Here is a 57671-nt window from a genome sequence, read left to right on the forward strand (position 1 = left end):
GTGCACCTTCTCCGGTGGGACGGATCGCGGGGCGATTCCGTCAACTCCGGCGGTGCGACCTCCCTTGTTGCCCGCCACCCGATTCCACGCCGCAACGAGGAAGCCGGGGTCATAGACCAGGTTGAACACATCATCGAAACGACGACCGGGGTCGGTCGTCGCCCATTGGTGCAGTTTCGTCTGCATTCTCAGTACCCGTGCCCACGCCTCCGAAGTGTCGGCTGGCCACGAAACATCCGCATTCACGGCTGTGTCTCCTTTACCGCTTGTCGATCCTGCGATCACACTGGACCCCTTCGCCATGCGACCGGCTTTCCCAGCCTCGGACTACTACGGGCCCTCCGTCCCATCCCGGCCCGATCAGCAGGCCGTGCGCTCAGCCGTCGGTGTCGTCGCTGGCGGCGACGCACCTCCGGCGAGACCGGGATGGTTCCCACGTTCACTCTCGAACCCTTCGACGGGATCGGCACCCAGTTATGCCCCAGCATCCTCGCCACGGCTACGCCGCAGGCTTTCACCGTGGCCTCCCGACTGGCGACATCACCCAGTCCAGGAGTTCCCCTCACCGCCGAAGCAGTGAGGGTGCGCGATGCAACCCGACCCGCATCCGCCAGGTTGGAGTCGGTGGTCTCGTATTGAGGGGCTTTCAGCCACTGGTTCCTATCCGTATGCCTCTCCGTCTCGCTAGCCGAGCCCGTACCATCTGGCAGTTCTGGCACGACTCGTCGTTGTCGAGGACTGCTCCACCCAACCCGCTCACGCCAACGGGCCAGATCGTCCTCCAGCTATCACACGCCTGCTGCGACAGGCATCGAGCGGTGTCCTTTCACCACCGCAAGGTTCGAGAGCACCTCGTGGCGCTCGATGTCCGTCAGCCACAGCTGGTTCGGTGCGTCGGCGGTGAACACATGCCGGGTCCGGCCATGCTCGTCGACGACAGCGCAGAGATCGTCGTGGACGGGCGGGCCAGGCCTGCGGTGCTTGCCCCGCTTGGGCTTGCCGAACGCGCTTAGCCAGCCGTTGCTCGACGCGATCCGCCACGCGGTCCGGTCCTCCATCGCCTGCCCGGCTTCGCGGGCCTCGTCGGCGAGGAGCCGGTGCCCGAACTCCGGGTCGTCGCGGTGCGCGTCGAAGATCGCGTTCGCGCGATACGCCTCCACCAACTCGCTGGGGGTGATGGGGGCAGCCAGCCACCGGTAGTAGGGCTGGCGGGAGAGCTTCAATACCCGACACGTCACCGTCACAGGGATCTCTGCTTCGGCGAGCTCTGTCACGAGCGGGTAGAGCCTTTTCCTTAGCTGTCCGCCTGCGACAGATACGCCGCCGCCCGCCGCAGGACCTCATTCTCCTGCTCCAGCAACCGGTTCCGCTTCTTCAACTCGCGGATCTCGGCGGCCTCGGTCCGGGACTGGCCGGGCTTGGCGCCCTCGTCGATGTCGGCGCGACGCAGCCACTTCTGCAACGTCATCGGGTGGACCCCGAAGTCTTATCCGATCTGCTCGATCGTCACTCCAGGTTCACGGTTCCTCGCGACGCGCACGACATCGTCACGGAACTCGGACGGGTAAGGCTTGGGCACAGCAACATCCTTCCAGACCCACCCCACGGGCAAGCCAGATCAGATGTCACCTGTTCCTACAGCAGACCCTGACGCCATCCTTTCAACTCGAAAGGAAGCGGCATCAAACCGAGGACGGTTCACGAACCCGGCCCCGCCGGATGCACGCCACACCCCGACACGCCAACCACCACAACAAACGTAACGAACACTGAGCCGCCCCAAGACGCCTAGACACAAGAAAACCCCCGGGCGAACTGACGTTCACCGGGGGTTCCAACCTGAACAACTTGGCGGTGGGTGTGGGATTTGAACCCACGGTACGGGGTCACCGTACACCAGTTTTCAAGACTGGCTCATTCGGCCGCTCTGACAACCCACCATCGGTCCGGCGAAGCCGGGCCGAATAAATACTACGGCATTGAATACCTCAGCCGCGCCGCAATCGCGCCATCGCGTGCTGCACCAAGGTGATGAGGGTCTGCTTTGTCGCCGCCCGCGATCGCGCGTCCGTGTACATCATCGGGACGTCTGCGGGGACCTGCAAGGCCTCACGCACGTCCTCCAGGCGGTGCTTTGCGATGCCATCGAAGCAGTTGACACCGACCACGAACGGTATCTTGCGGCTCTCGAAGTAGTCGACCGCGGGGAAGCATTGATCCAGGCGATCGGTATCGACAAGCACCACACCACCGATCGCTCCGCGCACCAGATCGTCCCACATGAACAAGAAGCGGTCCTGTCCGGGCGTTCCGAACAGATAGAGCCACAGCGATCCGGGAAGCTCGATGCGCCCGAAGTCCATGGCGACGGTCGTCGTCGTCTTGCGATCGGACACGCCACCGGCGTCATCGACACCCACGGAGTGTTCCGTCATCGCTGCCTCGGTGTTGAGAGGCTCGATGTCGGAAATCGACCCGATGAACGTGGTCTTACCTACCGCAAAGCCTCCTGCGACGACAATCTTGACGACTGTAGGGGCAGCCACCTGTGGTGCCGGCGCGGGTGGGGTAGCGGTGCTGTTGTTAGAGGGCGGAAATGCCATTGAGAACACTCTCCAAAACGCTCAGGGACAATGCTGGGCTTGCGGCACCACCATGGCCGGTGTGGACATTGACCGGTGCTGTCGAATGGATCGTTAGCAACCCCGCATCACTGAGGTCAGAAACTAGGATCCGGACGACACCGAGAGGCAACTTCAATAGCGCTGAAAACTCTGCAATCGACACGTAGTTCTCTGCTGCGCTTGCAAGAATCGTGCGCTTTTCGGGGGGCAGGCCACGCGTCGCAGCCGCCTCCGGCTGTGCCGATACCAGGGTTTCCAGCGGCAGGTCGGATGTGGCGGAACGCACGCGCCCGCCGGTCACCGCGTACGGGCGAACCGTACGGGCACCGGAATCAGTGCTCCGCATCGGGGGACCTTGGTTCGGAATCTCGCTCATAATTGCCTCATCCGGCTGCAGAAGACCTGGTTGCACCGTCAACGGGGAGGTGTCCACGCATCTCGGTGATCAGTTGTGGAGTTAGTGTTTGTTCTGTCCGCGTAACCAACATAGCCATTTCGTAGCCGATGAGTCCGACATCCGCCGTCTCTTCCGCGACCACGGCGAGAACAGAACCGTTCGAAACGCTCATCAGGAATAGGAAGCCCTTGTCCATCTCAACGATTGACTGGCGAACGGCGCCCGTACCGAGCTGGCGCGCGGCCCCCCGGGTAAGGCTAGACATACCGGACACGATCGCTGCTAGCTGGTCGCCGCTCGTCCGGTCCAGGTTTTCGGACATCGCCATCAGCAAGCCATCCGCAGACACCACCAACGTGTGGCGGGTTCCGGGGACGGTCTTGACAAAGTTCTCCAGAAGCCAACCGAAATTCGTTGCTTCACTACTTAGGGCACTCATGTTGCCTCCTTGCCAAGGAACTGCGTCTCGCAACGCAGATCGGAACTAATTTTCATCAGGAATCACCTTCCGCAGAAGGATCGCTATTTACTGCTGGCTTCACGACGGCCTCGCGGCCGCGCGAAGTACCACTGTGGAAGGCCGACAGACGGGACCGAAGTTCCGCAGCATCGCGGGTGATCTTCTGCTTAGTCGGGTCTTCATCGCCTTCGGCCGTGTCGGGAACCTCTGTCTTTTTGCGTTTGACGAGGCCCGCCCCTCCCTTTACCTCTTGCTGCGGACGGTAGCTCGACAGCTGGCTCAACTCAGCAAGTGCCTGGTCTTGCAGGTCCGCCCGGGAAGCGAGCATCGCGGCTAGCTCAGGCGACATCGAACGCGGCGTATCCGGCGCGTTGTAATCGATGGCGTCCGGCGACCATCCATGCTTCTCAACCGGCGCTGGAGGCGTGATATATGACGCCTTGAAACCCGTTTCGTCGATCGCTTCGTCCACGGCAGCAGTCTCCGGGGCCATCGGAGCGACCGCGGGCACCCACGCGGCGGGTTCATCCGGCAACGCACCCTCCGTTCCCGCGGGGGCATTCAGGCCCAGCGGCGGTGCCACCCAGCTCTGTTCGCTAGCCGCGGGCTCGGGTGTCACCGGCGCCGGCGTGGCGGGTGCGTACGTGGCAGGCTCAGGCGATGCAGCTACGGTGGCCGGCGCGGCAGGGGCCGTCCACGATTCAACTGCGGGCGCCTTGGGTGCAGTGGATTCGGCCTTCTTCGCTTTCTTCCCAAAGAGCTTCCCGAAGAATCCCTGCTTCTTCTCCTTAGTGTCGGCGCGAGCCGGCGTCGGAGCATCTGCGCCGACCACGGCGCTAAACGATGGTGCCTCTTGGAGCGGCTCGGTCGCCGCAGGCACCCATGCCGGTGTGGTCAAGGTCGCGTCTGCGTGCGCACCCGGTTGCCCGGACACGTCGCCGGGTGCACCGTCCCCAGCGGCCTCATCGGCCACCGGCTCGAGACCCGGTTCGTCCCCGCCTGCCGCGGGGGACAGTCCGTGTTCGGCCGAATCCGCGCCTGCAAGGCCTGGCTCGATCGAGTTGGAAAGAACGGTATCGTCGACAAACTCATCGTCTTCCACCAGCCCCGGGATCGCGCTTCCGGCGGCAGCGGCATCAGGTGCGGCCTCTGGCTCCGCGGCAAACGTCGGCGCCCACTGCTCACCGGCCTCTGGCTCCGCGGCAAACGTCGGCGCCCACTGCTCACCGGCCTCTGGCTCCGCCGCAAACGTCGGCGCCCACTGCTCACCGGCATCTGGCTCCGCGGCAAACGTCGGCGCCCACTGCTCACCGGCATCTGGCTCCGCGGCAAACGTCGGCGCCCACTGCTCACCGGCCTCTGGCTCCGCGCCCTGGTCAGCATCGAAGGCCGTTCCATCTGCGCCCTCAGCGACTGGCGCATCGGTAGAATAGAGCCCGGGATCGGCGACGATCGGAAGCGGTCCCGTGATTGCGGCCGAAAGGGCCTCGGGGCTGCCGTATTCGCGCATCATCCGTTCAAGGTCCTCGGGCGCCGCGTGCCGCGGGAGAATCAGCTCACCCGTGTCAACGCTAACGGCGGCTTCATCTGCCTCGGCGGGCGCTTCAGTCCCAACTTCGGTAGCGACCGCGGCCGATTCGAAGACCGGCGGCGTCCACGCCCCGGGCTCACCCTCCACAACCTCAGGCTCACCCGCGACAACCGCAGCCGCATCCACATCCGCAAACACCGGCGGCGTCCACGCCCCAGGCTCACCCTCCACAACCTCAGGCTCACCCGCGACAACCGCAGCCGCATCCACATCCGCAAACACCGGCGGCGTCCACGCCCCAGGCTCACCCTCCACAACCTCAGGCTCACCCGCGACAACCGCAGCCGCATCCACATCCGCAAACACCGGCGGCGTCCACGCCCCAGGCTCACCCTCCACAGTCCCATCCGGGGAATCGGCTACCGATTCACGCGCAGCGCCGGGGTTCACCGGCGCGGCCGTCGTGGGACGGAATCCACTGAACAGGCCCCCACGCACGGGCGCCGCAGGCTGCCCGGCCGGCGCTGCTGGCAGGTCCTGTCCCGGCCCAACGGCAGGTTCGGTGCCCGCCGCCCCCAGGGCATCTGCGGATTCCGCGGCACTCGCAGGCACGTCGGCCACGGGCGCGGCCGCGCTACGGAACTTCGAGAACATGGAACCGCGCTGCGCAACGTCGGTGATGGGCGCGGGCGCATCCACTGCGTCGTCAGCCGCGCCGGGCTCGTCTGCCGCACCCGCCCGGGTCGGCAGCTTCGCATGGCGCGTCGGCAGCGATCCAACCTCGAATTCCGCTGGCTGGTCCGGCTGCCAGTGCTCCGGGTCAGCGCTGACCGCAACGTCCGGCGCGACCAAATCGGGAAGGACTATGTAGTCCTCTTCGTCCTCGACAGCATCCGTCGCCGGCGTCTCAGCGACCGCTTCTTCGCCTGCACCGCCGGTCCGGCGGCGCGGCATACCCGTTGCGGTCTCGCCATCGGTGAGCGCGGCCAGGTCGACCTCTTCCACGGGGACCGGGGGAACCCACTCGTCGGATGCCGCGATGTCGGCGGCCGACCGTTGCACGGGCGCAACCGTCTCGGGCAACTCGGACTGGCCGGGCGCCTCGTGCTCGGCCACGAACAAACCGCGCGGGAACGCGACGACCGCAAGCGTGCCACCGTTGGGAGCGTTTTCGAAGTTGACGACAGCGCCGAGTTTCTCCGCGAGCCGGCCGACCACGAACAGACCCAATCGCTGCGCGCCGACCGCATCGGCGGCGGAAACGGATTGCACCTTGGTGCGCGCCTCTTCGAGCTCATCGGCGGTCATGCCCAGACCGAAGTCGCGAATCGCAACGGACACGAAGTTCTCGTCCGCGTTTGTCGTGACCTCAACCTGCTGCGTTGGGTCAGAGAACATCGTCGCGTTCTCCAACAATTCGGCGATGAGGTGGGCCGCGTACAACGCGAAGTGCCCGAGCATTTCTGGGTCCTGCAGGAGTGTCAGGGAAACCCGGTCGTAGGCCTCGATCTCGGAGGATGCCGTTCGCACGACGTCCGAAAGGGCCATCGGTTCACGCACGCGGCGCCCCGAGTCGATGCCGGCCAAAACCAACAGCGATTCCGAGTTTCGCCGCATTCGGGTCGCCAGGTGGTCGAGCCGGAACAGGTTCGAGAGCACCGACGGATCTTCCTCGGTCCGTTCCAATTCGTCGAGGAACGATAGTTGCCGGTTCAGCAGAGCGTGGTCACGACGGGCCACGTTGACGAACATTTCGGCGATGGATCCGCGCAGCGCAGCCTGCTCCTGCGCAACCTCGATGGTGGTCGAGTTCACGTCGTTGAACGCCGTCGCAAGTTGCCCGATCTCATCTTGCGATTCGACTGGAATCGGCTGAATCACCAGGTCGGGGGTTTCGCCAGGCACCGCGACCTGCTCAACCAGGGTGGGCAGCTTGTCGCGCACGTCCTGGGCGGCGGAGGTCAGGCGTTCGAGCGGCTGCACGATGCGCCGCGCGATGAGCAAGGCGATAATCAGCGACACCAACACCGCTGCGACCGCGATAACCAGGGTCAGCACAGCCTGGGTGCGCGCGGCGGATGCCATCTCGCCCACGTGTGAAATCAGTCGGTCGCGGACCTGCACCTGGAATTCGGCAAGTTTTGCGTCGTAGTCGGCGGTGGCCGATGCCCAAACTTCTGCCTGTTGGGTCGTGATGGCTTCGGGGCGGCTAGCGAGGATTCGGTCGCGAGCGGCTTCCTGATCCGACGCCATTTCGGGAAGCGTCAGGTCCGTGATTCCCAGGTCCGTGAGGGACGAGCGCACCGCATCCTTCAAGGTCTCGACACCCTGGACTGCGGTTGCCGCGTTGCGGGCGACGGCGTCGTCTCCCGTGATGGTCGCGCGGTCCGCAACAACCTGCGAACCGTCGCGTTCTTCATTCGCGAAGGCAGAACGCAGGTCGAAAGTGTCGGCGTAGAGGGCGAAGTACTGTGCGACTGAACGGTCCGACACCGCATCGGTGACCGTCTGGTACAGATCTTCTTGGCTCGCGATCGTCTTGGTAAAGGTCGTAACGACTATCGGTGTCGGATCCACATTCTTTTGGTCCGCGATGTAGGCGTCAATCTTGGTTCGATCAAGATCTTCCAATCCCGCCTTGGAAACGTTCCACGCGTTGCGCACGGCGACGGGGAAGCGGGAAAAGTCGATGCCTTCGGCTTCACTCAGGTACTCGGTGCGTGCCTTATCGGTTGCAGCGCGCGCGGTCGAGAGGTCTTCCGCGTCGACCTTGCCGCCCGAGATCTTGTCGAGCGTAAGAGAGTACTCGTTTTGAATGGCGGCCATCAGCTCGTCGTGGACGGGGGTGGTGCGCGCTAGCTTTTCGTACTGGCGCCCGTCCAACGCTGACGTTACCGATTGGACGGCAACGATGGCAGCCGCGGCGATCAAAACGATGATCGGAACAGCGAGAGTCGCAAGGATTTTTCCTCGCACGCTCAGTCGGCGAAGCATCGCACCCTCCAGTCACTTGCCTGACATTTCCTAAAAGCAACCCCGCGCGTCAGGCGCGGGGCCGCTGCTAATACTTTCGGCCAGTCACACCAGCATCATGAGTATCAAGAGTGACTCTAGCCTGAGACTTGCCCCCGCCCGCAATTCTTCGAGTTGCGAGTACGAACCGGCCCCATTGCCGTTGCTACTCCAAGTACCTGCCGAACGCCAGCCTACCTGCATGTTCGGCCGTCTCGAAAGTCTGCGCCGCGGAGCACCCGACAGACATCACCGCGGCTCCAACCGTTCCAGCCCGCCGAGGTACGGGCGCAGGCCCTGCGGAACGATGACAGATCCATCCGCCTGCTGATGATTCTCAAGAATCGCAACGATCCACCGCGTGGTTGCCAGGGTGCCATTCAGGGTCGCAACAGCACGTGTGGCCCCGCTTGCGCTCCGCTCCCGAATGCCGAGTCTCCGCGCCTGGTAGGTCGTGCAGTTCGAGGTCGAGGTCAGTTCGAGGAACCGTTCCTGTGTAGGCAGCCAAGCCTCACAGTCGAATTTCCGGGCCGCGGACGATCCCAGGTCACCAGCCGCGGTGTCGATCACGCGGTAGGGAAGATCGACGAGCGCCAACATCTCCTCTTCGAGGGCGAGCAGGCGGAGGTGTTCGGCGGCCGCGTCCTCGACGGTCGTGTAGCTGAACATCTCAACCTTGTGGAACTGGTGGACGCGAATGATGCCGCGCACGTCCTTGCCGTGGGACCCCGCCTCGCGGCGGTAACACGCCGACCAACCCGCGTATCGCAGCGGCCCGTCGCTAAGATCCACGATTTCGTCGGAGTGGTAGCCGGCCAACGCGACCTCACTGGTTCCCACCAAGTACAGGTCGTCGGTTCCCAGGTGGTAGATCTCGTCCGCATGGCGCCCCAAGAATCCCGTTCCGGCCATGACCTCCGGCTTGACGAGGGTGGGAGTGATGACCGGAGTGAAACCCGCTTGCACCGCCTTGTCGACCGCCGCGTTCAGCAGCGCCAGCTCGAGGCGCGCACCCACGCCCGTCAAGTAGTAGAAGCGCGAACCGGAAACCTTTGCCCCGCGCGCAGTGTCGATGGCTCCAAGGCCCTCGCCCAGCGCCAGGTGATCAGCCGGAGCGAAGCCCTCGTCCTGAAAGTTCCTGGGTGTGCCGACGGTCCTGACGACGATATAGTCGTCCTCGCCGCCGGGGGGCGCCCCCTCAACAACGTTCTGGATCTGCGCAGTCAGATTCGACAGCTCCGCCGCGGCCTGATTCGACTCAGCCTGGAATGCCTTGACCCGCTCCGCGAGTTGCTTAGTGTGTGCCAGCAAGGCGGGCTTTTCATCGGACGAGGCCGCCGCGACCTTTTTGCCCAGCGATTTCTGTTCCGCACGCGCCGCTTCGAACGCCGCAAGCGCGTCGCGGCGGCGGGCGTCGGCGGCAATCGCCTGGTCCACCAGGTCAGGGTCTTCCCCGCGCAAGCGCTGGGAAGCGCGGATCAATTCGGGGTCATCGCGCAATACACTGAGGTCAATCACGGTGCCAGATTATCCCGTCAGGCGCTAACGTGGATGCATGACCGTACGCGATTGGCTGATATTACTTGCAATTTTCGTTGCAATTGGTTCATTCGCGACCGCCTGGTTGGCCTTGAAGCTGGCGCGCGGGGCGCGCAATGGAGGGCCCGCCGACGCCCCGGCTCCCGAATCGGCGCCCGATTCGTACGCGTTCATCGTCAACCCCTCCAAGACCAGCACGATCCAATTCAGGTCACAGGTGCTCGCTCATTTCGCGCGGCACGGGCTTGCGGCGCCCTCGTTCTACGAGACGACGAAGGATGATCCCGGACGAGGCCAGGCCGCCCGCGCGATCGCGGAGGGAGCCACCGTTGTCGTCGCCGCTGGGGGTGATGGGACGGTGCGCTCCGTTGCCGGAGCGGTAGCCGCCGCCGGCGCGATCATGGGCCTGGTCCCCCTGGGAACCGGAAACCTGCTGGCGCGCAATATCGACATCGATGTCACCAGCGTTCCTTCCGCGCTGTCAACCGTCACCTTCGGCGCGACCCGGCCCATAGACTTGGGAATGTTGCGCGTCGTCGAGGCCGGGGACGATGTCCCCCACGGCGCGGACGCTGAGCCGGAGCCATTTCTTGTCATCGGCGGGATCGGGTTCGACGGGGCGATGGTCGCCGATACCAGCTCGACGTTGAAGGAGCGGGTTGGCTGGCTGGCGTACTTTTTCGCCGCCTTCCGGCACCTGCACGCGCGCCGCCCCCGCATGCGCATCCGCATTGACCAAGGACGCGTCTTCACCGTCCGGCTGCGCACCATCCTCATCGGTAACTGCGGGAGGTTGCCCGGCGGTTTGAACCTCATCCCCGACGCGGTCATTGACGATGGCAGGCTCGACGTCGCGGCACTAGATGCACGCGGTGGCCTGGCGGGCTGGGCGCAGTTGTTCGGCGAAGTGGTCATGCAGGGCCTCGGAATCCGCAATTCGTCGCCGAAAAAGATCGGCCGGATTGACCACGTGACCGCCACGCGGATCGCGGTCCGCGTTCTGGATGGGACCGAGCCGGTGCAAGTCGACGGGGACACCCTCGGGGCCGCGTCCAAGATCGAGGCCTGGATAGAGCCGCAAGCGTTGCGCGTGCGCGCACCCGCCGCCTCGTGAGCGGGCGCCGTCCGCTCCGGGCGCTGGTGTGGGTGTTCTTGGGGATCCTGCTGGCCGGCGCCGGATCTCCGATCGCGCACGCCGCGACTCTCACCTATCCAGCCACCACCACCCACACCAACCCAGCACCCACAGCCACCACAACAACAACCGCCGATTCGGTGGTACTGCTGGGTTTGCGGGCAGTGAATTGGGAAACCGTCGCCGCGCGGCTCGATGATTACCCGCTACTTCGAACCTTCATGTCCGAAGGCCTGGTTGCGCAATCGCTGGTCAACAACGGCATCCAGTCACGGTGCGCCATCGACGGCTGGCTCATGGTTAGTGCCGGGACTCGCGCCTGGTACCACCCGGAATCGGGGTGCATTGAACCCGCGGTATCGGGAAGCGGGGACGATGCGCGAGTGGCGGACTGGGGCAGCTACACGAGGGCGGCGGCTACCCAGTCCTACAGACCCGCCCTCGGGACGCTCGGGGACGCCGTCGCCGCGGCGGGCATATCTGCGGGAGCGATCGGTCCGGGAGCCGCTGTGGCGCTGGCTACTTCAGGCGGCACCGTTGCCGGCACCGTCAGCAGTCCGCCGACGGAATCCGCTTTGACGCAGGCGCTCGACGAGCTAGCTGCCACCCGTTCGCTAGTCGTGGTCGACGTGGCGGGCAGCGCCGCCGCGGCCCTCCCCGTCGACCAGCTGCGGCGCACGGAAGCGGCGCTGGCGACCCTCGACACGGGCGATCCCGGCCTGACCCACACCACGGTCGTCATCGCTTCGCTGACCGATGACGAGGGGGCGGCCGCACCCGGCTCCCTGCAATTCTTCGCGTCCAACCTGGATCGAGTGGCGGGCGTCGCCTCGTCCGCTAGCACCCGCACGCAGGGGCTAGTGCTTTCGACCGACCTGCTCGCCACTGTCTGCGCGCAGATCGAGCCCTTGCAAGGCACCGAATCTGGTATCGGATCTCCGATCGTCTCGGCCCCGAATTCAACGCGCGTGGGCGTCCGGGTTGCGCAGGATCAAAGCAAGCCTGGGGCCAAGGTGGAGGCGGACCTCGCATCTCGCATCACCGTGCTGACGAACATTGCGACGCGCTCGCAGGCAGGGGCCGCGACCCAAATCCCCTACGTCGTCGGATTGGGCTGCGCCGGCGCACTACTCGCGGTCCTGGCATTCGTTCGCTGGCGCAGCCGCAGAACCCGCCTAGCCATCCGTTTTGGTGCCCTATGGCTGGCTTTCATGCCCGCATCCACGCTCGTCGCTTCCGCAACAAGCTGGTGGAGGAGCGATACGCCGGCGCTGGCCCTCGCGTCACTGGCTTCCCTGACGGCGCTCGCGTTCGCCGCAGCGACCATCAGTTTCATTAGGTCTGGCACCACCCGCTGGCCCGCTGCGGCCCGCATGACGGTCGTCGTCGCATCGGTTACCGCGTTGATCATCACGGTGGATGTCATCCGCGGGTGCCCGTGGTCGACGGGATCCCCCCTGGGGACGCAGGTATTGCAGGCGGGACGCTTCTACGGAATGAACAACACGGCTTTTGCGCTGTGGTCCGTTGCGCTCTTGACGGCTGTCGCGATGGTCTCAACTCGTACGTCGCAACGCCATCGCCGGAGCACACTGGCAGCAGTGATAGTCATTGGGCTCGGGCTCACGGGGTTCGAGCTATCCTCCCGGTTTGGCGCAGACCTCGGCGGGGGTCTTGCCCTCCTGCCTGGATTTGCGGTCCTTGCGATCGTCGTCGCACGGTGGCGTTTGACCGGCGCACGGTTGGTCGGCTGCGCGATCGGGGCCGTCGCGCTCGCCGCTGTCGGGGCGTGGGCGGCGGCGCGGGGGGACTCGTCCAGCCATATCGGCCGATTCATGTCGACGTTGGCATCTGCGGAAACGGCGGCAACCGTGGGACGCAAGTTCGTGGGGGCGTTCGGCGCCCTCGCGACCGAACCGCTGCTCGGCGGAACCGCCCTCATCGCGGTGGGGTCGCTGGCCGCGCTGGTTTGGCGGTGGCGCGACCACGCCCGCGTGCCGAGTTGGGGGTTCGCTCTGGTTGCGACGTGCGTAACCGCTAGCGCCTTGAACGATTCGGGGCTAGCGATCACCGGTTGGATGGTTCTGCTGGCGGGCAGCCTGGTCGTTGTGCGACGCGGCCCGTTGCCGCTAGTTGGGGCGGATGTGGCTAAACCCCGCGCGCAGCCGACGCGCGTTGATGGCTAGGACAACGTCCCGGAACTGCGCCGCGCGGTGGGCCTGGCCCGCGAGCGAGTTGTCCGAGGGCCGGTGTCGCAGGTCGCAGGGGATCTCGGCGACGGCGTAGCCGGACCGCAGCAGGTCAATCGTGAGCCCGACTTCTACGCCCCACCCGTGCGCGAGCGGCGAAGCGGCCTCGAATGCGTCACGCGTCAAGCACCTGATGCCGGATAGCGGCTGACTGGGGGTCCACCCCGTGAGACGGGAGATAGCCCGCCGCGCCGTACGCACCACGAATCCGCGGCCTCCGGCCCCCGGTTGTGGAGGCAAGACGGCGATGGACATGTCTGCTTCGCCGTCGAGGACCGGCTGCACCAGGGGCGCCGCATTGACCGCAGTTTCCGCCAGGTCACCGTCAAGAAAGAGTAAGAGCCTGGCAGGGTGTCCCTCCGGATCGCGCATGGCGACAACTGCCGCTCCGGTTTCCAGAGCGGCCGCTTTGCCACGGTTGCGCGAATGCCGGACGACTACAGCGCCCGCGCCGCGCGCGACATCCTGCGTGTTGTCCTCGGATCCATCATCAACTACGAGTACCAAGTCCACGTAGGGGATGGCGCGCGCCGAACGGACAGTCGCCGCGATGCGCCGTGCCTCATCCTTAGCTGGGATGACAACAGCCACGCGCTTGCGCACTGCCCGTCCACCATTGGCGCTCTGTGCGTTCACAGGTTCTATCGTAGTCGTAATACCGAGGTCTTGCGATCGTCACGGTACAACCAAGTACCAACGCCGCGGCTTCGGCCCGATTGGTCGGACCGAAGCCACGGCGCTGAGGTCTTCGCCTGGTGCTAGCGGAGAGTCTTTTGGCGAGCAACGATTCCCGCGCGAGCCCGCCGCTGGTACACGTCGAGGGCCGAATCGTCGTCTATTGCCGCGGTGAACTTCGGCAAGAATTCTGCCGCCGCCTCCTCGATGTCTTCCGCTTCGCTCCCGCGGGGGAGCTCCCACACCGGGATCGAGATCCCGGAGGCACGGAAGGCGCCGATGTACTTTCCACCGCCGATCGTCGATTCGCGCTTCACGTGCAGGCGCGCCAGCGCGTCCAAAACCTTCTCCTCATCCTGCGCGAATGACCATCGCAGGAATTCACGCGCGCCCATCCGGCACCAGAACGCGTGCGGGACCGACTTCAGTTGCACCGTTTCGATGATCGCGTCTGCTGCCTCTTTGAGCGAGGCGTCCAACTCCTTCGATCGCTCCACCGTCGGGTCGAGCCAGAAATCGAAGTTGTCATGAACGTGAATGTCGATGGGCTTTGTCAGGTCCAAGATGTCCTGCAGGCGCGGTCCTGGGCCCGGAATCGTTTGGTTCACGATCGGGGTCCCGGGCTCCAATTCGAGCGCCGCGAGAATACGGTCCGCGAGATCGCGGCTAAGGTCGCCGGAACCTGCATGCGTTTGCAGGGCGATCAGAACGGCACCATCGGTGCGGTGCAAGGCGGGCCACGACTCGGGCAGCGAGGTCACAAACGTGATCTCTCTGCCGCCGTATTCCTTTGCCAGCGTCGCAACGGCGGTGGCGGCCGGAATGATCTCGCGCATAGCCACGAGGTCGGGTTCTGCGGGAATCCCCTCGAACGGGCGCAGGACAAAATCAACGGAAGATTGTGCAGACATGTCGGCCATCATATCCGCCCGCTACCGCGCGCGACGGGCGCTGCGCACGTCGGCCGCCGAATACGTGACGCGCAGAGCCAGCGTTCGATCCGTCGACGCCACCCGAACCTTGATCCGCGTGCCGCGCACGGTTTGCTTCACCCCCCTCTTGCCCGCGGTGACATTGCGGCGCCCTCTCTTGTCGACCACCACCACCTTGGTCCCCTTGGGGACTGCGCTTACGCGGATGAGCAAACGGGATCCGATCGCCCGCAAAGTAACCCGTGGACGCATTTTCTTTGTGGTGAAGCTCACGGGGTTCGACGCGGTGCGCCCCGCCGGGGTGACGGTGGCCCGGTATTCGGTTCCGGGGTAGAGCCCCTTGACCGTCACCCGCGTTCCCCGCACCTTGAACGTTCGCGCTCCCACCCGGACCAGATAGGTCGCCGCGGGTCCGGCGGAATTCCAGGTGAGGGTGACCGATGTCGTGCCGCGTTTGGTGACTTCGATCGCAACCACCGTTGCCAACGTCGTCCGTATCGCGATTGTGCTGACGGCCGGCGCCTCACCGGGTTTCGTGGCCGTGACGGTCCCCTGGTAGGTGCGTCCGGGGCTCAGACCGGTGACATTTACGAAGGTTCCCTCACTGCTCCATGTTCCCTCATGACCGCGCAAGGCCAACACGTAGCGCACGCCCGGGGCCGGCTGATTCCACGACACTCTTGCACCGCTCGAAGTTGCGTCGGATACCGTTATTCCGGCCGGGAGTGCGAGGGTTGTACGCACTGACCCTTTGACGATCACGCCGACGCCACGAGCGTTGAAAGCCTGCACCTGATAGGCGTAGGTGGTCGACGGCGCCAGTCCGGTGATCTGCGTTGTGGTGGAATCAACCTCGCGCACAGTACCCCCGACCGCAACGCGGTATCCGGTGGCCCCCGCGGCCGCATCCCATCTGAGTTGCACGCCCGTGGGCAGGGCGGCAGCCGCCACGTTTCCCGGCGCGAGCGGTCCGGTCACAAACTCCCAGGTCGCAGCGGGGGACAACCCCGACGGGTTACGAGCGCGCACGGCGACGGAATAGCCGGTGTTTGGCGCCAAATCCGATCGCACTATCGGGTTACTTTGGTGCGTGGTCACCTCACGGGCACCCTTCTCACTGACCCAGATCGCTTCGAATTCTTGCACTGCCGGATCCGACGATGCGACGAACGAAGCAGTGACTCCGACCGCTGCCTTCGAAGCCAAGACCGGAGCGTCGGGCAGGCGCGGGCCCGTCGTGAAATACAAGCGCGCTCTACCGCCCCGCGTGATGGCATCCACCACAGGGGTTACGGTCACCAGATATTCGGTCGAGGGTGTCAGCCCCGGAAGCACCACCGTCGCGTCAGTGACTTCGGTACTCATCGATTCGTCACCATCTACCGGCTTCCATGCCACCGTGTAGGACGCCGCACCCGGTACCGGGTCCCACCGAAGGCTTGCGGATTCATGGGTGACTTCGCCCAGCGCCACTTCGCTTGCGGCCGGGCCTGTCTTCACGATGCGGGCGGAATATAGAAATTCGCCGCTCCAAACGTGCAGAATCTTGTCGAATGTCATCTCCGTTGTGGATTCCACGATGGGTAGCAACTCATCATCGCTGGAACGCTGGTACACGACGGCCGCTTGATTCATCCAGATCGCGCAGTATTCCGTTCCCGACTCGAATCCTGTGCCGCGCGCCCGAAGGCTCACTGTGCCGTTGGCCCCGACTTCTGCCGCCGCGAACGCAGACTCTCCGGCCCGGTGCGCATTCGGAAATCCCTCTTCGCTCCATCGGTAGGGACTCGGTGGACGTTTCTGGCTTCCTCGATTGTCCGTGACGGCAAAGGTTCTGGCCTTCGCGGCGAGAGGAAAGCGACTGGGATATCCCGCCGCGTTGCCACTGCCCGACGGGCAGCGGTCTTGATCGACAAGCATCACGACTGATTTGTGGAGATTGGGCGAGGGCAGATCAATTTTCATCGTAAATCGCTGACCGTCTACGGCTTCCACGGTTATTCTTCCCACCTGGGCGGAGCCCTGCGGCACGGCCTCCGTCGCTGTCTGCGAACCCGCCGCACCCGCCGCACCCGCGGCCGACACCGCCGCACCCGCCGCACCCACAGCCGACACCGCCACCGCCGCCAGCAATGCGGCCAGCAGACGGCGCCATCGAGGCGCTGCCGCACCACAACGAGGGGGCCTCGTCCTGGCTCTTGTGTCAAGACTCGTGCGTGGGTCATCCAGTTCCGCGTCAGGTCGCGGACCCATCCTTGTGCTCATCAGTGCCTCCACCTGCGCGTTGCGAGAAAGAACGTCGCCCCGAGCAAGATCAGAGCAAAGCCGAGCACGGTCGCCACCTGCGCCATTCCAGTGACCGGAAGCGCGGGCCTGCCCGGCGTCGATGCCGCGGGCGGATTCTGCGTCACCCGAGTCGTTTCGGAGGCGACCCTATGGTCGCCGGACGCAATCGGAGCCGCCCTTCCCTCGATATAGAGCTGCTCGACCCAGTAGACGGTTGCCTCCTTCCGCGCCTTGATCCTGGGGGATTCGAATGTCCCGGACCGTGTCACGGCGACCTTCGCGGTCGTGGCAAGCAAGCGGTCCCCCGCAAACCCCTCTTCTACTCTGGCGGCGTCCGCGCCACCCGCCTGCTCCCACAGTTGCCAACGCAGGTAGGTCCCCTGCGGCAACGCCGTTGGGGCCACCACCACGACGGAATCACGAAGATCCTTGCCGACCTTTGCGAAGTCGGCTGCCCGGGACGAAACATCGATGATGGTTGTTGTTTCCCCTGGCACCCTCGGTTCGCCAACGATCATCGGTGGGTCGTCCGTATCAATGATGCCGTCCGGGGTCGGAATATAGAGGCGTTCGCGGAAGTAACCCCGGCCAATTGCATCCCCCACGTCGACGGTGGGTGACGTGTAAATTCCGGGACCATCGACCACGACCGGCCCGACGGTTGTCAGCAACGTGTCGTTGGCCGTATCGGAGCCCTTGACCTGCGCGTAGTAATCGAAGTACAGGTGCGATCCCGCCGGAGCCGGGCCGGCAACTATGGCTTGGTCATAGGTCGTCGTGCCGACCTGCGCAAAGGGGTTGGCGCTGGTGGTTACGCTGACGATTCCGGTGGTTTCCGACGACCTTCCAAATGGGCTGGACCAGGGCTGGTGACGGTCACCCCCGGCGATCGTCTCGGTCCACACCACGTAGCGGCATCCGGCGGGGACCGTTACCGACGGCGAATAGAGCGGAGGCACCCTGCCCTCGGAATCGCTGGTGACCTCGCTGGTGACGGTCGCAATCTCGCGTGCGGATTGCGGCACCTGAGCTGATTCGACCGGTTGCGACGGCGTGCACCATGCGGTGTGGCGAATTGTCACCGTCTCGTTGGTCGGCATGCCCGTAACCTCGAATTGGTCAGATAAGAGTGCCCCTTCGCGAGCGATCGCGTGCGAGGCCTGGGTGGTGACCTGCGGCTCGAATTTGATGAACGAGAGCTCCGCCGCAACCCCCCACCGCGATTCCACGCCAATTCCGGCGGTGCCCGGAGCGGCGTCAATGAGTTGCTCCGTCCACGGGTAATACCCAGGCCGGTCAGCTCGCACCCCCTGCGTCACAGCGGACCCCGCACCGCTGCCATCGAGCGAGATTGTGACCGCCTGCGGATCAGCCGCGAGCGCCGGCCGCGTTGCGTCGGATAGGTCCGTCGGGACGGGAGGCGCCAGGACCGGTTCATATACCCGCACCAGGACCGTGACCTCGCTGTTGGGTTTGCCTCCGGCGACCTCGATGCGATCCGCGATCAAGTCCCCGATCGAACCCGGCTCGCTTTGCGCGGGTCGTGCCGCCGTGGTGATCGTGAGTTCCCAGGGGATAGGCACGGTCTCTTCGGCGTGCACGGAATCATCGCACTTGCCGGGGTACCCGTTGATGCGGTCGTTGACGGGAACATCCGAACCGGGAGCCCAATCGCCGGCGCCTTCGTAGCAGTAGGTGTAAATCCACCACCCCCCGGCGCTCGATGAGTCATCTGGAAGCGTGTACGGGTGCTGGTTGGCGAGCGTAACGGTGTCAGCGGTCGCGCTGACTGGGTCGATGGATTTTGACGAAACCCGTCGCACTTGACCTTGTTGGTCCGCAATGCTCGCGTTGTTCACCGGCTCCTCGATCCCGTGCCACAGGGTAGAGGTCACCCGCAGCGGATACTTTTGCAGATCCACACCGTTGCGTTGAACGGTGAACGTGTCAAAGATGGTCGCGCCCGCCTTGGCGACCTGCCCGGAGGCCACGGTCGATACCGATGGTTGTGCGGGAATGAAGGCCGGAATCACGACCGATTCCGCGGGAATTGCGTAATTCGACACGTACCCTTCCGGCAGTTGGTTGGCAACGGCATCCAACGACACGACCCAGGTGTACGGCGTATCTACAGCGCGCTGGCGCACGCTCACGCTGACCGCGGTCGCAAACGACCCGGCCGCGTTTGTTGTGACATTTGTGACCAGGGGTGAGCCAACGGCAACGGCCTGCGCGGGAGGCGATGCGATGCCCGCGGAATCCGTGGGGAATTCGGTGGCATCGGGGTGCCGGTATAGCTGGGCCCGCACGACCAGGGGCGTTCCCGCTGCGAAACCGGAACCAGAGATGTCGTCGGAAATGGTGACGTTGCGAGCGTCATCGGGTGTCGATTGGCCGGCCACCGTCGCGACGCGCGGCATGAAAGCCTGCTTGGTTTCCGCTGGTATCCCGTAGTCGGTGACGCTTTCTTGCAAGAGACCGCCCAACGCCTCTTCGTTCGAAATGACCCAGGTGTAATACCCGCCCAGGATTGCTGTGGACACCTTGGGCCGCCAGGTTGCGTTCCCGTTCTTGTTCAAGGTGACGGTCGTAGCGACGCTGCCCTGCGGCGTTCCCGGAATCTTGGCGGCGGATTGGACCGTGCGCCGCGCTGGTTCGCTACCGCCCGCGTATCGCAGCCAGGCCGTGAGCTTGACTTTCGCCCCGGCGAAACGCTTCGGGGCGTTCAGGCTCACCTCGTCGACGTGCTCCAGCGAGTTCCCAACACGTTTGATATCGGATGCGATCGTCGTGATGACCGCACTATCGGAAGGAATACTGAGCTTGCCGGTCGACGTGACCGCAACGCGCGAGATCGTCGCCATGTCCTGCACCGATCCGGCGGCGCCGAATACGTTGTCGTGCCCCGACCACACCGTGATATCGGTTGCCGCCAGGCCCCCGGCGGCAACCTTAAACCCCACGGTTCCCGGTCCGGTGATTGTGATGTTCGGGAACGAGCGAGCCTTGGATTCGGACGTGAACGTGATCGTCTTCGCCCCGTTCGCAAAGGTTGCGGGTCCCGTCAGCGTCACCGTGATGGCGATGCCGGGAACCTGCACCGTGCCGCGGGCCACGATCGCCACATTGGCGAGGGTCAGGTGGTCCGCATCTGCGTTGCGGGTGAGCTTTCCGGTGGCGCTGTAGGGGCCCGCGTAGCGACGGGCATCCGCCCACATCGATCCGGCTATCTTCTTGATGCGGGCCCGCGTGGCGGAAACGTATTGTTTGCGTTTGCTTGCGGAGACGTCGTGATAGGTGTGGGCCAAGTAGGAAATGGCCGCATGCGTCTCGTCCTTTGTGGCGCCAGTGAAGTTGCTCCCGGACCACCGCTCGATTGCGTAGGAGAGTTCTGCCGCCCGGATGGACCTCGTCTTTCCTGCGCTAGTTGGGACCGCAGCGCCGCCCTGCAGGCACCACGCGTATGTGGTGCCCATCGCGGATGCTGCCCGATAAGAACCCAACCAACTTGGTATCGAGGGCAATGCCTCGCCGTATTGCCGCGAAAATGGGGCCTTGCTGGGTGCCGCCGCGGCCCTTGTTGCCACGACTGCGGCACCGGCCATCAGCGCCACCGCCACGACGCCAGCAGTAATTGCGGCCAATAGCCGCATGCGCCGGCGCCAAGCGGATTTAAGTTCCACTATGCAGAACTGATCCATGGAAATTCCTTCCTAGTTGTGAAGCCTGGAGGCACCAACTCTGAAAGAAGCACCCCGCTCCGCACCCGCCACCGGCAGATTGTGGATAACATTTCGGGGCAAGGATGGGGACTCTCGGTTTCACAACCGTTCGCGACGTGGCACTATCGATATATGGACCCGCGAGCAGGCACTGTTGCCCAAGAATCAGACCTCATCGACGTCGACGAGCTCATCGCCGCCTACTACGACCGCACCCCAAATCCGGACGATCCCGCACAGAAGGTCGTTTTCGGTACTTCGGGGCACCGCGGGTCGTCGCTGGACGCCGCCTTCAACGAGGCGCATATCCTCGCGATCACCGCGGCGATCGTCGAATACCGCACGCTGCAGGGCTACGACGGCCCGCTCTTCATCGGGCGCGATACGCACGGCCTCTCCGAACCAGCAACCAACACGGCGCTTGAGGTGCTAGCGGCGGCCGGCGTCGAAGTGCGCGTCGATTCGCGTGATTCCTTCACGCCCACCCCGGCCGTCTCGCACGCTATCCTGCGCGCCAACGGAGTCGGCAGCGCACAGGGTTTGCGCACAACGGGGCCGGGCCTGGCCGACGGAATCGTGGTCACGCCCTCGCACAACCCCCCACGCGACGGCGGCTTCAAGTACAACCCGCCGCACGGCGGTCCCGCGGACACCGACGCCACCAGCTGGATCGCGAACCGGGCGAACCAGTGGCTGCGCGACGGGGTGGAGAAGATCGAGCGGGTCAGCCTGGCCGCCGCCCTCGGCGCCACCACCACTCGCCCCTACGACTTTCGCAAACACTACGTCGATGACCTGCCCAGCATCCTCGACTTCGACGCGATCCGCTCGGCAGGGGTGCGCATCGGCGCCGACCCGCTCGGCGGCGCCTCGGTCGAATACTGGTCAGAGATCGCCGAACGACACAATCTCGATCTCACTGTCGTCAACCCGGCTGTCGACCCGCGCTGGGCTTTCATGACACTGGACTGGGACGGGAAGATCCGCATGGATTGCTCCTCCCCCTACGCCATGGCCTCCTTGGTCGCCCGCATGAGCGCCCCCGACGCCGCCTACGACATCGCGACCGGCAATGACGCGGACTCCGACCGGCACGGCATCGTCACGCGCGACGGTTTGATGAACCCCAACCACTACCTGGCGACCGCCATTTCCTACCTGTATTCGGGCCACCGCCCAAGCTGGCGACCGGACGCCGCGATCGGCAAGACACTCGTCTCCTCGTCGCTCATCGACCGGGTGGGCGCGGGGTTGGGCCGCAACGTGATTGAGGTCCCCGTCGGCTTCAAGTGGTTTGTTCCCGGGCTACTCGACGGCAGCGTCGGCTTCGGTGGGGAAGAATCCGCTGGTGGTTCCTTCTTGCGCAAGAACGGCGACGTGTGGACCACCGACAAGGACGGCCTCATCATGGCGCTGCTTGCCTCAGAAATCCTTGCCGTGACCGGTAAATCTCCCAGCGTGATCCACCGTGAGTTGGTCGACGAGTATGGCCAATCCTGGTACGCCCGCGTGGACGCGCCCGCCACGCTCGAAGAGAAGGCAAAACTGGGCGCGCTCAGCCCCAGCCAGGTCACCTCCACCGAGCTGGCAGGTGAGCCGATCACCGCTGCGCTGACCGAGGCCCCCGGCAACGGGGCCAAGATCGGGGGACTGAAGGTCACGACAAAGAACGCCTGGTTCGCGGCCCGCCCCTCGGGAACCGAGAACGTGTACAAGATTTACGCGGAATCGTTCGTGTCCGCGGACCATCTCAAGCAAGTCCAGGACGAGGCCAAGCAGGTCGTATCGGACGCCCTCGCGGATTAGTTCCGCAACCGCAAGACGCGGTCGCTGGCGCCGCCACCTATCCAAGGTGCGCGGCAAGCGCGCGCTCCTAGCGGGAGCAAGCAGCGTCGCTGAAAGCGCACAAGCGCTTGGGGCGGCACCCACGTGGGTGCCGCCCCAAGCGCTTCGCCAGCAAAGTCCCGAGTATCGCGCCCCACTGCCTGTCCCGGTCGGCGCAACGCCCCACCACCGATCCCGGTCGGCGCAACCCCCCACCACCGATCCCGGCCAGCGCAACGCCCCACCACCGATCCCGGCCAGCGCAACGCCCTACTGCGGGTCGCGGTTTGAGATGATGACGCCGTCCGGGTTCACCTCGGCGCGCACGGCCCGCCAGCGCGCCATCGCGACCTCGTCGTATGCGTCGGTGTAGTCCTGCCCGCGGGTCAGGAACGATGCGACCGTACGCGGTTTGCCGTCCACGGCAACGACCTCGCCCAGGCGGGCGTACGCCCGATCGACCCGTTCGTCGCCGGGCACCGCGGGGCCCACCCCCAGCACCAGGTGCGGATCATGAATCGCACCGGCGATGGCGTCGACCAGCGGATCCTGCGCCAGGCGCCCGCCGAGCAGCCGCACCTGGATGTTCCGCAGCACTTGACCATCCGCGGTCTCGAATAGGTCAACCAGCGAGTCGATCATGGCGCGATCGACGCGGGCCAGCCGCGAGAAATCACCGGACGCCGACGGCTTGACGGGCTCGTTGATCGCCTTGTGCACACCCGACACGGCCAGGTGCCCCATGGCGTCGTCAATGATCGGCGGGATCTGCGAGCGAATCGCGTCGAGGGTACGCATGTGCTCGGTTTCGTTGTCGAATCCGAATGCGTCGAGCGACACCAACCGCTGGCCTTGCAGCATGGGAGAGATGTCGTCGCGAGTCGGCATCTGCGTCAGGTTCACCGACATATTGAGCTTGGGGTCGGCGTCGGCGCCGTAGGAAAGCACGGCATCCAGGACGTCACCGGCCTCGTCCAAACCAAATAGAAGCTTGCCGCCGTATACGTCCGCGGCGGGATAAAGGTCGATTTCGACCGCCGTCACGATGCCGAATGAACCGCCGGCACCGCGCAGGGCCCACAACAGGTCACCGTCGGTGACGCGATGCGAGATTCCATCGGCAGTAACAAGTTCAACGGCGCGCAGCGCCCACGACCCGAGCCCGGTGGACCGGCTGAAGAGCGATACGCCACCCGCCAACTCGTAGCCGGTGACCCCGACGGAGGGATTGGACCCGAACGCGGCGACCAGGCCCGTTCCGTCCAGCGCGGCGGCAACCGCGCCCCACCGCACCCCGGCACCGATGCGCGCCGTCCGGTGCTCTACGTCGATGACCAGTTCGTCGAATCCGCTGGGACGCACGACTATCGCGTCCGCAAGCTGGTGGTTGGCGCCGTGCCCGGTCAGTTGCGTCGTCACCTTGGCCCCGTGGTGAGAGGCAACGGCAAGGATCGAACGTATCTGTTCGACCGTTTCGACGGTGACGACCGCAAGGGGATCCTGGTGGACCGCTATGTTCCAAGGCTGCGAGGCGCGTTGCCAGTTCGCCGACGCGGGCGTGACGACCTGATAGCCCAGGGCCTGGATAAGTTCAGTTTCGAGTGTGAGTGGCTGGTTCATAGTCCCACCTTTGACGCATTAGACGGCCAGTTCAGCCTACCGCCTTGCGGGCGGCGACCGGGAACGCGGCAGGAAGAACGAGCGCTCCGCCGACCCCACGAACCGGCGCCGCCTGCGCGCGCCGACCTAATCGACGATCAGCTCCGCGTACTGCGGGTTCCGGTCCACGAACGTGCCGATGTAGGAGCACTGGGGCACCACCTGCCACCCCTGCTCCTGCGCGTAGTCCAATGCCTCGCGCGCCATTTTCGCTGCAAATCCGCGCCCGCCGAACCGCGGGTCAACCACCGTGGACCGCACGGTCATGGTCACCGCATCGGCGGTGTAGTCCAGGTGCCCCACCTCCCCGTCACCGGGCAAGCTGGCGGTGAAACGCTGCGCATCGGCGTCATGGTGGATGTCGAGGTCGTCACTAGTGTGCGTGCTCATCCTCACATTCTGCCCCGAACCCCGGCGCTTGTCGCGCATGGCAAGATATCGGGGTGTCTTCCACCGTCAACTCCCCCGCGCCCCGTCCAGAATCCAATGAAGACGCACCCGTGAACCCGTATCTGGCGATCCTGCGACTGCCTGGTGCCCTGCGGTTTTCCTTTGCCGGGGCGATCGCACGCCTCCCCATGTCGATGGTGGGGCTGGCGATCGTGCTCATCATCGAGCAAACGTACTCGTCGTATGCGGCGGGCGGCCGCGTCTCCGCGATGTACCTTGTGGCGTCCGCGATCGCGGTCCCGCTGGTCGCACGCCTCATCGATCGGCACGGGCAGGGGCGGGTTATGACCCCGCTGACGGCCGCAAACGGCGTCTTTTTGCTGGGGCTTGGCGGTGCCATCGTCGCCGGTCTACCCGAGCCGGTGCTGTGGGTGCTCGCGGCGGGGGTCGGTGCCACCTCCGGGGCATTCGGCGCACTGGTGCGGGCCCGCTGGACCGCCGCCGTGTCCACGCCCCGCCAGTTGCACACCGCGTTCTCGCTCGAATCGGCGATCGACGAGTTCATCTTCGTCGTGGGCCCCACGCTCGCAACGATCCTCGTCGTCCAGGTGTGGCCCCTCGCGGGCCTGGCCCTGCCCGCCATCGCGGTGGTGGGCGGCGGGCTGTGGTTCTGCTCTCAGCGCTCTTCGGAGCCGCCCGCCAAATTGCAGGACCAGCGCGCGGGGGCGGCGGCCTCGTCCGTCATTCGCAATCCCCGGCTAATTGCGCTGTCCGCGGTGTTCTTGTTCGTGGGAATAGTCTTCGGGAGCACCGAGGTTTCGACCGTCGCCTTCGCCAAGGAGCAGGGGCACGAGAGCATGGCCGGGATCGTTCTGGGCGTCTTTGCGCTGGGTTCGATGCTTGCGGGCCTGGGCTACGGCGCCAGGCACTGGCGTTCTTCGCTGGTTCGCAGGCTGATCGTGACGCTGGCAATCCTGAGCGCCGGGATGGTCTCGCTGTTATTCGTGCAGAACCTGTGGCAGCTGGCCGCCGTCCTGGCGCTGGGCGGGGTGTCGATCGCCCCCACCCTGATCACTGGCAACAGCATCGTGCACCAGATCGTGGGTTCGGACCACCTGACGGAGGGGCTCGCGTGGGCCTCGACCGCGATGACTATCGGCGTGTCCACGGGCACGGCGATAGCGGGCATGCTGATCGACCATCGCGGGGCGCACGCGGGATACGCACTGAGCGGCGGCGGCGCGCTTGCGGCCCTCGCCACGGCCGCCGTGGTGGGGCTCGCCGTACGTGCACGGGCACCGCGCCCCGACTCGGGCACGCACGAGGCCTAACCCGCATCTCGGGGAGTCATCCGCGCGGGCCGCACCAACCGGGCGCGGCCTGGCACGCATCCTCGCGTTGCGCCGACTGTGGCCAACGGAACACCCAGTTGAGGATGAAAGTTCCTGATCGCTCGGGGATACTGGAGTAGCAGGCGCCGACGCTTCCGGACAGAACCTGCCCGCTGCGAGTGATACGACGTCGTCTATGTTCCCAACCTGGAGACCCTCGTGGCTAAGAACCAAGTACGTGGCGACACCGTCGCCGACCTTCTCGTCAATCAACTCCTCGCAGCCGGCGTCAAGCGCATCTACGGCATTGTCGGGGATAGTCTGAACCCCGTCGTCGACGCCGTGCGTCGCTCCAACAAGAACGGCGAGGGCATCCAGTGGGTCCACGTCCGGCACGAGGAGGCGGCGGCCTTTGCCGCGGCCGCGGAGGCCGAGGTCACGGGCGAGTTGGCGGTCTGCGCCGGTTCCTGCGGCCCGGGCAACCTGCACCTCATCAACGGCCTGTATGACGCCAACCGCTCGCGCGTTCCGGTCCTTGCCATCGCCAGCCACATCCCGAGCATGCAGATCGGCACGTCCTACTTCCAGGAAACGCACCCGGACCGCATTTTCAACGAGTGCTCCGTATACAACGAAATGATCTCCAGCCCCCTGGCGGCCCCGCGCGTGATCGCCTCGGCCATCCACCACGCGTACGCCGCCCCCGGCGTTTCCGTCCTCACGCTGCCGGGCGACACGGCCGCGGCCACGGCACCCCAGGATGTTCCCCTGGATCTCTCAGAGCGCACGCCGAAGCCGCGCGTGGTCCCCGCGGATTCCGCCCTGCGCGACCTGGCCGACGCCATCAACGCGGCCAAGAAGGTCACCATCTTTGCGGGAGCCGGCACCAAGGGCGCGCACGACGAGGTCATCGCGCTGGCCGACCGCATCGGCGCCCCGATCGGGCACTCCCTGCGCGGCAAGGAATTCATCCAGTACGACAACCCGTTCGATGTGGGCATGTCCGGCCTTCTGGGCTACGGATCCGCCAACGCCGCGATGCACGAAGCGGACCTGCTTTTGCTGCTCGGCACCGATTTCCCGTACGACCAGTTCCTGCCCGAAAACGTGCGCACGGCGCAGGTGGACATCCGCGAAGAGGTGCTGGGGCGCCGCACCCGGTTGGACCTGGCCGTCGTCGGCGACGTCAAAGAAACCGTCAAGGCGCTGCTTCCGCTGGTCGACAAGGCCCGGTCGCGGCGCTTCGTCGATCAGATGGTCAAGAAGTACGAAAAGGCCATGACCACGGTCGTGGGCGCCTACAAGGGGAAGAGCGCAGAAAAGCTCAAGCCCATTCACCCCGAATACGTCGCCGACATCCTTTCGGACGTGGCCGCGGACGACACCGTCTTTACCGTCGATACCGGCATGTGCAACGTCTGGGCCGCCCGCTACCTGCGGGTGAACGGCCGCCGCCGCGTCATCGGTTCGTTCTTGCACGGGTCGATGGCGAACGCGATGCCGATGGCGATCGGCGTCGCTGCCGCCCAACCTGGCCGCCAGGTCATCTCCATGTCGGGCGATGGCGGGCTCTCCATGCTGCTCGGTGACCTGATTACCCTGAAGAACTACAACCTGCCGGTCAAGGTAGTGGTGTTCAACAACTCCTCGCTCGGCATGGTCAAGCTGGAGATGCTGGTCAACGGCCTGCCCGAATACGGCACGGACGCGCCAGGTGTCAACTACGCGGACATCGCCAACGCGATGGGCATCCCCGCCGTGCGCGTCGAAGACCCGAAGGACGTGCGCTCGGCGCTTGAGGGCCTGCTCAAGCAGGACGGGCCGGCGCTCATCGACGTCCACACGGACCCGAACGCGCTTTCGCTTCCGCCCAGCATCACCGCCGACCAGGTCACGGGCTTCGCAACCGCGATGAGCAAGGAGATCCTGGGCGGCGGCATCGGCGAGGTCATTTCCATGGCGAAGTCGAACCTGAGGAACATTCCTCGTCCATGATCTCCGCAAGTCAAAAGCCGCGGCCATCGATCTGGTTGAAGGTGGCCGCGGCTACCTTTGCCGTGGCCTGGGGCGGCAACGAATTCACCCCGCTACTGGTCATGTACAAGAGCGACGAGGGCCTGACCACGGCCACCGTCGACATTCTCCTCGCCGCGTACGTCCTCGGCATCATCCCAGCGCTGCTCCTTGGCGGCCCGCTTTCGGATCGCTACGGCCGCGCCCCCCTGCTGCGACCCGCCCCGCTGATCGCCATCGCGGGATCGCTGGTGCTGGCGGGCGGTGGCGGCAACGCGAGCGTGTTGTTCGTGGGCCGCGTCCTGTCGGGAATCGCCCTGGGGCTGGTGATGGCCGTCGGCACCGCGTGGATCAAGGAACTCTCCCAGGCGCCGTTCGAGCCGGGCGCGAAGCCGGGCGCGGGAGCGCGCCGCGCGGGACTGGCGCTCACCACGGGCTTCGGCCTGGGCGCCGGCGCCGCGGCGGCTATGGCTCAGTTCGCGCCGCGCGGCGACGTGTATCCGTATCTGGTCAACGCCGTGATCTCCCTGCTCGCGTGGCTGTGGCTCCTGCAGGCCCCAGAAACCCGCGCACCGCACACCGGCGGGCGCCTGGCCGACGACCTGAAGATTCCGTCATCGCGCCACCGTCGCTTCCTGCTCGTCGTGTTGCCCGCCGCGCCGTGGGTATTCGGCTGCGCCGCAAGCGCGTACGCGATCATGCCGACGCTGGTCGCGAACCAGGTGGGCGACATGCGGATCGGATTCTCCGGCCTGCTGTGCCTGATCGCGCTGGGATCCGGGTTCGGCATCCAGCTGATCGGGTCCCGATTCGATTCCGATCGGTCGGCGCGCGGCACAGGCGTTGCGCTGACGGTGACCGTTGTCGCCATGATCGTGGCCGCAACGGCGGCGGGGAACTCGTCCCTGAAATGGGCCATCGGTGCGGCCGCGATCCTCGGGGTCGCCTACGGGCTCTTGCTCGTTGCCGGCCTGCAGGAAATCCAGCGGATCGCGGGCCCCGACGACCTTGCGGGCCTGACGGCCGTGTACTACTCGCTGACGTACCTGGGCTTCTTCATACCTGCCGTGCTGGCGGGCCTTGATATCTGGTTCAGCTATTCGCAGATGTTCGCCGCCGGGGCAGTGATCGCCGCGCTTTCGCTTGGTTTCGTGTCGTTGTGGTGGCGCAAGCACCTGCCCTCGCACGCGGGAGGGGACGAGGCCCCCGTCACCCGCGAATCGGCCGCCGCATCGGCTGGCGCCTCCCGTTAGCCCGCCGCGACCCCGAAGATGCTGCCGAGCGCATAGGTGACGCCCGCTGCGCCGAACCCGATCGCCACCTGGCGTAGGGCGCGGCGCAGCGGCGCGGCCCCGGACAGCAGACCAACCGCGGCGCCCGTGATCGCAAGCGCCATCCCCACCAGCGCCACAGCGACGACGACGGCGGCCAACCCCTGCAACCCGAAAAGGTACGGCAGGATCGGGACCGTCGCGCCCGAAGCGAAGAAGCAGAAACTCGACCAGGCGGCACCCCAAGCGGTGCCGTGCGACTCGAATTCGGCGGCGTTGATCGGGTCCGCCAGTCGCGTCGAGCTGGAATAGTTGTTGAGGATCTGGGCGGCGTGCGCGTCGGCCGCGGCGGGCGACATGCCCCGCGCGCGGTACAGCAGCGCCAGTTCGTTCGCGTCCACGTCCAAATCGGGGAGCTTGCGCGCGGTGGTTTCACTGGGTTCGGATGCCTCCAGCAGCTCGCGTTGCGAGCGAACCGACACGTACTCGCCCGCCCCCATCGACATCGCTCCCGCCAGCAGGCCGGCAAGCCCCGACAGCAGCACCGTCGAATTGCTGACCCCCGCCGCTCCGATGCCAAGGATCAACGCCAGGTTCGAGACCAGGCCGTCGTTGGCGCCGAAAACCGCTGCCCGGAAGGTGCCCGAGAGCTTGGTGCGGCCACGTTCCGCGAGCGCCCGCACGACCTCCTCGTGGACGTGTTCGTCGGCCGCCATCGCCAGGGTGGCGTCGCGATCGTCGTCATACTTGGCACGGGCCTCCGCCTTTTGGGCGAGCGCCAGGATAAACACGCCCCCGAAATGCCGGGCCAGCCACCCGAGCGCGTGGGAGCGCAGGAACGAACGGCGCGCGCCGTCCGCGTGCTCGCCGAGCAGGAGTAGCCAGTGCTCCTCGTGGCGCGATTCCGCATTCGCGAGCGCGAGGAGGATTTCGCGGTCCTCGTCGCTTGCCTTCGCGGCGAGATCGCGGTAGACATCCGCCTCGAGCCGCTCGTCCACGAGGTTGCGCTGCCAGCGGCGAATCTGCCGCTTGGTCGGGGCGTCGTTCGTCAAGGTTGGCGCGCTCAATGCGTCAGGAAGGATGCGGGCAGAACCACGTTCTCCGTGCGCCGACCGAACAGAGAGGAAACCTCGGTGACCGGGTACCCGGCGATGCCGGTGCCGAGACGGCTGACCCAGAAGGTCAGTTCGGGGTGCTGCGCCGCGTAGTCGAGGAAGCGCGAAACTGCGTCGCGCATCTCGTCCCACCCGGACATCGTGTCGATCGCGTAGCAGCGCCCCGTCGGCCCGTCCCCGACTCCCCATTCGGCCCCGAAGTGCTGGTGCGCGTAGCGTGCGGCCCCGCCCCCATGGAAACCGGCCTTGTTGGAGCCGAACACGAAGATCGTGTCGGCCGGCAACTCGGTCACGGGTTCAGGGGTCACCGTCACCTTGTCCGTCATCGTTCGACACCCACTCTCGCGTCACACGGGCGCATTTGCCCGAATAGTCCTGTATTTACTTCATCATGCCTGATTCGCGGATCCCAGGGACGTGAGTCCCACGCCGCGATGGTCCGTTTGTGACGATTCTCGCACGTTTGCGGGCACCCAACCGGCCAGGTACTCCGCAACAATGTTCGCGAGCGCATCTGTCCAGCAGCGGCGCCCATTTCCCCACGGGACGTAATGGAATTCCCCGCCACCTGCCTCCAGGTACGCCTCCCTGTTCAGTTCGTCGATCTCCTCAAGCGTTTCCAGGCAGTCGGATACGAACCCGGGGCAAGCCACATCGACGCGTCGGACGCCCTCGCCTCCCAGGCGGGCAACCGTGTCGATGGTGGCGGGCTTGAGCCAGGCCGCCGGGCCGAATGTCGATTGGAAGGTCGTGAGAATCGACCCCGCGGGCAGCCCCAGATTCCGCGCCACCGCGGCCGTTGTGGCATCGCACTCGCTGCGGTAGGGGTCTCCCGCATCGGCCATGGCCTGGGGAATCCCGTGGTACGACAGCACGATCTTGTCCCCGTGTTCGACGTCCGGGCGCCCGTTGGTTTCCCAGCTCTCCTGTAGCGCTCCGGCGACGGCCTCCACGTACCCCGGATCGATCGGGAACGAGCGCACCGTCCGCAGTTCGACCTGGTCCCGGGACCGCAAGCCCCACCGATAGGCCTCGTCCAGGACGGTTCCTGCCGACGACGCCGCGTACTGCGGGTACAGCGGCACCACCAGAACTCGGCGGTGACCGGCCGCGTACAGCTCGTCCATGACTGCACGCACCGATGGTTGGCCGTAGCGCATCGCGTACCTGACCACGGCGATTTCCCGCAGCGCATGCGCGACCGCGCGCGTCTGGGATTGCGTGTGCACCAGCAACGGCGAGCCCTCCTCGCCCCAAATCGTTGCGTATTTTGCCGCGGAGGCGCGCGGGCGGAACGTCAGGATGATCGATTCGAGGATCGGTCGCCACAGGGCGGGGTGCGTCTCGACGACGCGGCGATCCGAGAGGAATTCGCGCAGGTACGGGCGCACGGCCTTCGCCGTGGGAGCGGCGGGGGTTCCCAGATTCACCAGGACTACGGCGGGGAGCGCGGGGTGAGACACTGTTCTGCCTTTCTCGCGGGGGTAAGGGGAGGGCCGGTGCGGCGCTGTGCTCGACGGGCCAGGCGCGAATGCCGCCTCTTAGTCGGGAAGGTCCTCCCTGTCGCGTCTCATGAGCGCCCGGTAGTGGTCACTTGTGGCGAGCAACTTCGCGTGGGTGCCCGTGGCCACCACGCGACCCGCGTCCATGACGACGATCGAGTTCGCGTTCTTGATCGTCGAGAGCCTGTGCGCGATGGCGATGGTTGTCCTACCTTCCTGAATTCTTTCGAGCGCTGAAGTCAGCGCGGCCTCGGTTGCCGCATCGAGTTGGCTGGTGACCTCGTCGAGGACCAGAATCGGCGCGTTGCGCAAGAAGGCCCGCGCCAGCGCGATCCGCTGGCGCTGCCCGCCCGAGACGGCGGATCCCTGTTCCCCCAGTTCCGTGCGCAACCCGTGCGGGAAGCCCGCCAGATCGAGCGCCGCCTGCGCGCACGCCTCGGTCAGTTCGGCATCGGTGGCGCCCGGTGCGGCCAGCCGCAGATTGTCGGCGATGGTCCCGTTAAACAGGTACGAACGCTGGTCGACCATCATGATCGCCGACCGCAATTGCGTGTCGTCTATGTCGGCGACGTCGACGCCGTCAATCCGCACGCTGCCGCGCTGCGGATCGTAGAAGCGCACGAGCAGGCGCGCCAACGTCGATTTTCCCGATCCGGAGGCACCCACGATGGCGGTCACTGTGCCGGGCGCGCAGCGCACCGACACGTCCGTGAGCGCGTTGGCAATCGACCGTGGATATGCGAAGGTAACCTCATCGACGCACACCTCGCCGCGCACGGGACGAACCATGGCGACGGGGTGCGCGGGGGCGGGAGTCGCAACCGCGCCCTCCGTAACCTCCACCAGTCTCGCGGCCGAAGCGAATGCCTGGTCGAGATCGGCGCTGAATTCCTCGACCGCGGTCAGCGCGGGCAGCATCCCGATCACGACGCCCACGACAAGCACCAGGGTCTGCCACGAGAAGTGGCCCGCACCGACCTGCGGCTGCGCGACCACGATGATGGCGCCCAGCAGAAGCGCGGATGTCGCGGCGATCAGCCCCCTGCGGGCCGCCACCACCTGCCCGAGCCTTTGTTGATCGCCGCCGACCTGGTCGCCAAGGTCGTCCAGTTCCCGCATTCTTTCGAGTTCGTAGCGCGCGGCTACCACTTCGATGCGCCCCTGCACGGTGTCCGTCATGTGCTGCGCCAACGTTCCGCGGGCGGCGCGCAGGGCGGCGGCGGAACGGAGCGCTCGTCCCGAACCCAACATTGGCCAGACAAGTCCGATTGCCAGCCAGCCCAGCGCCACCACCAGGCCCACGGCGGGCGAGGTGACCGCGATCACCCACACGACGCCGGCGAGCGGGACCACCACGGCCGTGACGGCCGGGCCCAAGGTGTGGGCGAAGAAGACCTCGACGCGGTCCACGTCGCGCGTTGCGCGCGAAAGCAGGTCGCCGGTCTGTCTTCCCTCCGTGGCCGCCGGCGCCTGCGGCTCGAGGCGGTCAAAGAAGTACGCCCGCAGGTAGGCCAACGCCTTGAAGGCAACCAGGTGCCCGAAGAACTGCTCCAGGTAGCGGCACACGGCCTTGAAAAGGGCCAAGGCAATCAGCATGGCGGCGGCGCGCCGCAACGTGATGCCGCCGGTCACCGCGAGCGCCGCACTGTGCGCGGCGACCCCTATCAGGGCAGCGCCCGCGGCGAGGCCCAAGGCCCGCATCAGCACCGAAACGCCTAGGGGCGCGACGATGTGGCGGGTGTGCGCCAGCAGCCAACGGGATAATTCGCGGCGAGAAAGCTGCGCGGGTCGGTCCGCGGCGATTGCACTCATCAGGCTCCCCGCAGGTCGGCAAGGTCGGTGATTTTGCCGCCGTGCAGTTCCACGACGCGGTCCGCCGCACGCGCCGTGCGCGTCCGGTGCGTCACCGAGAGGACCGCGCGCCCGCGCGCCAACCGTTGCAGCGAGTCGACGATCAGTTCCTCGCTGGCCACGTCCACCTGGCTCGTCGGTTCATCCAGCAGCAAGATGGGCGCGTCGCGCAGCACCGCCCGAGCTATGGCGAGGCGCTGCGCCTGCCCGCCCGACAGCGATAGCCCGCGCTCACCGCACGGGGTCTCCAGGCCGCGCGGCCACGATTCGACCTCCGTGAGGTTGGCGGCCGCCAGTGCCTGCCAGAGTTGTTCATCGGTCGCGTCGGGCGCCGCCATGCGCAGGTTGTACGCAAGCGTCCCGGTGAACAGGTACGTCTTTTGTTCCACCACCGCGATGTGGTCCTGCGCCCAGCGCGGATAGGCATCCCGCACGTCAACGCCCGCCACGCACACGGTACCCGCCTGCGGGGTCAACAGCCCCTGCACCAGCGCCAGCAGGGTCGACTTGCCGCAACCCGAGGGTCCCATGACCGCCACGTGCTCCCCGGTGGCCACGGTCACATTGGCGCCCGCCAAAATCTCCGCGCCCGGCTCGTATCCGAAATGGACGTCGCGCACCACGATGGCCGCTTGCGTGCCGCCTTGCGGCGACGCGCCGCGTGCGTGCGTGCGCGCGCCGGCGCGCGCACGGGTGGCGGCAGGGGCGGGGGACTCGTCAGCGATGAATTTCTTAATCTCGCGCTGCGCCGCCATGCCGCCCATGCCGACATAGAAGAACTGACCGATGCGGTCCAGGGGTTCGAGCAGCAGCGTCGAAACGAGAACGAGCGCAACGGCCTCGCCGGGGCTGAATCGCCTGGAGGCGGCCCCATCGACGGCCAGCAGGCCCGCGACCGTGATCATGCCCAGCGAGAACGCGGCGTCGGTGACGAGCAGGACCAATTGGTTGCCCGCCAGGAGCGCCATCACCTTGCGGCGCACGTTCTCGGCCTCGGCGGCCAGGCGGCGACCGGTCTGCTTCCCGGCGCCGAGCGCGCGCAGGACGCTTAGTCCCTGGATGGCATCGAGGTAGCGCGCGGCCAGGCGCCGCGAGGCGCCGCGGTACTGTGTCGATACGCGGCGGAACGCGCTTTGGAACCCCCCGATAAGGATTGGAATCAGCGCAATGGCGGCAAGCAGGATCAGACCGCTGCGCCAGTCAATGCGCCAACCAATGATCAGGGCCGCCAGAATCGGTCCCGTTATCGCCGCGATCATCGGGCCCACGAACGTCTCGCGGTAGGCGGCGTAACGCTCGACGCCATCCGTCGCGGTCGATACCGTTCCGCCCGACCACTGGTCGTCCTGACGTTGGCCGACCGCGCCAAGGACGGCACGCATCATGCGTGCGCGCACCGACTTTTCCGTCTCCGTCACGTGCCGGGGCCACGGCGCCATACCCGCCCATGCCGCGGCGCCAGCGATCACCGGGCACACGATGAGCACCGTGAGGGTACCGCCGTGGATGGCGGCCCCGATACGGATTTCGTCGACGCCCTTGCCCACCGCCAGGTAGGTAAAGGCAAGCGCGACCGTACCTATCCAGGAAAGCGACACTGATCGCAGAATTGTCACGTCGTTACCCTAGCGGGTTTACTGTCCTGAACCCACTTTCACTGATCGCGGGTGCCCCGTTTCACCCACTACGGCCTCGCGGATGCGGGACAATGTCAGTTCAGACTGGGAGGAGGCGAGGTTTGACGCTCGCAATGGCATCTGCGGGACGATGGTGGGAACCAACGCGGATCGTGGGGACGGTGTCGGGACGCAGCTCCGATGGCGAGTTCCTGGCCGCGGTTGCTGCGCAGATTCGCGATACGCCGCCGGGCGCTCCCAGCGACCCAAGCACCCCAAGCACCCCAAGCACCCCCAGCGCTCCCAGCGCTCCCAGCGCTCCCAGCGACCCCAGTGACCCAAGCCCCAGCGGCCTCCCGGTGGCCTTCGGCGTCGTGGGGTTCGAACCCGATTCCCGGGCCACCTTTCACCTGACCGCCGGCATGGTCGAAGGCCCGCCAGGCGCACCGCGCTCATCGCAGCTGGACCCCCGCGCCGACCACGCGCCGACGGTTGTCTCGCTCCGCCCCCGCCCCAGCGCCGACGACTACTCGCGTACCGTCGCCGCGGCGCTCGACCGAATCGCGCGGGAGGGCGGGGACCGCAAGATCGTGCTGGGCCGCTGGCAGGATGTCACGATGTCGGCGCCGCTGCAGCCCGCCGAGTTGGCGGCGAGGCTCCATGCCCGAAATCCCGCTTCCGTGGTGCTGGCACTGCCCCTCGCCGACCCGCGTGCGCAACCCGCGACACTGGTCGCCGCCACGCCCGAACTCCTCATCGCCCGCCGCGGTGACAGAATCCTCAGCCGCCCCCTGGCGGGTTCGGTCCCGCGCGCATCGGACCCCGGTGAAGACAAGGAACGAGGCCGCCGCCTCCTTGCCGACGCAAAGAACCTTCGCGAGCACGCCTTCGTTGTGCGGGCAATAGCCGATGCGTTGGGTCCGCTGTGCGACGAGTTCCGGGTGCCCGCGGCCCCGTGCCTGATCGGAACGGATTCGATGTGGCACTTGGCCAGCCCGATTGCTGGGCGGCTGTCGCCGCAAGCGACCAAAGAGTGGGATGCGCTGCGCTTGGCCCGCCTGTTGCATCCCACCCCGGCCGTTGCGGGCACGCCCCGCACCTGGGCGATGGATGCCATCAGCGAATTGGAGGAATCACCGCGCGGTCCCTTTACTGGCGCGGCCGGGTGGGTCGACGCCGTGGGGGACGGCGCCTTTCACGTCGTCATTCGCGCCGCCGTCGTGCAGGGTGTCTCCGTGCGGCTGTTCGCGGGTGCGGGAATCGTCGACGGTTCCATCCCCGCCGAGGAGGCCGCAGAAACCGGCGCGAAGATGATGACGGTCATGCGCGCGTTGGGTGGGGCAAAATAGCATCCCACCCAACGCGCACCACCCCTACTTCCTCACCTTCACCTTGACGGGCGAGGAGGTCGCGGCGACGAAGTTCTTCGACGGCGTGTAGGTGACGGTCACTGCCACCTTCTTGCCCGCCCAGCCCCGCTTGATCGCCGCGGCCTTGACGGTGACGGTCCGCTTACCCACGCCGACCTTCTTGACGGTCGCCACGCGCGTCTTGCCGACGTAGACCCGCACCTTACCGGTGGGTGTCACGGACCCGACGGCCTTGACGGCGATCTGAAGTTTCGTCTTCTTGCCGGCGCGCCAGGTCTTGCTCTTGGGCTTCACGGCCACGTTAGTGGTCGCCGCGGCGACCTTGAGGTTCACGGTGGTGGTCACGGGCTTAGCGAGGGCGTCCGAGGTGACCGTGATGACGACGCTGTGTTTGCCGGCGCGCAGGCCCGTCGGGACGCTAATCGTCGCGCTGCCCTGGCTCACCGATGACACTTGCAGCGCCTTGCCACCGATCGTGGCCTGCACGCGCGCGTTGCCCGAGCTTGCTCCGCCGGTGATCGTCACCGGGATGACGGCTGCCTGGCCGTAGGTCGCCTGGTAGAGGTTGGCTTCCAGCGCCTTCACCGTGCGGGTCTGGGATTGTCCGGTCGCCTGCTGGTCGCCGCCTTGCGCGGCAGCCGGAACGTTTATCGTGACGGGATCGACCACGCGGACGGTTCGAGTTGCTGATGTGGTGTTACCCGCCCGGTCCTTGACCGTGTAGGTGACGACGTATTGGCCGACCGCGGCTGTGTTGATGGTGCCGGAAGCGGTGACGGCCGCTGTCAGGTCGCCGTCGACCAGGTCGTAGGCGGCCACACCCGCGGTCGCGTCAAACGTTCCCCCGCGAGCGACATTGGTGTCCGCCGGCACCTGAAGGGTGGCCTTGGTGGTGTCGACAACCTTAATAATGCGTTCCGCGGTCGCGGCGTTGCCTGCCGCATCGCTGACGACGTAGTTCAAGACGTATGTGCCGGGCACCGTCACCCTGACGCTTCCCCACACCCGCATCTTTTCCGTGATGTCCCCGTCGACGTCATCGCGAGCCGTCAATCCCGCCATGCTGTCGAACGAGCTGTATGCCTCGATCGTCCCGTCATCCGCTCCGTATATGGCCGGCGCCGTTTTGTCGGTGGGTTGGGGGAGCGTGACTTGCACCGTGGCGCTGGTCTTATCCGCCGACACGGAAATTACCTTGATCTTGACCTGCCCCGATCGGGTTACGAATTCTTCGCCAGGTAGCCACACGTTTCGGACCGTCGTGCCGTTCTCCATCGTGATGGTGTTTTGCCCGAGCCTGCCAGATCCAAGCGGATTGTTCCCCTGGCTACTAGATGTGCCGATCCGCAGGATGCGCACGCCGTAGTCGGATGTCATCGCCGCCGGCCATCCTGCCCGCGGCCCGTTGTCCGACATGCCCACGCGGGTGTTGGGGATCGCCATGCCGGGGCTGTTCTTCCAGCTCCAGTAGCCGGGGGCGCGCCAATCGGTCGACGCCGCCCGTAGCTCGATGTAGTAGGGCCTGCTAGTGGTCGGATCGACGACCTTGACGGATTCAAGCCCAGCGTCCCCGACGTTCTTGTTGGGCTTGTAGTCAAGTGATTCCAGGGTGTATTGGCGCACTCCACTCGTCGCTGTCACGGTGGTAACGGTGCGTCCCAGAACGCCGAGCTTGTCCTTCGCGGACGTCGAGATCTGCGGGATGCCACCTTCGTCGTTGCGCCCCATGGTGTCGAAGAAGTCACCGTACTCGTCGTAGGTGCACTCGTGGTTGTCGTCGAGTTCACCGTTGCCGTCCTTGCAGTACACCCCGTGGCTGTGTCCCAGCCCGAGATTGTGCCCGAATTCGTGAGAGAAGGCGTTGCGTGACAGGTTCGCCTCCTGCCCATCGCTGCCGAACTGTGCAAACACCTTGCCGCCGTTGTTCAGGCTCGCATTGGAGGGCATCCCGGCCAGCCCGTAGGTGCACTTCGTGCCGCTGATCGCGGGCCACACCACCATGATGTGCTCGCGGTCGCCCGGGTTGCCCAGAGCGCTGAAGGCCTTTGACCACAGGTTATCGATGCTGTTGTCTCCACCCGAGTTGAGGCAGCTGTAGGTGCTAGGCATAGTCAGGCGGGTGATGTCCTGCACGACGAGCTTGATCGCCCCGTTGGTCTGGTCTTGCCAGTACTGAGATACCGATTGGGAACCGGTTTCGAAGAACTCCTTGAGTTGCGCGTCCGTGGCCGGGTTGCTCGGCTCCGATCCCTGCTTGGTGAAGTACACGACCCGCAGTTTGTGCGTGATCGTATCGGATGTGTCCTGGACCTTCTTCAGATCCTTCTTGGACATCTTGGCTGTCTTGGAGTTGGGGACCTCCACGTAGTCCTTATTGGCCCAGTACACCCCGGAGTCATCGCTCAATGCGTTGCCATCCGGATCTGCTTCATCGGGGTCGACGGACTGCGCGGCGGATGTTTCCTTCACCGCCGCAGCGTTGCTGCTTGGTTGACCCTCGCTCGCTTGGGCCGGAGCCCCCAGCGCCAGGGTTCCAAACAGAAGAGTGCACGATGCAAAGGCCGCGACGTTGCGGCGGACATGAGCTGCCATGAACGTGACGTTATCACTTTATGCCAACGTTGTCAGGCGTAATTTTGGGACGAGGGCTCCTTTGCCCCAAATTCACCCATTCGCTGGCCGCTAGGCGACCGATTTGAGCACAAACTGCTCCAGCAGTGGGGCGAGTTTGATTCCGGATTCGATGCCGTTGGGATCGACCCAATGAATCTCTTCGATACCGGCACCCGGAACCGGTTCCTGCGGCAGTATCGCGGTGAACACCGTTGCGATGACGTTGTGATCGGGGTGGTTGGCAGCGAGCGCCGTCCACGTTCCGAGCCATGCTAAGTCAACCAGTTGCAAGGTGATCCCGAGGCACTCGTCCACGGCGCGCAGCGCAGCGCTGGCCAGCCCCTCATCGGAACGCAACTTCCCGCCCGGTAAGATGAATGGCTCGGTCCCACTGCGGCGCACCGTCAGGACGCGACCGTCGTCGTCGACGAAACACACAGCGGCCACAACGATCCGCGATTCAGCCATGAGGCACTCCCTTCGCTTTGCAACTTCCTCTCCGAGCGTGCCCCATGTTCATGGCACGACCGCTTCGGGAACGTAACATCCAGGTTTGCAATCGCTTGGGGGTTCCTGGATCGCGAAACACTCCGGAATCATGACGGCGCTGGCGACATCGCGCTTCTGCTTCCCCGCGCGAAATGTCCCACCATATGGGCATAATATGGCTGATTCTGACATCGATTGACATAGTGAACATGCCGTCCATCCCGCAACCACACACAGGCGAAAGAAGCTCACTGCCATGACTTATCAGCCCGCAGAGACACCAGAACCGACCCCGCAGGACCCGGCCGCACCTCAGCAGCCATTCCAACAGCCCGGCTACCAGGCACCCCAGCAGCCATACCAACAGCCCGGCCACCAAGCACCCCAGCAGCCATACCAACAGCCATACCAACAGCCCGGCCACCAAGCACCTCAGCAGCCATACCAACAGCCCGGGTACGGCGCGCCGCAGGCGGCGGGCTCCGCCGATCTGGGCCAGGCGGCCCTCACGCACCTGCTCGGCGGGATCCTGCTCTGGCTCGGAGCCCTGATCGGCTGGCTGATCAGCAAGGACAAATCCGAATTCAACAACGAAGAGGGAAAGAAGGCCCTCAACTTCCAGATCGTTGTTTCCGCGGCCATCATCGTTTTGTCAATCGTCCAGGGCGTGGTCGCGGGCGCGGCGACAACGGCCACACTCAACTCGATCTACGCGACCGGGAGCGCCGCCAGCGGCGGTTTCCTCAGCCTGCTGAGCGGCTTGATCGGCCTAGTGATCCTCGCCACGTGGGTTATCAGCCTGATCCTTGGCATCAAGAACTACAGCGCGGTGAAGGCCGGGCAACCCAGTTCGTATCCGATCAAGTTCGCCCTGATCAAGTAGTGCGCCCGCGCTCGGCAAGGCCTGCAACAATGGGAGCATGGGCCAATTTCGGATAATGACCGTGTGCACCGGCAACATTTGCCGGTCGCCCATGGCCGAATCGATCCTCAGGGCCGCGCTCGACAGCGCGGGCATTGCCGACCGGGCGCGCGTCGATTCCACCGCAATCACTAGCGAAGAAGTCGGCAACCGAATCGATCCGCGGGCGGCGCGCGAGTTGAAGGCCGCGGGTTACGATCCGCTCCCGCGCCACCGCGCCCGGCGCATTCGCGCATCGGATATCCAATCGAGCGACCTGATACTGCCGATGACCAGCGGACATGCGCGCTACCTGCGGCGGCTGGCCGGATCGCTAGAGGCCGACATCCGGATGCTGCGAACGTTCGACCCCAGCAGCGGGGCCACCCCACAGGCGGCCCCCGCCGACCGCCCTGAGTGGGACATTGCCGACCCGTGGTACGGCGGGCCGACCGACTTCACTTACACGCGAAGAGAAATCGAAGCGGCAGCCCCCGGGGTAGTGGACTACGTCGCTGACCTGCTGGGGGAAGGGATCGCACGGTAGTGAAGGTTGCGAAGCGGGCGAGGGTGCCCTCGTTCTCCGTTATGGACATTGTTGCCGAGGCCGCAAGCCGGCGGGCGAGCGGGCAAGACATCGTGAGCCTGTGCGTGGGAGAGCCGGTGAGCGGCGCAAGTGAAGTGGTGCGCGCCCGCGCGCAGCAGCTCCTGGCAAGCGGCGACCTGGGCTACACGGACCCGCTCGGCGCCCTGGCGCTGCGCAGCGAGATCGCGGGGCACTACCGCCGGTGGTACGACGCGCACGTGGATCCGGCGCAGATTGCGGTCACGACCGGCTCGTCGGGCGCCTTCATGGTCGCCTTCTTGGCCGCCTTCGACGCCGGGGATGTGGTGGCAGTCGCGCGCCCCGGCTACCCCGCCTACCGCAACATCCTCAACGCGCTGGGGTGCGAGGTCCTCGACATTGCATGCGGCCCGGACCACGATTTCCGGCTCACCACCGATCTGCTCGACGCCGCGCTGCGCGGCCGCGGACGAATGGACGGGCTGGTCGTCGCGTCCCCCGCAAACCCCACCGGAACGATGCTGGACGCGGCCGAGGTTGCGGCGATCACGTCGTGGTGTGAAAACCACGGGGTCCGCCTCATTTCGGACGAGATTTACCACGGAATCGTCTACGACCCCGCGCGCTGGCCGGGCGCGAGTGCGGTGGAAGCCGTGGGCGGCGGAGCCATAGTTATCAACTCCTTTTCCAAGTACTGGGCGATGACCGGGTGGCGCCTGGGGTGGATGATCCTGCCGCCGGACCTGGTCACGGCAGCCGACGCCCTGACCTCGAACATCGCGCTGTGTCCGCCCTCCCTCGCGCAATTCGCCGCCGTCGCCGCGTTCAGCGATGAGGGATACGGCGCCGCGCAAAGGGAGGTGGAGCGTTACGCGCGCACCCGCGAGATCATGTTGGAGGCCCTGCCATCCATCGGCTGGAAGCGAGTCGCCCCGCCGGACGGCGCGTTCTACCTCTATGCGGACATCTCCGACGTCGCCGATGACGCGACCCAGTATTGCCGCGATGTGCTCGATCGCACCGGGGTGGCGCTGGCGCCCGGGGGCGATTTTGATCCCGTGGACGGGGGCAAGCACGTGCGAGTTTCACTGGCCGCGGGGGAAAATCGCGTGGCCGAGGCGCTATCGCGCCTGCGCGAGAGATAGGATTACGTGTTCTGTATTGCTTGCTAGGTGCCATGGGCACCGCCCACCGATTGCACACATGTAGGAGCGCGTCACTATGAGCGAGCAGGCCGGTCGCGCACCTCGCCGCCCTACGATTGCTGACGTTGCGCGCTTGGCGAAGACGTCCCGCGGGACGGTGTCGTTCGTCATCAATGACCGGCCCGGGGTTGCACCCGCAACCCGCGAGCGCGTTCGCAAGGCCATGGACGAACTTGGCTGGCGACCCAACCAGTTGGCTCGCTCCTTGTCAACGCAGCGCGCGTACGGGATCGGTTTCATCCTGGCACGCGATCCGCGGGCGCTGAGTTCGGACCCGTTCTTCGGGCCGTTCATTGCGGGCATGGAACAAAAATTGGACGAGGCCGGCCAGTTCCTTGTCCTGCGTTTCGTGTCGGGCAAGGAATCGGAAATTCAGGCGTATCGCGATCTTGCGGAGCAGGGACGCGTCGATGGGTTTGTCCTCTCCGATCTGCGTACGGATGATCCCCGGATCGATCTCATTTCGTCGCTGGGCACGCATGCGGTCACGCTCAATGTCGCCGATACGACCACCACCATCCCCGCGGTTTCCCGTTCGGACGAACCGGGCGTGCTGGCGGCGGTCGATCACCTTGCCGATTTGGGGCACCGGCACATCGCGTATGTCGGCGGGCCGGCGCACTACCTCCACGCGATCCGCCGCCGTGCGACTTGGCAGGCGGCGCTCGCATCCCGGAACCTCCCGGAGGGGCGATCGGTGCAATCCGACTTCACGGCGGCGGGGGGTTCTGCCGCAACGGAGCAATTGCTCGACTTGCCCGCGCGGGAGCGCCCGACGGCCATTGTCTACGCGAACGACCTCATGGCTGCCAGCGGGATGTCGGTGGCGATCAGCCGCGGGATCCGCGTGCCGCAGGAGCTTTCGGTTGTTGGGTATGACGATTTCGAGCTGTCCGCGTACCTAACTCCCTCGCTCACAACGGTGCGAACCGACCCGATGGCCTGGGGAGTCGCCGCCATCGATCAGCTCTTGCGGGTCATCGACGGCAAGCCCGCCCGCGATGTTGCGCTCCCCCACCCGGTGCTGGTTCCCCGCCAGTCGACTGGCCCCGCGCCCCGCACCCGCTAGCGCACCGCTCACCGCTCACCGCGCAAACCCGCACGCATCCCCGCGCCCCGCACCCGCCAGCGCACCGCGCCCGGCGGTTGCCATTGACAACGATGACCTGAACCGGTTTAGTATGAACAACAACACGTGCACACCGGTGTGCACGACAATCAGGAGCACCCATGAAACGAATCGTCTTCGCCGGAGCCTGCCTGGCCGCCGGTGCGCTCATTTCCACCGCCTTGGTCCCCGGCGCCGCTCAGGCGGCGCCGGTAGCCGATGCCGCGGCCCGCACGTCCGCGGTCACGACGGGGTCGTTGACCGATACCTCGTCCGCGCAACAACGCTGGCTATCCGTGGCCGATTCGCGCGTAGTCCTCAACCCCTACGATTTCGACGCCGCCGGCAACGGTAACTCGGAGATCAGCTACACGGGGGGCAAAAACCTCCCGCTCGCAACCGGGTTCTACGCTCACGACAAGGCATTGCACGTGCGCGAGTCTTTGACGACCTACGCCCTGGGCACCAACGATCAGTACGCCCTGAACGAATCCTTCGACTCCAAACCGAGCGGATGGACCACGGGCAACGCGGAGGCCACCTACTCGGGCGGGAAGGTGACCGTCAAGAACTCCGGCGAAAAATGGGGCTACCTGGCCACCCCTAGCATGTCACTCAACGTGTCCGTATTCACCAAATTGAAGATCAAGATCGACTCGACCAGCCCCGCGTCGGTCGGCAAGTGGGCGCTCAAGGTCAACACGGGCGGCAGTGACGATCTATCCCCCGCCCTGCAGGCCGACACCACGAACACCGGCGAACTCACGTTCGACATCGGCGCCTATTTCGCGCAGAAAAACCTCACTGGCGTCCAGGACGTGTCCTTCCGCATCTGGGCAACGACGTACGGGACCGCAGAGGACACCGTCAGCTACACGATGGATTCGTTCCAGATATTCCGCGGCTCCACCCCCGAGGACGGGCAATTGGTGAAGTACACCACTTCCTGGCAATCTGGCCACGGGTGGACTTCCAAGGACACCAATCCCGCGACCATGGCCGACGGCGGAGTCCTGACGCGATCGGGTTCCAACTACGGCTACGCGCAAAAGCAGATCACCTCCGTGAACCTCACCCAAACGCCCATGGTCACCGTCGCGGTGGGCTCGACCACCGGCAAGTGGGCCCTGAAGGTATCCGACGGCGGCTCTGACAAAACGATCCAAGGCGACACCGCGAGCACCGGGACTTTCACCTACAACATCGCTTCGCTCACAGGTTGGTCCGGTTCGAAAGACATCTGGTTCAAGCTGTTCCAGATCACCGACTCGGGCAAATCATCGAGTTCGACAACCTTTGCTCGGTTCTCGGTCCACTCCGGTGGGGACGGCACGGCCGTCAGCGCGGCCAATTCGGTTGCATACTCCTGGACGCCCGCATCCGACACCATGACCGGGACGTACGGGGCGGGAACGATCACCACCACAGATTACTTCTCAGCGAACCAGCTGGACGGCGCGGTGCGCCGCATCGTCCCCGCCCTCACCGGCGGGGCGGCACCGATTGTCGCAGGCGTCGTCGAATCGGCCACGGCCTCCTACGACCAAGCCACGGGAGTCCTCACCATTCCGACAACGTACGGGACACGGGCCGTGGCGCTTCCCGCCGGCACCTCCGTCTCGTTCTACACCTCGAAGGCCGCGTTCCTGTCGAATTCTTCCCCCACGGCGGCCCCGACCTCCGCGTCGGCCTACTGGTCGGCCTCCCTGTCGGCATCGTCCACGAGCTTCGTGGGCCTCGGCTTCTCCGTCAACAGCGGCACCAACACGGAATTGGGCGTCACTTGGACCAACCCCTACCCGGGTGGCCCCGCCGCCGAAGCGGCCGCCATCGCCACTTCGTCGCGTGACGAGGGTGCCGCTGGTATCGCCCACTGGACCGACCACTGGGACACCTACGTGGCCTCCGTGCCCGTCGTCGAGGATTTCTCCATCCAGCGCGTCGCGGCGGGCGGAGTCACCGCAGACCAGATGGAGGCTTTTTACTACAAGGCGTTCCTGAACCTGGAAATGAACGTGCTCCCGGCGACTCCGGAGACCGGGAACATGTATCGGCAGGTCGGCACCGGCAAGCCTTCGCTATGGATGCACGGGACACCGGGCACGCGAAACGTCGCCTCGTGGGACTCCCTGCTCGGCATGCAGCAACTCGCCTACACCAACGCGGACGCGTCGTGGGACTCGTTCATTGGAATGATGAAGTCCGTCCAGATGTCCGGCGATGCGCCGACCGACACCAACGGCGTCAGCGCCAAGGGCGCCCTGAAGGGCGAGTCGCTGCCGAGCCGCAAGGCGCAAACGGCCTGGATCTTGTACTCGGTTTCGGGAGATGAAACCAAGCTGAATAGCATCTACGACGAGCTCTACGCGAACCTCATCTGGTCCAGTCACAACATGCGCTGGATCTACTCGTCGAACAACTACACCGACGAGCGCGACAGCGAGTTCGTTGCGTCACTCATCTACGATCTGAAGTTCGGGATCAAGGTCGCCCAGACCTTGGGGAAGTCGGCCGACGCGGCGCAGTTCGAATCCATGATTACCGACCTCACGCGGGACTACGAGGCGTGGTTCTTCCCCACCACCTCGACGACTGATAGCAAGGGCAATCCCGTCACCTGGACGACGGTGCAAAAGATCTACCTCACCCACCTCAAGGGCGCGCAGGGCTGCCCCTGGTCCGACGGATCCGAAGGCGCCGACTACTACAACTCGGCCGGGCAGTGCGTGAAGGCAGGGTGGTCGTTCTACACCTCCACCGCGCTCATCGCCGACCAGTTGTCCCCCGAATACAAGGCCAAAGTCTTGGACCGCTTCCTGCGCGACTACAAGGCTGGGTCGCAACTGGCCGGCCTGGGCTCGTTCGCAGTGAAGGCCCCCGACATCCAGCTGATCACCTACGGCCTGTTCGACGAACTCGGCTGGTCCGGGGGTTCGAACAGCGCGGGTTACACCTGGAGCACCGTGACACGTAGCGCACTGATCGACATGGGCACCGTCCTGGTGAACTCGTTCAACCGCGACATGGTCAAATCCGGATTCTTCGCCGAGGTCTACTACCAAACCGGTGATGGGACCGACGTCAGCGCCGCCATTGGCTCGCGCGGCGTGCGCCCGTCCCTGTTCGGGGTGTCGCACTACATCGACAACATCTGGATCGCGAACGGCTACCGCGTGGACGAGGGCAACCCCACGTTCATCCGCACGCAGGGTGCGACGGGCGGGATCTCCGGCCTGACCTACATGGGCAAGACCTTCAACCTGGACATTTCCGGGAACTCGATTAACCTCACGGGGAAGGCCGTGGGCGGCTCCGTGGGACTTCCGCGCAGCGTCGATGTCAGCCAGACCGGGATTCCGGCGCAACCGGAAGTTAGCCCGCAGGAGCCCGGCACGCAAAGTGGCGACGCCACCCTGGCATCGCTGACATACGGCGGCGCCCCGGTCCCCGGGTTCAACGCGGCGACAACCACCTACGCTGTGGAACTCCCGGCGGGCACCACCACCGCCCCAACGGTCGCCGCAACGCCAACCGACGCCAAGGCAACCGCCCACATCCAGCAGGCAACGAGCCTGCCGGGCACCGCCACCGTCAAGGTCACCGCCGAAGACAACACCACCGCAACCTACACGGTGGCCTTCACCGTCGCCGCCAACCCCGGCACGCAAAGTGGCGACGCCACCCTGGCATCGCTGACATACGGCGGCGCCCCGGTCCCCGGGTTCAACGCGGCGACAACCACCTACGCTGTGGAACTCCCGGCGGGCACCACCACCGCCCCAACGGTCGCCGCAACGCCAACCGACGCCAAGGCAACCGCCCACATCCAGCAGGCAACGAGCCTGCCGGGCACCGCCACCGTCACGGTCACCGCCGAAGACAACACCACCGCAACCTACACGGTGGCCTTCACCGTCGCCGCCAACCCCGGTGCACCCACGGATCCCGTCCCTACGACCACCACCGCCCCCGCGGCGGTCAGCGCCACCTACGGCACCCCGGCGCGCATAGCGGTCGCCGTGCACGCAGGCAGCAAGACCGCCACCGGCACCGTCACGGCGCGCCAGGGCAGCAAGCTCCTTGGGTCGGCGACGCTGCAAGCGGGGAAGGCGAACCTCGTCCTTGATAAGACGCTGAGCGCGGGTACCCACGCTGTCACGCTGACGTTTGTTCCCGCCGACGCCAAGGCGTTCGCCGGCTCGACGGCGGCCACCCGCGTAACGGTGGCGAAGGCTCGCACCAAGATGGCGGCGGCAAAGATCACGCGCGGCAAGGCCGGCAAGAAGGGCAAGGCCGCCCGATCGATCAAGCGCACCAAGAAGTCCACCATCAAGGTGACTCTGCGGAGCGTGTCCGGAATCGCCCCCACCGGCACTGTCACGCTGAAGGCCGGCAAGCGCAAGCTCGGTAAGGCGCGCATCAAGGTGACGGCTGCCGGGGTTGCGACAGCCACCATCAAGGTCAGCAAGAAGTCGGCAAAGAAGATCAAGAAGAAGACCGCGATCAAGGCGGTATATGGCGGCAATGCCAACATCGCGAAGGCAACCCTCAAGACGGGGCTGCGGGTTATTCGCTAACCTCGCGGAGCGAATCGCACGGGCCGCGGCTGCGGGATCAACTTCCGTAGCCGCGGCCCACGTCTTTGCCGCAGCACCGACACAAGGTTCAGCGGCCCGTTTCGGTCTGCGCGTTCACCCGCCCGATACGCGCCTGCGCTACGATGTTGCTGCTGCACAAATCGCGGTGGGAGAGTCCCGGACTTCACAGGGCCCGCCACACCCACTAGGCTGGCCCACCGGGCGCCGAAGGAGCAAACCCTCCCCGGGAATCTCTCAGGCAAACGTACCGCCGCGACTAGGCAACTCTGGAAAGCGATCCATTCGCACCGACGGGGCAAATCGGGCCACACCCGACCAAACTCTCAGGTTTGCGGGCTGCGGCCCGCGGGATGACAGAGCGGGGAGGACGAGCCGTCTTCACCGTCCCCTGGAGCATTCGATGACCGTCCCCCCCTCCCCGCTCGGCACAACCCAAACCGATTCATTCGCCGATCGCCACATCGGCCCCGACGTTACGCCCATGCTCGAGGAACTCGGCTTCTCGTCGCTGGAGGAATTGACGCGCGCCGCCGTTCCCCACTCGATCCTGCTCGACCAACCCCTAGACCTGCCAGCGCCGCTGACGGAGCCGGAGGCGCTTGCCGATCTGCGCCGTATCGCGGATCGGAACCAGGTCATGACATCGATGATCGGGCAGGGGTACTACGACACCGTGACCCCGGCGGTCATCCGCCGCGGTGTCCTGGAAAACCCCGCCTGGTACACCGCCTACACGCCGTATCAGCCCGAGATTTCGCAGGGGCGCCTGGAGGCCCTGCTCAACTTCCAAACGATGGTTGCGGACCTGACCGGGCTGCCCGTTGCCGGGGCATCATTGTTGGACGAGGCCACCGCCACCGCCGAAGCGGTCGCCCTCATGTTCCGCGCTGGCGGTAGGCGCCTGGATCTATCAACGGCAGCCGTCATCGTCGACCAAGATGTGCTTCCATCAACCCAGGCGGTCGTCCTGGCGCGCGCCCAGGCCGCGGGGCAGTGCGTGGTCGTGGCGGATCTGTCCCGGGGACTTGACGGCGTTGATCTTCCCCGCGCCGTGGAAAAGGTGGCCGGAATCGTCCTTCCGCAAGTCGGCGCCAGCGGTGCGGTTCGAGACTGGAGCGCGGTGATCGCAGGCGCAAAGGGCGCAGGTGCCCTGGTGGCGATGACCACCGACCTGTTGGCGCTCACTATCATCAGCGAGCCGGGCGCCTTGGGTGCCGACATCGCGGTCGGGTCCACGCAGCGATTCGGCGTCCCCATGTTCTACGGCGGCCCACACGCGGCCTTCATCGCCGTCCACCAGGGCCTGGAGCGGCAGTTGCCCGGCCGCCTGGTCGGGGTGAGCGTTGACGCCGATGGCGCCACCGCGTATCGCCTAGCATTGCAAACGCGCGAACAACACATTCGGCGCGAAAAGGCGACCAGCAACATCTGCACCGCGCAAGCGCTGTTGGCGATCACCGCTTCGATGTACGCCGTCTATCACGGCCCTACGGGCCTGCGCTCCATTGCGACGCGCGTTCATGCCTTGGCGCTCGAACTGGCCAACCGCCTGGCAACAATGACGGAGGTCGCGCCGCTGCCCTTCTTCGACACTGTCCGCGTTAGCGCGCCGGGCCGGGCGGAGGCTATTCGCACCGAGGCCGAATCACGCGGCATCAACGTGTTTGTTGCGGACGGCGACCACGTGCAGATAAGCGTGGACGAGGCCACCCGACCCGCCGACATCGCCGCCGTGGAGGCCGCCGTCGCCGCAGCCACCGGGGCCGCGCCGGGCGCCGGTGCCAACGTCACGGTTCCGGACCTTCCGCGGGACTGGGCGCGCAAGTCCGAATTCTTGACCCACCCCACCTTCCACGCCTATCACAACGAGACGGCGATGATGCGCTACCTGCGCCGCCTGGCCGACAAGGATCTGGCGCTGGACCGCACCATGATTCCGCTCGGGTCGTGCACGATGAAGCTGAATTCTGCGATCGAAATGGAACCGATCAGCTGGCCGCAGTTCGCGCAGATTCACCCCCTTGCGCCCGCCCACCAGGTTGCGGGATACACGGAGCTGATAACGCGGTTGACCGACTGGCTTGCCGAGATCACCGGGTATGCAACGGTGTCCGTCCAGCCGAATGCGGGTTCGCAGGGGGAGTTCGCGGGGCTGCTGGCTATCCGCCGCTACCACCAGTCCCGTGGGGATGCAGACCGCACGGTCTGCCTGATCCCAGCATCGGCGCATGGAACTAACGCGGCGTCGGCCGCCATGGCGGGCTTGCGGGTTGTCGTGGTCGCCACGGCCTGCGATGGTTCAATTGACCTGGATGACCTGCGATCAAAGATCGCGGCGCATGCCGCCGAGTTGGCCGCGATCATGATCACGTACCCGTCCACGCACGGCGTCTACGAGGAAGACGTCCGCGAGGTTTGCAAGCTTGTACACAATGCTGGTGGGCAGGTGTACATCGACGGAGCGAACCTCAACGCCCTGGTCGGGTTGGCCAAGCCCGGCCTCTTCGGCGGCGATGTCTCGCACCTGAACCTCCACAAGACTTTCGCCATTCCGCACGGCGGCGGCGGGCCGGGCGTTGGCCCGATCGCGGTGGCCCGTCACCTGGCCGAATTCCTGCCGGGCGACCCGCAGCAGCCGGGATCGACGCCCGTTTCCGCCGCGAACTTCGGCTCCGCGGGCGTCCTGCCTATCTCGTACGCGTACATCGCACTCATGGGACCGAACCTGCGCCGCGCGACGCAGGTCGCCGTGCTCAGCGCAAACTACCTCGCACACAAACTACAAGATGCCTTCCCGGTTTTGTACACCGGACCGAGCGGCCTGGTCGCGCACGAATGCATCCTGGATCTGCGGGCCATAACCGCCGCGACCCACGTCACCGCCGAGGATGTGGCAAAGCGCCTCATCGACTACGGCTTCCACGCCCCCACCCTCGCCTTCCCCGTCGCAGGGACCCTGATGGTGGAGCCGACCGAGTCGGAAGACGTCACCGAACTCGACCGCTTCATCGAAGCGATGCTGTCGATTCGCGCGGAAATCGCCGAGGTTGAAAGCGGCAAGGTCAGCGCGGAAGAGTCCGTGCTGCGCGCGGCGCCGTTCACGGCCCGGAGCGTTGCTTCCACGCAATGGGCGGCCTCGTTCACAAGAGACCAAGCCGCCTACCCCACCGAGCGGCTGATCGAAGCCAAGTATTGGCCGCCCGTGCGGCGCATTGACGGCGCCTACGGCGATCGCCACCTGGTGTGCTCATGCCCGCCGGTAACCGACTACGTGTAAGCCCGACAAAAAGGACAGATCATGACCGACCACATCTCCCCCTTGCTCGCGCAACACGAAGCGCTCGGTGCCACCCTGACCGAATTCGGCGGATGGCAAATGCCGCTGCGGTACGGCTCGGACATTGCCGAACACAACGCCGTGCGCCAAGCGGCCGGGCTCTTCGATATCTCCCACATGGGGCAAATTCGGGTCTTCGGCCCGCAGGCCGCAGCGGCGCTCGACTACGCGGTGGTCGGGTGGATGTCGAGCATCCCCGTCGGGCGGGCAAAATACACGATGATCTGCGCCGAGGACGGCGGGGTCATCGATGATCTGGTCGTGTACCGCGAGGGGGACGACCAGTTCACGGTCGTCGCAAACGCCGGTAATGCCGATGTGGTGTTCGCAGAATTAGGGACGAGGGCCGCCTCCTTCGACGCGACTGTGGCCCGGCCGCAGGAGCAGATGTCTTTGATAGCCGTCCAGGGACCGGTCGCCGAGCAGATCCTGACCGGCACGCAACTAGTTTCCGCCGTCGACGCGGAGGCGCTGAGCGCGCTGAAGTACTACGCGATCACCGGTGCCGTGGTCGCCGGGATCGAGGTGCGCGTCGCCCGCACCGGATACACCGGCGAGGACGGGTTTGAGCTGTTCGTGTTGGGGTCGCGCGCGCAAGAACTGTGGCAGGCGCTGCTGGCGGCGGGCGCGCCATTCGGGATGGTTCCGGCGGGGCTCTCCGCGCGCGATTCGCTGCGCCTCGAGGCGGGCATGCCGCTGTACGGGCACGAATTGGACCTCACCACGACTCCGTATGAGGCGGGCCTGGGGCGCGTGGTGCACCTGCAAAAGGTCGACGCCGCGGGCGCCCCGTTGCCGTTTGTCGGGCGCGCGGCGCTGGAGTCGCGGCGCCACAGCGCCCCGGCGCGGGTGCTGGTCGGCCTGCGCGCCCACGGGCGCCGGGCGGTGCGGGCGGGAACCGAACTGGTGCTCGACGCCGCGGAACCAACTGCCGTCATCGGGCGGGCCACCTCGGGGGCGCCAAGCCCCACCCTCGGGTACCCCATCGCCATGGCATACGTAACTCCCGAGTTCAGCGCGCCCGGCACCGAGTTGACCGCGCTGGTGCGCGGCCGCGGGGAAACCGTCGAAGTAGTTCAGATGCCGTTCTACCGCCGCCAAAGCTGACCGCGGCTCCGCTGGACCGCTGGACCGACCGCGATGGTCCGCTCCACCGCGACACCCCGCTCCACTGCAATAATTATCGAGGATCCACCCAACGCCCAGAAAGGCTCCACAATGAGCGACACCCTCCCCGTCGACCTGCAATACACCGCCGAACACGAGTGGGTTGCGTCCGGCGAACCCGCAACGATCGGCATCACCTGGACGGCGCAGGACGCCCTAGGTGACGTCGTATATCTGGAATTGCCGCAGGTGGGAGACCAGGTCACGGCCGGGGCCGTGGTCGGCGAGATCGAATCGACCAAGTCCGTTTCCGAGCTCTTTTCTCCCGTGACCGGCACGGTCGTAGAGATCAATGAGGGCGCGGTCGCAGATCCGGCTTTGGTCAATTCCGACCCGTACGGCGCGGGCTGGCTGTTCAAGGTGACCGTCGAAGCATTTGGCGAATTGCTGAGTGCCGAGGGGTACGCGGAGCTGACCCACAACGCCTGACCGCTTCCGGGACCACCCCTCCCAGGCGCGCGCGGAGCTGGCCCACACCGCCCCACCGATTCCGGGTTTCCGGCTCGGCGGGTGCGAAAATGGGAGGGTGAATACCCGCCGACTTGTAGTTGCTGCCGCGATCGTTGATGACCTGGATAGGCCCAGCCGCCTCTTGGGCGCGGAGCGCTCGAAGCCGGCTGCGATTGCCGGCCGCTGGGAGTTTCCCGGGGGCAAGGCGGAGCCCGGCGAAACCCCCGCGCAGGCGCTGCATCGGGAACTGCGCGAAGAGTTGGGCGTCGCGGTCGAGCTCGGCACCGAGATAATCGGACCCGATCGGGAGCCGGGCGGACACATCGGCTGGCACATCACCGATAGGCACGTCATGCGGGTGTGGTTTGCCCGGATCACCGACGGCGCACCGCGCCCGCTCGTCGAACACACTCGGTTGCGGTGGCTGCCGCTGGCGCACCTGTGGACGGTCCCGTGGCTAGACGGCGACATTCCAATCGTGCGGCGCATCGAGGACGCATTCGAGGACGCCGCCGGGGTCCAACCGCTACCCGGTGATCACGCCGCCCGGTAGCATCTGCGCGCCCTACCGTTCGTGGGCTAGTTCGACCATCTGGGCGAAATCGACGTAGTCGTGCGTGTCGTTCCGCGCACCGCGCAGGACGGGTATTGCGGTTCCCGCGTTCCGACCCACAAATTCGCGCACTTCGTCGGTGCCGCCGAACGGGTCATGCTCGTTTTGCACGACCACGGCGCTGGGCAAATCCGCTAAAGCGGCAGCGACCGGGGCGCGAAATTCGTCAAGCCCGCTCAGCGGAATCCCGAGAAAGACCACGCGCTGCGGCGCGATCAAACCGCGAGCATTGGCGAGCGTTACTATGGCCGTTCCGATCGACTTTGCGACGATCGTGTACGGTTTGGCAACCGTCTCGACCAACGCCGCCAGGGCCGAGATTTCTGCCTCCACGTCGGTATTAGCGTCGCCGCGGTCCCAGTTCGCGTAGTCCAAAATCGTGGTCGCATCGCCCGCGCCGTCGAACTCAGCAGCGACTTCGCGAATCCAGGCCTTGTGGCGGGGGTTTTTCCCGCCCAGAAGAACTATGTTCACATCCATCCCCTTCGGTCACCTCCATTATCGCGCCCGCCGAGCAACCAGTCGCCCGCCGCTCTTGCCACGACGCGGCTAAGGTAGGTCTCGTACGGCATCATTCATACCGAACAAGGACGGTCATTATGCGCGCCGCCATCATCCACGGCCCCGGCGATGTCCGCATTGAAACGGTTCCCGACCCCCAGTTGCACGATGACGGCGACGTGATTGTCGACGTGACCGCCGGATGCGTTTGCGGTTCTGACCTGTGGGCTTACCGCGGGATCCGCCCCACCCCACATCCGCACCGTATCGGTCACGAACTGGTCGGCGTGGTAACCGCTGTGGGTGCGGGGGTACGGACGCTGGGGATCGGCGACTTTGTCATAGCGCCGTTCGACTTGGGTTGTGGGCACTGCCAGTCGTGTCGGCACGGCTTCTATTCGGCGTGCGAGACGGTGTGCCTGGTGGGCGCCACGGACTCGCACGGCCGCCCCATCGATGGGGGGCAGGGCGAACGTGCCCGCATTCCCTATGCGGACGCGTCCCTGGTCAAGGTGCCAGGACCGATCGATCCGCTAGTGATACCGAGCCTGCTCACCCTCAGCGATGTGCTTCCCACCGGTCATCATGCCGCGATCAGCGCGGGGGTCGATTCGTCGACGACGGTCGTCGTGGTCGGGGACGGTGCGGTTGGACTGTGCGCCGTTTTGGCGGCAGCGCGCCTGGGCGCTCCCCGGATCATCGCGATGTCGCGGCATGCCGAGCGCGCTCAGTTGGCACGCGACTTTGGTGCCACGGACGTGATTGCGGAGCGCGGGGATGCGGGCATCGCGGCCGTCCGGGAGGCACTCGATGGGGATCTTGCGGATTGCGCACTGGAGTGTGTTGGCACCGACATTGCCATGGACCAGGCGCTCGGATCTGTGCGGGGTGGCGGAAGCGTCGGATTCGTTGGCGTGCCGGCGGGCGGGTCGCAGATCCCGATCGGCACGCTCTTCGCGCGGAACATCCGCGTCGGCGGCGGCATGGCCCCCGCCCGGCGTTACATTCCGGAACTGCTAGCCGACGTGCTCGCGGGCAGGATCGACCCAGGGTTGGTATTCACCCAAGCGTTTGCGCTGCGCGACATTGCGGCCGCGTACAGGGCCATGGACGAGCGCACAGTCATCAAATCCCTGGTCATGTCCTAGCGCGGGTGCACCGAACGCTGGCCGCGCAGGGCAAGGTCGCACCGAGCGTAGTTGCACCGAGCGCTGGCGCGCAGGGCAAGGTCGCACCGAGCGTAGTTGCACCGAGCGCTGGCGCGCAGGGCAAGGTCGCACCGAGCGTAGTTGCACCGAGCGCTGGCGCGCAGGTCGATGGGATCGCACCGGTTAGGCTCGTGGCCGCCCTTACAGCAAACCAAGTTCACCGGCGCGCGCCAGCATTCCCTGGCGATCGTGCACACCGAGTTTGCGGTAAATCGATGCCAGGTGGGTCTTGACGGTATTCGGCGAAAGATACAGGTGCTGGCCAGCCCGCGCCACCGTGTCCTTGACCGCGATAGCGCGCAGAACGCGCAGCTCCGCGTTCGACAGCGGAACCTTCAGCGCGCTATCTGCGTCGATGTTTCCCTGCCTGTGCGCGGCGAACGCGGCGGCGAATTCGGGGGACTCGTCGCACAACGCCTGATGCACCGCGGGCGGCACCGCCCAGGCCACCCTCCACTTCGATTCCTGGGTGACGAGCCGGACGATGTGGCGCGCGGTCGCGGCGCCAATGGGCTGCCCCGTGGCCACCCGCAACCATGCCAACGCCATAATCGATTCGTCCCTAACGACCGCGTATGTCTCGACGCAGTTGAGGTTGGCGTCGATGATCTGCTGCGCGCGATCGTATTCACCGGTCGCGAGCAGCAGACGCAGGTGCGATGTACCCGTGAAAATTCCCGCTGGGTGCTTGGCGTACACGTCCCAGGCCATGCCGTATTCGCCGATCGCCGAGAAGGCGTCGATCGCGACCGACATGACGATATCCCTGCTCAACGGGCATTTGCGCCTGTCATGCACGCCCGATACCAAGGCAATCTGATCGAGCACCTTCCCCGGGGTTCCCCGCACCAATTCCATGCGGCACCTCAGTAGCAGGGCAATCGGCCACAGCGAATTCAGTGGATCGAGCACATCGATGGCGTAGGCGCGCTCACGCGCGTCCGGATCCAACCGCTCGACTGCCCGCAGCGCCCCAACCGTGTCATGCGAATAGTGAGTGTAGGGCCGCAGAATCACGGCGGTGGGGTCCGGCTGCCCGGGGCGGGCGCCAGCATCCAGTGCATTGACCCGCCCCAACAGGCCATGAACGAGTCCAAGTTTGGCGTGAGCGTCGCGTTCCAACAGCAGCGCGCCATCATTGCGACCCAGCCGGTGCGCGGCGTTGAAATCCGTAATCGCGGCATCGAAGTCTTCGTTGAGCAGGGAAATGATGCCGGTGTGCAGCAACACCATGCCGAAGAACGCCTGCGCGTGTTCCGTATCTCCCGCCATGACGGAAAGCGCCAATTCGCGCACCGCCCGGGCGGCGGCTAATGACTCGGAATCTTTGCGGTGCGCCGCTCCAAACATCATGTCCTGGAACATCGCCACCAGATCGGTCCGGTCGAGGTCGCGGCCGGGAGCGTCTCCCGCCGGTGCCAGGACGTAGCGGGTGTCCATGAGGCCGCAGAGCGACTTGGCCGCGCGCAGGCCAGGATGGAGATTAGTCACCGCCGGATCCAGGGCATACAGGCCGCGGATGGCAAGCGCCGGGTCGTGATCCAGAAGCTGCCAGAACGTGCGCCCGACTATGTCCGCCACTTCCGTGCTGGCGTCCCGGTCCAGGGCCGAATTCAGATCGGATGCGACCGCGTCTATGTCGCTCGTGACGGCGCCGCACACTGACTCCACCCGGTCGCCCCCTTCCATCTCGCGCACCATCATGGGCCAACTACAGCGCATTTCGGACTAACTACATTCGCACCGATTTCGCCGCACGCAGCCAACTTCAGCGTAAAGACTCGCACGTTCCCCGCATTTCTGCTCGGCTATTTCACAATTCACCGCTCTGATGAGAAGTCTAATGCCCGTGACAGCGCACTGACGACCGTTTCTATCTCGCTCTCCGTAATCACCAATGGCGGCGCCAAACGCACGGTCTGGACGTGGGTATCCTTCGCTAAAACTCCCTGTTCCATAAGGCGCATGCAGACATCGCGCCCCGTTCCCACTGCCGGATCAATGTCCAGCCCGAACCATAGCCCCGCATTGCGAATCGCCGTGAGCCCATTTCCCAGCGCAGGCTCCAACATCTTCCGCAGCAACTCTCCGTGGCGGCGTGCCGCCTCCTGGTACCGGCCCGTGCGCAGTATCGAGACGACCTCCCGCCCGACGGCGGCGGCGAGCGGGTTACCGCCGAACGTCGACCCGTGTTCGCCTGGACGCAATACACCCAAGACGTCCGCGCGACCGACCACGCCGGATACCGGAACTATGCCACCACCCAGGGCCTTTCCCAGCGTTATCAGGTCCGCGGTCACGCCCTGACGCTGCGACTCCAGCGTGGCGCCCGTGCGCCCCAGCCCCGATTGCACCTCGTCGCATATCAGCAAGACGCTCTGTTGTTCGGTGATAGCGCGCACGGAAGGGAGG

At 65.8% G+C, this 57671-nt stretch carries 41 protein-coding genes, 1 tRNA gene and 1 riboswitch (2 of these 43 running past the window's edge); of the genes, 17 read left to right on the top strand and 25 right to left on the bottom strand.

Annotated elements, in window-relative coordinates:
* The 9 genes from ltrA to serS form a co-directional block, all read right to left on the bottom strand.
* Window positions 1–303 carry the 5' end (the start) of a group II intron reverse transcriptase/maturase gene (gene ltrA / locus FB389_RS05900; RefSeq protein WP_142111860.1) on the bottom strand. The gene continues 1182 nt to the left of window position 1, outside the view, so only the first 303 of its 1485 coding nucleotides appear in the window; its start codon is at window positions 301–303; the stop codon falls past the left edge of the window.
* A 485-nt stretch (window positions 304–788) separates the two neighbouring features.
* A complete protein-coding gene (locus tag FB389_RS10570) occupies window positions 789–1274 on the bottom strand; it encodes a hypothetical protein (protein WP_211344961.1) in 486 nt (161 codons plus the stop codon).
* A 20-nt stretch (window positions 1275–1294) separates the two neighbouring features.
* Window positions 1295–1468 (bottom strand): hypothetical protein, encoded by a 174-nt coding sequence (locus FB389_RS10465; protein WP_170207897.1) that lies wholly within the window; start codon window positions 1466–1468, stop codon window positions 1295–1297.
* 381 nt (window positions 1469–1849) lie between these two features.
* Window positions 1850–1940 (bottom strand) — tRNA-Ser (locus tag FB389_RS05910).
* Between the two features lie 48 nt (window positions 1941–1988).
* Entirely contained in the window at window positions 1989–2603 is a 615-nt protein-coding gene (locus FB389_RS05915) for a GTP-binding protein (protein WP_142111862.1), read from the bottom strand.
* A complete protein-coding gene (locus FB389_RS05920) occupies window positions 2584–2970 on the bottom strand; it encodes a DUF742 domain-containing protein (protein ID WP_142111864.1) in 387 nt (128 codons plus the stop codon). Before FB389_RS05920 ends, FB389_RS05915 begins: the two co-directional genes overlap by 20 nt.
* A 37-nt stretch (window positions 2971–3007) precedes the next feature.
* A complete protein-coding gene (locus FB389_RS05925) occupies window positions 3008–3460 on the bottom strand; it encodes a roadblock/LC7 domain-containing protein (RefSeq protein WP_142111866.1) in 453 nt (150 codons plus the stop codon).
* Between the two features lie 55 nt (window positions 3461–3515).
* On the bottom strand, window positions 3516–8006 hold the full coding sequence (locus FB389_RS05930) for an ATP-binding protein (protein WP_142111868.1): 4491 nt from the start codon (window positions 8004–8006) through the stop codon (window positions 3516–3518).
* 267 nt (window positions 8007–8273) lie between these two features.
* Window positions 8274–9542, bottom strand: coding sequence for a serine--tRNA ligase (gene serS, locus FB389_RS05935; protein ID WP_142111870.1), 1269 nt, complete (start codon window positions 9540–9542; stop codon window positions 8274–8276).
* 37 nt (window positions 9543–9579) lie between these two features.
* On the opposite strand from serS, the gene FB389_RS05940 reads away from it, so the two are divergent.
* Both FB389_RS05940 and FB389_RS05945 read left to right on the top strand, forming a co-directional pair.
* Window positions 9580–10677, top strand: coding sequence for a diacylglycerol/lipid kinase family protein (locus FB389_RS05940; RefSeq protein WP_142111872.1), 1098 nt, complete (start codon window positions 9580–9582; stop codon window positions 10675–10677).
* The gene (locus tag FB389_RS05945) at window positions 10674–12884 is read left to right on the top strand and encodes a hypothetical protein (RefSeq protein ID WP_142111874.1); all 2211 of its coding nucleotides are present in this window, start codon (window positions 10674–10676) and stop codon (window positions 12882–12884) included. Before FB389_RS05940 ends, FB389_RS05945 begins: the two co-directional genes overlap by 4 nt.
* Here the strand turns inward: FB389_RS05945 and FB389_RS05950 are convergent.
* The 4 genes from FB389_RS05950 to FB389_RS05965 form a co-directional block, all read right to left on the bottom strand.
* The gene (locus FB389_RS05950) at window positions 12828–13583 is read right to left on the bottom strand and encodes a glycosyltransferase family 2 protein (RefSeq protein WP_246043547.1); all 756 of its coding nucleotides are present in this window, start codon (window positions 13581–13583) and stop codon (window positions 12828–12830) included. The genes FB389_RS05945 and FB389_RS05950 overlap by 57 nt on opposite strands.
* Before the next feature lie 122 nt (window positions 13584–13705).
* Entirely contained in the window at window positions 13706–14533 is an 828-nt protein-coding gene (locus FB389_RS05955) for a DUF5926 family protein (protein ID WP_142111876.1), read from the bottom strand.
* A 21-nt stretch (window positions 14534–14554) separates the two neighbouring features.
* The gene (locus tag FB389_RS05960; RefSeq protein ID WP_142111878.1) at window positions 14555–16669 is read right to left on the bottom strand and encodes a fibronectin type III domain-containing protein; all 2115 of its coding nucleotides are present in this window, start codon (window positions 16667–16669) and stop codon (window positions 14555–14557) included.
* A gap of 149 nt (window positions 16670–16818) precedes the next feature.
* Window positions 16819–20541 (bottom strand): hypothetical protein, encoded by a 3723-nt coding sequence (locus tag FB389_RS05965; protein WP_142111880.1) that lies wholly within the window; start codon window positions 20539–20541, stop codon window positions 16819–16821.
* A 153-nt stretch (window positions 20542–20694) separates the two neighbouring features.
* On the opposite strand from FB389_RS05965, the gene pgm reads away from it, so the two are divergent.
* On the top strand, window positions 20695–22368 hold the full coding sequence (gene pgm, locus FB389_RS05970; protein WP_142111882.1) for a phosphoglucomutase (alpha-D-glucose-1,6-bisphosphate-dependent): 1674 nt from the start codon (window positions 20695–20697) through the stop codon (window positions 22366–22368).
* Between the two features lie 288 nt (window positions 22369–22656).
* Here pgm and FB389_RS05975 read toward each other — a convergent pair whose 3' ends face one another.
* A complete protein-coding gene (locus FB389_RS05975) occupies window positions 22657–24006 on the bottom strand; it encodes an FAD-binding oxidoreductase (RefSeq protein WP_142111884.1) in 1350 nt (449 codons plus the stop codon).
* Window positions 24007–24132: 126 nt separating this feature from the next.
* Complete coding sequence (locus FB389_RS05980; protein WP_142111886.1) at window positions 24133–24435, bottom strand: GNAT family N-acetyltransferase; 303 nt, start codon at window positions 24433–24435, stop codon at window positions 24133–24135.
* A 53-nt stretch (window positions 24436–24488) separates the two neighbouring features.
* Between FB389_RS05980 and FB389_RS05985 the strand changes: the two genes are divergently transcribed.
* From FB389_RS05985 to FB389_RS05995, 3 genes are all read left to right on the top strand, one after another.
* The gene (locus tag FB389_RS05985; RefSeq protein WP_142111888.1) at window positions 24489–25766 is read left to right on the top strand and encodes an MFS transporter; all 1278 of its coding nucleotides are present in this window, start codon (window positions 24489–24491) and stop codon (window positions 25764–25766) included.
* Window positions 25767–25985: 219 nt separating this feature from the next.
* Entirely contained in the window at window positions 25986–27761 is a 1776-nt protein-coding gene (locus tag FB389_RS05990) for a pyruvate dehydrogenase (protein ID WP_142111890.1), read from the top strand.
* Window positions 27758–29032, top strand: a complete 1275-nt coding sequence (locus tag FB389_RS05995; RefSeq protein WP_142111892.1) for an MFS transporter — start codon at window positions 27758–27760, stop codon at window positions 29030–29032. Before FB389_RS05990 ends, FB389_RS05995 begins: the two co-directional genes overlap by 4 nt.
* On the opposite strand, the gene FB389_RS06000 is transcribed toward FB389_RS05995, so the two are convergent.
* The 5 genes from FB389_RS06000 to FB389_RS06020 form a co-directional block, all read right to left on the bottom strand.
* Window positions 29029–30102 carry a VIT1/CCC1 transporter family protein gene (locus tag FB389_RS06000; protein ID WP_246043548.1) on the bottom strand — a complete coding sequence of 358 codons (1074 nt, stop codon included), beginning with the start codon at window positions 30100–30102 and terminating at the stop codon, window positions 29029–29031. The genes FB389_RS05995 and FB389_RS06000 overlap by 4 nt on opposite strands.
* Window positions 30103–30113: 11 nt before the next feature.
* On the bottom strand, window positions 30114–30491 hold the full coding sequence (locus FB389_RS06005; protein WP_142111896.1) for an A1S_2505 family phage non-structural protein: 378 nt from the start codon (window positions 30489–30491) through the stop codon (window positions 30114–30116).
* A 63-nt stretch (window positions 30492–30554) separates the two neighbouring features.
* On the bottom strand, window positions 30555–31628 hold the full coding sequence (hemH, locus tag FB389_RS06010; RefSeq protein WP_142111899.1) for a ferrochelatase: 1074 nt from the start codon (window positions 31626–31628) through the stop codon (window positions 30555–30557).
* Window positions 31629–31706: 78 nt separating this feature from the next.
* A complete protein-coding gene (gene cydC / locus FB389_RS06015) occupies window positions 31707–33479 on the bottom strand; it encodes a thiol reductant ABC exporter subunit CydC (RefSeq protein WP_142111901.1) in 1773 nt (590 codons plus the stop codon).
* Window positions 33479–35134, bottom strand: a complete 1656-nt coding sequence (locus tag FB389_RS06020; RefSeq protein WP_142111903.1) for an ABC transporter ATP-binding protein/permease — start codon at window positions 35132–35134, stop codon at window positions 33479–33481. Before FB389_RS06020 ends, cydC begins: the two co-directional genes overlap by 1 nt.
* 122 nt (window positions 35135–35256) lie before the next feature.
* On the opposite strand from FB389_RS06020, the gene FB389_RS06025 reads away from it, so the two are divergent.
* A complete protein-coding gene (locus tag FB389_RS06025) occupies window positions 35257–36483 on the top strand; it encodes an isochorismate synthase (RefSeq protein ID WP_142111906.1) in 1227 nt (408 codons plus the stop codon).
* 24 nt (window positions 36484–36507) lie between these two features.
* On the opposite strand, the gene FB389_RS06030 is transcribed toward FB389_RS06025, so the two are convergent.
* Together FB389_RS06030 and FB389_RS06035 are read right to left on the bottom strand one after the other, a co-directional pair.
* Window positions 36508–39096, bottom strand: a complete 2589-nt coding sequence (locus FB389_RS06030; protein WP_142111908.1) for an immunoglobulin-like domain-containing protein — start codon at window positions 39094–39096, stop codon at window positions 36508–36510.
* Between the two features lie 90 nt (window positions 39097–39186).
* Window positions 39187–39585, bottom strand: a complete 399-nt coding sequence (locus FB389_RS06035) for an NUDIX hydrolase (protein WP_142111910.1) — start codon at window positions 39583–39585, stop codon at window positions 39187–39189.
* A 277-nt stretch (window positions 39586–39862) separates the two neighbouring features.
* Here FB389_RS06035 and FB389_RS06040 point away from each other — a divergent pair, with 277 nt between their 5' ends.
* The 9 genes from FB389_RS06040 (at window position 39863) to FB389_RS06080 (ending at window position 53490) form a co-directional block, all read left to right on the top strand.
* The gene (locus tag FB389_RS06040) at window positions 39863–40489 is read left to right on the top strand and encodes a DUF4870 domain-containing protein (RefSeq protein ID WP_142111912.1); all 627 of its coding nucleotides are present in this window, start codon (window positions 39863–39865) and stop codon (window positions 40487–40489) included.
* A gap of 37 nt (window positions 40490–40526) precedes the next feature.
* The gene (locus FB389_RS06045) at window positions 40527–41054 is read left to right on the top strand and encodes a low molecular weight protein-tyrosine-phosphatase (RefSeq protein WP_246043549.1); all 528 of its coding nucleotides are present in this window, start codon (window positions 40527–40529) and stop codon (window positions 41052–41054) included.
* Window positions 41054–42217: a pyridoxal phosphate-dependent aminotransferase gene (locus FB389_RS06050; RefSeq protein ID WP_142111914.1), complete on the top strand. Its 1164-nt coding sequence runs from the start codon at window positions 41054–41056 to the stop codon at window positions 42215–42217. The genes FB389_RS06045 and FB389_RS06050 overlap by 1 nt, the downstream gene beginning before the upstream one ends.
* A 76-nt stretch (window positions 42218–42293) precedes the next feature.
* A complete protein-coding gene (locus tag FB389_RS06055; RefSeq protein WP_142111916.1) occupies window positions 42294–43346 on the top strand; it encodes a LacI family DNA-binding transcriptional regulator in 1053 nt (350 codons plus the stop codon).
* A gap of 161 nt (window positions 43347–43507) precedes the next feature.
* Window positions 43508–47962, top strand: a complete 4455-nt coding sequence (locus tag FB389_RS06060; RefSeq protein ID WP_142111918.1) for an Ig-like domain-containing protein — start codon at window positions 43508–43510, stop codon at window positions 47960–47962.
* Window positions 47963–48119: 157 nt separating this feature from the next.
* Window positions 48120–48243, top strand: a riboswitch (glycine riboswitch).
* Between the two features lie 140 nt (window positions 48244–48383).
* Complete coding sequence (gcvP, locus tag FB389_RS06065) at window positions 48384–51260, top strand: aminomethyl-transferring glycine dehydrogenase (RefSeq protein WP_142111920.1); 2877 nt, start codon at window positions 48384–48386, stop codon at window positions 51258–51260.
* A gap of 21 nt (window positions 51261–51281) precedes the next feature.
* Complete coding sequence (gcvT, locus tag FB389_RS06070) at window positions 51282–52427, top strand: glycine cleavage system aminomethyltransferase GcvT (RefSeq protein ID WP_142111922.1); 1146 nt, start codon at window positions 51282–51284, stop codon at window positions 52425–52427.
* A gap of 111 nt (window positions 52428–52538) precedes the next feature.
* Window positions 52539–52916 (top strand): glycine cleavage system protein GcvH, encoded by a 378-nt coding sequence (gcvH, locus tag FB389_RS06075; protein ID WP_142111924.1) that lies wholly within the window; start codon window positions 52539–52541, stop codon window positions 52914–52916.
* Window positions 52917–53013: 97 nt separating this feature from the next.
* Window positions 53014–53490 carry a (deoxy)nucleoside triphosphate pyrophosphohydrolase gene (locus FB389_RS06080; RefSeq protein WP_142111936.1) on the top strand — a complete coding sequence of 159 codons (477 nt, stop codon included), beginning with the start codon at window positions 53014–53016 and terminating at the stop codon, window positions 53488–53490.
* Window positions 53491–53502: 12 nt separating this feature from the next.
* Here the strand turns inward: FB389_RS06080 and FB389_RS06085 are convergent, their stop codons facing one another.
* The gene (locus tag FB389_RS06085; protein WP_142111938.1) at window positions 53503–54024 is read right to left on the bottom strand and encodes a hypothetical protein; all 522 of its coding nucleotides are present in this window, start codon (window positions 54022–54024) and stop codon (window positions 53503–53505) included.
* Window positions 54025–54149: 125 nt separating this feature from the next.
* Here FB389_RS06085 and FB389_RS06090 point away from each other — a divergent pair, with 125 nt between their 5' ends.
* Complete coding sequence (locus FB389_RS06090; RefSeq protein ID WP_142111939.1) at window positions 54150–55199, top strand: zinc-binding dehydrogenase; 1050 nt, start codon at window positions 54150–54152, stop codon at window positions 55197–55199.
* 201 nt (window positions 55200–55400) lie between these two features.
* Here the strand turns inward: FB389_RS06090 and FB389_RS06095 are convergent, their stop codons facing one another.
* Window positions 55401–56930, bottom strand: a complete 1530-nt coding sequence (locus tag FB389_RS06095; protein WP_170207898.1) for a response regulator transcription factor — start codon at window positions 56928–56930, stop codon at window positions 55401–55403.
* A gap of 149 nt (window positions 56931–57079) precedes the next feature.
* Window positions 57080–57671 carry the final stretch of an ornithine--oxo-acid transaminase gene (gene rocD, locus FB389_RS06100; RefSeq protein WP_211344962.1) on the bottom strand. It continues 653 nt past the right edge of the window, so 592 of the gene's 1245 nt are visible here — the last part of the coding sequence; the start codon falls outside the window, past its right edge; its stop codon occupies window positions 57080–57082.

The organism is Rarobacter incanus (genome assembly GCF_006715765.1).
GTDB lineage: Bacteria > Actinomycetota > Actinomycetes > Actinomycetales > Cellulomonadaceae > Rarobacter > Rarobacter incanus.

Bases quoted from the DNA above. Each gene is read 5' to 3' on its own strand.
- FB389_RS06005 (WP_142111896.1), bottom strand. From the start codon at position 30,491: ATGACGGACAAGGTGACGGTGACCCCTGAACCCGTGACCGAGTTGCCG.
- FB389_RS05995 (WP_142111892.1), top strand. From the start codon at position 27,758: ATGATCTCCGCAAGTCAAAAGCCGCGGCCATCGATCTGGTTGAAGGTG.
- FB389_RS06090 (WP_142111939.1), top strand. From the start codon at position 54,150: ATGCGCGCCGCCATCATCCACGGCCCCGGCGATGTCCGCATTGAAACG.
- gcvT (WP_142111922.1), top strand. From the start codon at position 51,282: ATGACCGACCACATCTCCCCCTTGCTCGCGCAACACGAAGCGCTCGGT.
- FB389_RS05980 (WP_142111886.1), bottom strand. From the start codon at position 24,435: ATGAGCACGCACACTAGTGACGACCTCGACATCCACCATGACGCCGAT.
- gcvH (WP_142111924.1), top strand. From the start codon at position 52,539: ATGAGCGACACCCTCCCCGTCGACCTGCAATACACCGCCGAACACGAG.
- FB389_RS05925 (WP_142111866.1), bottom strand. From the start codon at position 3,460: ATGAGTGCCCTAAGTAGTGAAGCAACGAATTTCGGTTGGCTTCTGGAG.
- FB389_RS05975 (WP_142111884.1), bottom strand. From the start codon at position 24,006: ATGAACCAGCCACTCACACTCGAAACTGAACTTATCCAGGCCCTGGGC.
- FB389_RS06040 (WP_142111912.1), top strand. From the start codon at position 39,863: ATGACTTATCAGCCCGCAGAGACACCAGAACCGACCCCGCAGGACCCG.
- pgm (WP_142111882.1), top strand. From the start codon at position 20,695: ATGGACCCGCGAGCAGGCACTGTTGCCCAAGAATCAGACCTCATCGAC.
- FB389_RS05920 (WP_142111864.1), bottom strand. From the start codon at position 2,970: ATGCGGAGCACTGATTCCGGTGCCCGTACGGTTCGCCCGTACGCGGTG.
- FB389_RS05955 (WP_142111876.1), bottom strand. From the start codon at position 14,533: ATGTCTGCACAATCTTCCGTTGATTTTGTCCTGCGCCCGTTCGAGGGG.
- gcvP (WP_142111920.1), top strand. From the start codon at position 48,384: ATGACCGTCCCCCCCTCCCCGCTCGGCACAACCCAAACCGATTCATTC.
- FB389_RS10465 (WP_170207897.1), bottom strand. From the start codon at position 1,468: ATGACGTTGCAGAAGTGGCTGCGTCGCGCCGACATCGACGAGGGCGCC.
- FB389_RS06035 (WP_142111910.1), bottom strand. From the start codon at position 39,585: ATGGCTGAATCGCGGATCGTTGTGGCCGCTGTGTGTTTCGTCGACGAC.
- FB389_RS06055 (WP_142111916.1), top strand. From the start codon at position 42,294: ATGAGCGAGCAGGCCGGTCGCGCACCTCGCCGCCCTACGATTGCTGAC.
- FB389_RS06030 (WP_142111908.1), bottom strand. From the start codon at position 39,096: ATGGCAGCTCATGTCCGCCGCAACGTCGCGGCCTTTGCATCGTGCACT.
- cydC (WP_142111901.1), bottom strand. From the start codon at position 33,479: ATGAGTGCAATCGCCGCGGACCGACCCGCGCAGCTTTCTCGCCGCGAA.
- FB389_RS06060 (WP_142111918.1), top strand. From the start codon at position 43,508: ATGAAACGAATCGTCTTCGCCGGAGCCTGCCTGGCCGCCGGTGCGCTC.
- FB389_RS05915 (WP_142111862.1), bottom strand. From the start codon at position 2,603: ATGGCATTTCCGCCCTCTAACAACAGCACCGCTACCCCACCCGCGCCG.
- FB389_RS05930 (WP_142111868.1), bottom strand. From the start codon at position 8,006: ATGCTTCGCCGACTGAGCGTGCGAGGAAAAATCCTTGCGACTCTCGCT.
- FB389_RS05940 (WP_142111872.1), top strand. From the start codon at position 9,580: ATGACCGTACGCGATTGGCTGATATTACTTGCAATTTTCGTTGCAATT.
- FB389_RS05965 (WP_142111880.1), bottom strand. From the start codon at position 20,541: ATGGATCAGTTCTGCATAGTGGAACTTAAATCCGCTTGGCGCCGGCGC.
- FB389_RS06045 (WP_246043549.1), top strand. From the start codon at position 40,527: ATGGGCCAATTTCGGATAATGACCGTGTGCACCGGCAACATTTGCCGG.